Source organism: Allorhizobium sonneratiae (assembly GCF_023700755.1).
GTDB lineage: Bacteria > Pseudomonadota > Alphaproteobacteria > Rhizobiales > Rhizobiaceae > Allorhizobium > Allorhizobium sonneratiae.
On record NZ_JAMKOJ010000001.1, the window covers coordinates 457,853 to 515,097 of the forward strand.

The 57,245-nt window shown below is 57.7% G+C and carries 53 protein-coding genes, 1 tRNA gene and 2 pseudogenes (1 of these 56 cut by a window edge); 37 read left to right on the plus strand and 19 right to left on the minus strand.

What is annotated here, in order from left to right; genetic code table 11:
- On the minus strand, positions 1–578 hold the 5' portion of the coding sequence (locus NAC44_RS02000; protein ID WP_250937273.1) for a hypothetical protein. It extends 379 nt beyond the left edge of the window; only the first 578 of its 957 coding nucleotides appear in the window; its start codon is at positions 576–578; the stop codon falls past the left edge of the window.
- A gap of 114 nt (positions 579–692) precedes the next feature.
- Here NAC44_RS02000 and NAC44_RS02005 point away from each other — a divergent pair.
- The 11 genes and pseudogenes from NAC44_RS02005 to NAC44_RS02055 form a co-directional block, all read left to right on the plus strand.
- A pseudogene (locus tag NAC44_RS02005) lies at positions 693–962 on the plus strand (transposase); the annotation flags it as partial.
- Positions 963–1,592: 630 nt separating this feature from the next.
- Positions 1,593–1,997: a GPW/gp25 family protein gene (locus NAC44_RS02010; protein WP_250937274.1), complete on the plus strand. Its 405-nt coding sequence runs from the start codon at positions 1,593–1,595 to the stop codon at positions 1,995–1,997.
- A complete protein-coding gene (locus NAC44_RS02015; protein WP_250937276.1) occupies positions 1,990–3,123 on the plus strand; it encodes a baseplate J/gp47 family protein in 1,134 nt (377 codons plus the stop codon). Before NAC44_RS02010 ends, NAC44_RS02015 begins: the two co-directional genes overlap by 8 nt.
- Entirely contained in the window at positions 3,116–3,859 is a 744-nt protein-coding gene (locus NAC44_RS02020) for a phage tail protein I (RefSeq protein WP_250937278.1), read from the plus strand. Before NAC44_RS02015 ends, NAC44_RS02020 begins: the two co-directional genes overlap by 8 nt.
- Positions 3,856–4,404, plus strand: a complete 549-nt coding sequence (locus NAC44_RS02025) for a phage tail-collar fiber domain-containing protein (protein WP_250937280.1) — start codon at positions 3,856–3,858, stop codon at positions 4,402–4,404. The genes NAC44_RS02020 and NAC44_RS02025 overlap by 4 nt, the downstream gene beginning before the upstream one ends.
- Before the next feature lie 12 nt (positions 4,405–4,416).
- Complete coding sequence (locus NAC44_RS02030) at positions 4,417–5,160, plus strand: hypothetical protein (protein ID WP_250937281.1); 744 nt, start codon at positions 4,417–4,419, stop codon at positions 5,158–5,160.
- Positions 5,161–5,170: 10 nt separating this feature from the next.
- A complete protein-coding gene (locus tag NAC44_RS02035) occupies positions 5,171–5,611 on the plus strand; it encodes a hypothetical protein (RefSeq protein WP_250937283.1) in 441 nt (146 codons plus the stop codon).
- Between the two features lie 170 nt (positions 5,612–5,781).
- The gene (locus NAC44_RS21405; RefSeq protein WP_420839836.1) at positions 5,782–5,979 is read left to right on the plus strand and encodes a Com family DNA-binding transcriptional regulator; all 198 of its coding nucleotides are present in this window, start codon (positions 5,782–5,784) and stop codon (positions 5,977–5,979) included.
- The gene (locus NAC44_RS02045) at positions 5,957–6,154 is read left to right on the plus strand and encodes a hypothetical protein (protein ID WP_250937287.1); all 198 of its coding nucleotides are present in this window, start codon (positions 5,957–5,959) and stop codon (positions 6,152–6,154) included. Before NAC44_RS21405 ends, NAC44_RS02045 begins: the two co-directional genes overlap by 23 nt.
- The gene (locus NAC44_RS21310) at positions 6,151–7,632 is read left to right on the plus strand and encodes a methyltransferase domain-containing protein (protein ID WP_250937288.1); all 1,482 of its coding nucleotides are present in this window, start codon (positions 6,151–6,153) and stop codon (positions 7,630–7,632) included. The genes NAC44_RS02045 and NAC44_RS21310 overlap by 4 nt, the downstream gene beginning before the upstream one ends.
- Positions 7,629–8,261 carry a class I SAM-dependent methyltransferase gene (locus NAC44_RS02055; RefSeq protein ID WP_250937290.1) on the plus strand — a complete coding sequence of 211 codons (633 nt, stop codon included), beginning with the start codon at positions 7,629–7,631 and terminating at the stop codon, positions 8,259–8,261. Before NAC44_RS21310 ends, NAC44_RS02055 begins: the two co-directional genes overlap by 4 nt.
- 191 nt (positions 8,262–8,452) lie before the next feature.
- On the opposite strand, the gene NAC44_RS02060 is transcribed toward NAC44_RS02055, so the two are convergent.
- Positions 8,453–8,529, minus strand: a tRNA-Arg gene (locus tag NAC44_RS02060).
- 115 nt (positions 8,530–8,644) lie between these two features.
- On the opposite strand from NAC44_RS02060, the gene NAC44_RS02065 reads away from it, so the two are divergent.
- Complete coding sequence (locus tag NAC44_RS02065) at positions 8,645–8,833, plus strand: hypothetical protein (protein WP_250937292.1); 189 nt, start codon at positions 8,645–8,647, stop codon at positions 8,831–8,833.
- A gap of 131 nt (positions 8,834–8,964) precedes the next feature.
- Positions 8,965–9,438, plus strand: a complete 474-nt coding sequence (locus tag NAC44_RS02070; protein ID WP_250937293.1) for a MarR family winged helix-turn-helix transcriptional regulator — start codon at positions 8,965–8,967, stop codon at positions 9,436–9,438.
- A 74-nt stretch (positions 9,439–9,512) separates the two neighbouring features.
- On the opposite strand, the gene NAC44_RS02075 is transcribed toward NAC44_RS02070, so the two are convergent.
- Positions 9,513–9,731: a hypothetical protein gene (locus NAC44_RS02075; RefSeq protein ID WP_250937295.1), complete on the minus strand. Its 219-nt coding sequence runs from the start codon at positions 9,729–9,731 to the stop codon at positions 9,513–9,515.
- A gap of 1,193 nt (positions 9,732–10,924) precedes the next feature.
- Between NAC44_RS02075 and NAC44_RS02080 the strand changes: the two genes are divergently transcribed.
- Positions 10,925–14,152 carry a PAS-domain containing protein gene (locus NAC44_RS02080; RefSeq protein ID WP_250937297.1) on the plus strand — a complete coding sequence of 1,076 codons (3,228 nt, stop codon included), beginning with the start codon at positions 10,925–10,927 and terminating at the stop codon, positions 14,150–14,152.
- A 138-nt stretch (positions 14,153–14,290) separates the two neighbouring features.
- On the opposite strand, the gene mnmC2 is transcribed toward NAC44_RS02080, so the two are convergent.
- Positions 14,291–15,055 (minus strand): tRNA (5-methylaminomethyl-2-thiouridine)(34)-methyltransferase MnmC2, encoded by a 765-nt coding sequence (gene mnmC2, locus NAC44_RS02085; protein ID WP_250937299.1) that lies wholly within the window; start codon positions 15,053–15,055, stop codon positions 14,291–14,293.
- On the opposite strand from mnmC2, the gene NAC44_RS02090 reads away from it, so the two are divergent.
- From NAC44_RS02090 to NAC44_RS02105, 4 genes are all read left to right on the plus strand, one after another.
- Positions 15,054–16,301 carry an NAD(P)/FAD-dependent oxidoreductase gene (locus NAC44_RS02090; RefSeq protein WP_420839837.1) on the plus strand — a complete coding sequence of 416 codons (1,248 nt, stop codon included), beginning with the start codon at positions 15,054–15,056 and terminating at the stop codon, positions 16,299–16,301. The genes mnmC2 and NAC44_RS02090 overlap by 2 nt on opposite strands.
- A gap of 105 nt (positions 16,302–16,406) precedes the next feature.
- A complete protein-coding gene (locus NAC44_RS02095; protein WP_250937300.1) occupies positions 16,407–17,114 on the plus strand; it encodes a DUF1045 domain-containing protein in 708 nt (235 codons plus the stop codon).
- 62 nt (positions 17,115–17,176) lie between these two features.
- Complete coding sequence (gene puuE / locus NAC44_RS02100; protein WP_250937302.1) at positions 17,177–18,094, plus strand: allantoinase PuuE; 918 nt, start codon at positions 17,177–17,179, stop codon at positions 18,092–18,094.
- Positions 18,095–18,276: 182 nt separating this feature from the next.
- Entirely contained in the window at positions 18,277–20,067 is a 1,791-nt protein-coding gene (locus NAC44_RS02105) for a tetratricopeptide repeat protein (RefSeq protein WP_250937303.1), read from the plus strand.
- Positions 20,068–20,110: 43 nt separating this feature from the next.
- Here NAC44_RS02105 and NAC44_RS02110 read toward each other — a convergent pair whose 3' ends face one another.
- Entirely contained in the window at positions 20,111–21,817 is a 1,707-nt protein-coding gene (locus NAC44_RS02110; RefSeq protein ID WP_250937304.1) for a methyl-accepting chemotaxis protein, read from the minus strand.
- A 520-nt stretch (positions 21,818–22,337) separates the two neighbouring features.
- On the opposite strand from NAC44_RS02110, the gene NAC44_RS02115 reads away from it, so the two are divergent.
- From NAC44_RS02115 to NAC44_RS02125, 3 genes are read left to right on the plus strand one after another with little or no spacing between them, the layout of a single operon-like run.
- Positions 22,338–23,747, plus strand: coding sequence for a circularly permuted type 2 ATP-grasp protein (locus tag NAC44_RS02115; protein ID WP_250937306.1), 1,410 nt, complete (start codon positions 22,338–22,340; stop codon positions 23,745–23,747).
- A 4-nt stretch (positions 23,748–23,751) separates the two neighbouring features.
- Positions 23,752–24,693 (plus strand): alpha-E domain-containing protein, encoded by a 942-nt coding sequence (locus tag NAC44_RS02120; protein WP_250937308.1) that lies wholly within the window; start codon positions 23,752–23,754, stop codon positions 24,691–24,693.
- Between the two features lie 9 nt (positions 24,694–24,702).
- On the plus strand, positions 24,703–25,506 hold the full coding sequence (locus NAC44_RS02125) for a transglutaminase family protein (protein ID WP_250937309.1): 804 nt from the start codon (positions 24,703–24,705) through the stop codon (positions 25,504–25,506).
- An 87-nt stretch (positions 25,507–25,593) separates the two neighbouring features.
- Here NAC44_RS02125 and NAC44_RS02130 read toward each other — a convergent pair whose 3' ends face one another.
- A complete protein-coding gene (locus tag NAC44_RS02130; protein ID WP_250937311.1) occupies positions 25,594–26,634 on the minus strand; it encodes an NAD(P)-dependent alcohol dehydrogenase in 1,041 nt (346 codons plus the stop codon).
- 663 nt (positions 26,635–27,297) lie between these two features.
- On the opposite strand from NAC44_RS02130, the gene uraD reads away from it, so the two are divergent.
- Positions 27,298–27,789, plus strand: coding sequence for a 2-oxo-4-hydroxy-4-carboxy-5-ureidoimidazoline decarboxylase (gene uraD / locus NAC44_RS02135; RefSeq protein ID WP_250937313.1), 492 nt, complete (start codon positions 27,298–27,300; stop codon positions 27,787–27,789).
- On the opposite strand, the gene NAC44_RS02140 is transcribed toward uraD, so the two are convergent.
- A complete protein-coding gene (locus NAC44_RS02140) occupies positions 27,790–27,996 on the minus strand; it encodes a DUF2735 domain-containing protein (RefSeq protein WP_250937320.1) in 207 nt (68 codons plus the stop codon).
- Between the two features lie 384 nt (positions 27,997–28,380).
- Between NAC44_RS02140 and NAC44_RS02145 the strand changes: the two genes are divergently transcribed.
- The 8 genes and pseudogenes from NAC44_RS02145 to NAC44_RS02180 all read left to right on the plus strand — a co-directional run bounded on the left by NAC44_RS02145 (position 28,381) and on the right by NAC44_RS02180 (position 34,904).
- A complete protein-coding gene (locus NAC44_RS02145) occupies positions 28,381–29,415 on the plus strand; it encodes a glutamine synthetase beta-grasp domain-containing protein (protein ID WP_250937322.1) in 1,035 nt (344 codons plus the stop codon).
- A 374-nt stretch (positions 29,416–29,789) separates the two neighbouring features.
- Positions 29,790–30,290, plus strand: a complete 501-nt coding sequence (locus tag NAC44_RS02150; protein ID WP_250937613.1) for an ureidoglycolate lyase — start codon at positions 29,790–29,792, stop codon at positions 30,288–30,290.
- Entirely contained in the window at positions 30,287–30,643 is a 357-nt protein-coding gene (gene uraH, locus NAC44_RS02155) for a hydroxyisourate hydrolase (RefSeq protein WP_250937328.1), read from the plus strand. Before NAC44_RS02150 ends, uraH begins: the two co-directional genes overlap by 4 nt.
- Positions 30,644–30,645: 2 nt before the next feature.
- The gene (locus tag NAC44_RS02160; protein ID WP_250937329.1) at positions 30,646–31,392 is read left to right on the plus strand and encodes a metallophosphoesterase family protein; all 747 of its coding nucleotides are present in this window, start codon (positions 30,646–30,648) and stop codon (positions 31,390–31,392) included.
- Between the two features lie 100 nt (positions 31,393–31,492).
- Positions 31,493–32,158, plus strand: a complete 666-nt coding sequence (locus tag NAC44_RS02165) for a response regulator (protein ID WP_250937330.1) — start codon at positions 31,493–31,495, stop codon at positions 32,156–32,158.
- Between the two features lie 5 nt (positions 32,159–32,163).
- Entirely contained in the window at positions 32,164–33,564 is a 1,401-nt protein-coding gene (locus tag NAC44_RS02170; RefSeq protein WP_250937333.1) for a sensor histidine kinase, read from the plus strand.
- 215 nt (positions 33,565–33,779) lie between these two features.
- Positions 33,780–34,007 (plus strand): annotated as a pseudogene (locus tag NAC44_RS02175) (HIT family protein); the annotation flags it as partial.
- 333 nt (positions 34,008–34,340) lie between these two features.
- A complete protein-coding gene (locus NAC44_RS02180; protein ID WP_250937343.1) occupies positions 34,341–34,904 on the plus strand; it encodes a YdbT family protein in 564 nt (187 codons plus the stop codon).
- 74 nt (positions 34,905–34,978) lie between these two features.
- Here NAC44_RS02180 and NAC44_RS02185 read toward each other — a convergent pair whose 3' ends face one another.
- The 10 genes from NAC44_RS02185 to xdhA form a co-directional block, all read right to left on the minus strand.
- The gene (locus NAC44_RS02185) at positions 34,979–35,860 is read right to left on the minus strand and encodes an ABC transporter permease (RefSeq protein WP_250937345.1); all 882 of its coding nucleotides are present in this window, start codon (positions 35,858–35,860) and stop codon (positions 34,979–34,981) included.
- A gap of 11 nt (positions 35,861–35,871) precedes the next feature.
- Complete coding sequence (locus NAC44_RS02190) at positions 35,872–36,690, minus strand: ABC transporter ATP-binding protein (RefSeq protein WP_250937347.1); 819 nt, start codon at positions 36,688–36,690, stop codon at positions 35,872–35,874.
- Positions 36,691–36,781: 91 nt separating this feature from the next.
- Positions 36,782–37,798: an ABC transporter substrate-binding protein gene (locus NAC44_RS02195; protein WP_250937349.1), complete on the minus strand. Its 1,017-nt coding sequence runs from the start codon at positions 37,796–37,798 to the stop codon at positions 36,782–36,784.
- Positions 37,799–37,994: 196 nt separating this feature from the next.
- Positions 37,995–39,296: a guanine deaminase gene (guaD, locus tag NAC44_RS02200; RefSeq protein ID WP_250937351.1), complete on the minus strand. Its 1,302-nt coding sequence runs from the start codon at positions 39,294–39,296 to the stop codon at positions 37,995–37,997.
- Position 39,297: 1 nt separating this feature from the next.
- The gene (locus NAC44_RS02205) at positions 39,298–40,524 is read right to left on the minus strand and encodes a urate hydroxylase PuuD (RefSeq protein ID WP_250937352.1); all 1,227 of its coding nucleotides are present in this window, start codon (positions 40,522–40,524) and stop codon (positions 39,298–39,300) included.
- Positions 40,525–40,645: 121 nt separating this feature from the next.
- On the minus strand, positions 40,646–42,361 hold the full coding sequence (locus NAC44_RS02210) for a tetratricopeptide repeat-containing sulfotransferase family protein (protein ID WP_250937354.1): 1,716 nt from the start codon (positions 42,359–42,361) through the stop codon (positions 40,646–40,648).
- A gap of 190 nt (positions 42,362–42,551) precedes the next feature.
- Positions 42,552–43,352 (minus strand): xanthine dehydrogenase accessory protein XdhC, encoded by an 801-nt coding sequence (gene xdhC, locus NAC44_RS02215; protein ID WP_250937356.1) that lies wholly within the window; start codon positions 43,350–43,352, stop codon positions 42,552–42,554.
- Positions 43,353–43,658: 306 nt separating this feature from the next.
- Positions 43,659–44,030 (minus strand): endonuclease domain-containing protein, encoded by a 372-nt coding sequence (locus tag NAC44_RS02220; protein WP_250937359.1) that lies wholly within the window; start codon positions 44,028–44,030, stop codon positions 43,659–43,661.
- The gene (gene xdhB, locus NAC44_RS02225) at positions 44,030–46,369 is read right to left on the minus strand and encodes a xanthine dehydrogenase molybdopterin binding subunit (protein WP_250937361.1); all 2,340 of its coding nucleotides are present in this window, start codon (positions 46,367–46,369) and stop codon (positions 44,030–44,032) included. The genes NAC44_RS02220 and xdhB overlap by 1 nt, the downstream gene beginning before the upstream one ends.
- A 2-nt stretch (positions 46,370–46,371) precedes the next feature.
- On the minus strand, positions 46,372–47,841 hold the full coding sequence (gene xdhA, locus NAC44_RS02230; RefSeq protein ID WP_250937363.1) for a xanthine dehydrogenase small subunit: 1,470 nt from the start codon (positions 47,839–47,841) through the stop codon (positions 46,372–46,374).
- A 178-nt stretch (positions 47,842–48,019) separates the two neighbouring features.
- Between xdhA and NAC44_RS02235 the strand changes: the two genes are divergently transcribed.
- Together NAC44_RS02235 and map are read left to right on the plus strand one after the other, a co-directional pair.
- Positions 48,020–49,066, plus strand: a complete 1,047-nt coding sequence (locus NAC44_RS02235) for an LLM class flavin-dependent oxidoreductase (RefSeq protein WP_250937365.1) — start codon at positions 48,020–48,022, stop codon at positions 49,064–49,066.
- A gap of 30 nt (positions 49,067–49,096) precedes the next feature.
- The gene (gene map, locus NAC44_RS02240; RefSeq protein WP_250937367.1) at positions 49,097–49,846 is read left to right on the plus strand and encodes a type I methionyl aminopeptidase; all 750 of its coding nucleotides are present in this window, start codon (positions 49,097–49,099) and stop codon (positions 49,844–49,846) included.
- Positions 49,847–49,896: 50 nt separating this feature from the next.
- Here map and NAC44_RS02245 read toward each other — a convergent pair whose 3' ends face one another.
- Positions 49,897–50,127: a hypothetical protein gene (locus NAC44_RS02245; RefSeq protein ID WP_250937369.1), complete on the minus strand. Its 231-nt coding sequence runs from the start codon at positions 50,125–50,127 to the stop codon at positions 49,897–49,899.
- Positions 50,128–50,332: 205 nt separating this feature from the next.
- On the opposite strand from NAC44_RS02245, the gene NAC44_RS02250 reads away from it, so the two are divergent.
- The 5 genes from NAC44_RS02250 (at position 50,333) to der (ending at position 55,952) form a co-directional block, all read left to right on the plus strand.
- The gene (locus tag NAC44_RS02250; RefSeq protein ID WP_250937371.1) at positions 50,333–51,523 is read left to right on the plus strand and encodes a YbfB/YjiJ family MFS transporter; all 1,191 of its coding nucleotides are present in this window, start codon (positions 50,333–50,335) and stop codon (positions 51,521–51,523) included.
- 112 nt (positions 51,524–51,635) lie between these two features.
- The gene (sbmA, locus tag NAC44_RS02255; RefSeq protein WP_250937373.1) at positions 51,636–52,889 is read left to right on the plus strand and encodes a peptide antibiotic transporter SbmA; all 1,254 of its coding nucleotides are present in this window, start codon (positions 51,636–51,638) and stop codon (positions 52,887–52,889) included.
- Positions 52,890–53,145: 256 nt separating this feature from the next.
- Positions 53,146–53,724: an NnrU family protein gene (locus tag NAC44_RS02260; RefSeq protein ID WP_250937375.1), complete on the plus strand. Its 579-nt coding sequence runs from the start codon at positions 53,146–53,148 to the stop codon at positions 53,722–53,724.
- A 120-nt stretch (positions 53,725–53,844) separates the two neighbouring features.
- A complete protein-coding gene (locus tag NAC44_RS02265; protein WP_250937377.1) occupies positions 53,845–54,519 on the plus strand; it encodes a tetratricopeptide repeat protein in 675 nt (224 codons plus the stop codon).
- An 11-nt stretch (positions 54,520–54,530) separates the two neighbouring features.
- Positions 54,531–55,952, plus strand: a complete 1,422-nt coding sequence (der, locus tag NAC44_RS02270; RefSeq protein WP_250937379.1) for a ribosome biogenesis GTPase Der — start codon at positions 54,531–54,533, stop codon at positions 55,950–55,952.
- Between the two features lie 4 nt (positions 55,953–55,956).
- On the opposite strand, the gene NAC44_RS02275 is transcribed toward der, so the two are convergent.
- The gene (locus NAC44_RS02275) at positions 55,957–57,024 is read right to left on the minus strand and encodes a glycosyltransferase family 4 protein (RefSeq protein WP_250937380.1); all 1,068 of its coding nucleotides are present in this window, start codon (positions 57,022–57,024) and stop codon (positions 55,957–55,959) included.
- Between the last annotated feature and the right edge of the window lie 221 nt (positions 57,025–57,245).

The following is a 57,245-nucleotide window of genomic DNA, read 5'->3' on the forward strand; positions in this document are numbered from 1 at the left end:
GATGGAGAGGTCCACTCACCCAACCATGCCGGTCCGTTCATGTTCACCGTGTCGCAGATGGCGGCGTATAGATTGTCTTCGCCGTCGAGCAGGCAGGAAAAATCCCAGCCGATAATTGGCCCGTAATTTGATGAGCCGAGGGGCATCGTCATTATTTCTTCCCAGGATTGCGTTCCGACCGGACTTCCACTGAATTTATAAACCGTGAGATTGCTGTCATATACCTGGACATAAGGAGCGCCGTCCGAACCGATGAACAAGCCTGTGCAAGTCACGTTGCTCCAGCTTCCTATCTTAATCCACGACGTATAATAATAAATATAGACAGTATTATCGACACAAAGATACAGCTGCCTCCCGGCCGTGGCAATAAAAACAAAAACAGCGGACGAAGGCACTCCAATGCCTTGGCCGATGTCGCTCCAACTCCCATTCATATACATCTGAACGCTCACTTGAGATGTATTTTTGCTTGTGTCTTGAGAGAAACAAGCGGAGAACAGAATGCCATCTTCGTTGGCGGTGATCGCCATCATCATCCCTGCGGGAACCGGAATGGAAGTCCACTTGGAAGTCATCGTCGAATGATCCTTAATTTAAGAGCCGGTTTGAAAAGTAATTCAACGATATTAATCAGTTGTTATTCTCCTTTGTTGTTTAGGCAAATGGAGAGGCACATGACTTAGACTGATATCGCCCGGCGGGATCATAGCCAGATTGGCTTGATATATCCAAGCGACTTGACGGATGGGGAATAGGCTTTAATTGGGCCGATTCTTCCTGCGTCGAAATCGGGCGGCAGGCCCCGTACGACGGATTTGCGCGCGGCGATGAATGCAATCCTCTATCTGGCGAAAGGTGGTTGCCAGTGGCGGATGTTTCCGAAAGACTTTCCGCCGCTATTGACGGTGCAGGGCTATTTCTATGACTGGCGCAACAGGGGCTTGTTTCAGGTGATCCATCTCGACATCAAGCTACCGGGCCGTTTCGATCGCGTTGGTCATCACATTACCGCCGAGCGCAAAGGGCAGAGCAATTCACGCGGTATCGGCTTGTAGTATGCGCACGTCTCAGTCGACGATGCCTCGGGTATCTGGGGAATCCGGGTTTACATATACGGGAGTACGGGGTGGGACATTCCCATTTTTCAGAAATCGTTTAAATTTTTCGCCGTCACTTGCTTGTATTAAAAAACCATATGCGTTGATGCAAAAATGGCCATCGAAAAATTCCTCCATGGGTGTTTGTGGCTCAGTATGCTCAAACTGCATTAGGCACTCCTAGGAGAAATTTGGCTTCTGTTATTTGGAAGGACGCATAACGGAGTCAAATCGAAACTACATACGGTATGAAGATACGTTGAGGATGAAGGCTGTTGTCACAAGCTTGATATCACCGGAATCATAAATTGATATTTCCATCAAGTGTATTTGCAATAACAAAAGATTCACAATAAGCTGATTTTCATATATCTTATTGCCTATTTTTCACTTTTTGATTGCAGAGAAAAAAGAAGTATCTAGGTTGTTCTGGTCCTAGACCGGACCTAACGTCCGGTCATCTCCACCTCTGCCGGTAGTTATCCTACCGGCATGATCGACAAAGACACCATCACCCACCGCCATTGGTCCTTGAAAGTGGGCCGCTTGAACCCGGAAACGGGCGTGAGCGCTGACGTGTTTGGCGCGGTGGTGCTGGCGGTGGATGATCTGCACCAGTCGATTGCCAATATTATTCTAACGCCCAAAGGTTCGGTTACGACCGAGCCGGAGAAGGGTTGCGATGTGCTGGCCGCCATCGACAAGCACCCGGATGTGGGCATTCCGATCCTGACCCGCGAGATCACCGATGCGCTGACCATCTGGGAGCCGCGCATTGTGGTGCAGCAGGTCACCGTGGTGATGACGGCGTTTTCCCGGTTCAAGACGCAAGTGTTCTGGCGTCCGATTGAAAGCGTGATGGATGACCTGTTGATGACGGAGGTCACCTATGGCTGATCCCGTCAAGCGCACAATTGAAGAATTGCGGGCCAATGGTGCGCCGGAATTTTTTGAGCGTGATACCTCGGTGCTGAAGGGGCTGTATAAAGCCAAGTTCGAGGCGGTCAGTGGCCGCACGCTGTATCCTGCGCAAACAGAGATGTTTCTAATTGAGCTGATGGCCTATGCCCATGCGCTGCTGGCCGAAGCCGCCCAAACCGCTACCCTGCAAAACACCGCTGTGTTTGCCGAAGGGGTGCATCTGGAAAACTGTGGCGCGTCGGTTTCCACCTTCCGGCTTTTGGCGCAAGCAGCCAGCACCACGCTGCGGTTTACGCTATCAGCGGTGCGGGATGTAGACACCCCCATTGCGGCGGGAACCCGCGTGGGCGCTGGCAATGCGGTGATCTTTGCCACCGATACCGATCTGATCATTCCAGCCGGAGCGTTGAACGGCGATGTTACGGCCACGGCGCAAACCACGGGCGCAAGCTGGAACGGCCTTGGCACTGGCACGGTGAGCGATGTTCTCGACCCCATCGCCTATGTTGCCAGTGCATCCAATATCACCGAGGTTTCGGGCGGGTCTGACATTGAAGACCCGGAACGCTTCCGGCTTCGCGTGGTCAATGCGCTCTTCACCATTGCCAAGACCGGGCCGAAGAATGGCTACCGCGAACATGTGTTGGCCGTCGATCCGCAGATTGTCGATGTGGCGGTGATCCGGCCAGAGCCGGGTTCTATTCATATCTATCCGCTGATGCAGATCGGCCTGCCATCTGCTGAACTGAAGGCAGCAATCCTTGCCTATCTCGACCCGGAAACATTGCGCCCCATGGGTGACGATGTGGCGGTTTTATCGCCAGAGCCGGTCGCGATCGATATGGCGCTGACCATCCGCTGCCTTTCCGCCGTGCCGGGGCTGGAGGCTGCCTGCCGGGCGGCGGCGGTCGATGCCTTTGACCGTTACACGAAAGCGCTGGGCGCGCAGCTTGCGCCTTCCGTCATCATCTCTGCCGTCAAGGCGGTTGCGGGGGTGAGCGATGTGGCCGTGCAGGGCTTTGGCTTTACCGATCTTGCCGCCCATCAGTTTGCGGTTCTGGCGTCGCTGACCGTCACAATCGAGGTGCGCGCCGATGGCTGATCTGATCCCTGCCGCACTGGTCACACCCGGCATCAATGACGAACGCGCCCGCGCTTTCGCCGCCACGCTCTCCGATATTCTTGGCACTTTCCAGACCTCGGCGCTGCTCATTCAGGACCCGCTGGCGGTGGATGCGAAACTGCTGCCGATCATGACCATCGAGCTTGGCATGAGCGCTTTCATGACACCCGGCCTTCTGGAAACCCATGTACGGCGTTTGCTTGCCCGCGCCCCGGATATTCACGCCATGACCGGAACGGTGGCCGGTGTGCGCCGGGCTCTTGGAGCCTTGGGCGTGACTGTCGACTGGCTGCAATGGTGGCAGAAACAGCCGCCCGGTCCGCACGACACCCATGAGGTGACCGCCTATATCAACGAGCATCTTTTGGACGGGCAGGAGGCGCTTTTGACCGCCGAGACCCAATATGCGGTCTTGCGGGTGATCCGCGCCGTGCAGCGCTGGTCGCAGGAGATCAGCTTTACCCTCGGCGTCGGCTTTTCCTCTTCGGCAAGCCTTGCCGCCGATGGTCAGGCCGCAACCCTGATCAAGCCATCGGCCCGCACGGTCACCGCCATGCCGCAGGCGCGGACCGGCGCGGCCACCGCCGCCGCTGCACTCTCTGTCGTGCGGCCTTCGGCCATGACCGTCTCACAGCACCCGCTCACCGCTCTGGCCGCGTCCATCGGCCTAGCCAGCGTTCAACTCATCACAGCCAGCATGGAAGTGCGCCCATGAAAGCTCTCGTTCCCGTTCTCACCCGCGCCGGAATGCGCGCCGTCTTTAACGCCAGCCGCGACGGGCTTTCCGCCAGGGTGTCGCATCTTGCCTTCGGTGACAGCGCCTATACGCCAAGCGGCGAGGAAACGGCGCTGAAATCGGAAAAGCTGCGCATTCCGATTGCGGGTGGCAGCTGGGTCGGTGATTTCACCATCCACATGACCGGCTTGCTCGACGCCGGGCCGAGCTTCTGGATCCGCGAATGCGGCATGATCCTGTCCGATGGCACATTGCTGGCCGTCTGGTCCGATCCGGCGACGCCGCTTGCCTATAAGACGGACGGCGTTCCCATCGTCACCGCCTTCGATCTGACCCTTGAAGCCCTGCCGCAAGGGGCCGTCACGGTTCAGGCCGGAAACGTCGATCTGTCGCTGTTCTTCGGCGTGGAGTTTTCCCGGCTGGCAACGGCCATCACCGACAATTTCAACCGGCATATGGCGCAGGCGGCAGAGCTTGCCGAGCTGAAGCGGCAGGTTGCTTCTCTCAATTATCGCCTTTCCTGATGGAGACAAATCATGAGCTTGACTGAAGATATTGCCGGGCTGGTCAGCCGGGTCAACACGCTTCTCAACACCTTCGAGACCAAGGAGGCGGCCATCAATGCGGCGGTTGCCGCCGCTGTTGCCGCCGCCCCCGGCGCATCGCGCACCGTCTGGGTGGACCCGGTCAATGGCAATGACAGCAATAGCGGCCTGAGCGTGGCTGCGGCCTTCATGACGTTTGAACGGGCGATAGAAGCGACAGCGCATGTCTCCGTGGTCAACATCAATCTCCTGGGAGATGTGACCATTCGAAAACGGGTCGGGAGCAATGCCGGGACGATCTCGATCAATGGCAGGAGCAGTAACGGTGACCGGACCGTGCCGAAACGCAAGCTCGGTTTTACCGCCATGGCCAGCAATGCGCCGAACATTTATGGAGAGACGTTCCCGGGTGGGCTTGAGCTTCTTTCCCGCGCTGCCCTGCGGTTCGACAATATCGAGATTGTCATGCCCGATATTCCGTCCACAACCACGGCATTCAATCTTTTTGCCGTTTATGGCGGTCTGGCGGTCACCATGTGGGCCGGAGGCATTTACGCCGAAAATGCCAGCACGAAAGCCGTTCTCTATGGGCTGTGGCACACCAACCCGGTTGATCTGTGGTTCGATGGAACCGTGATCGATTCAACGGCGCGCGGCCATATTCTGCCCGGCGTTGCCGCAAGCGCTGATCCGAATGCCATCAAGAATTTCCGCTCCAACGTGACAGCGCTTTGAGGAGAGACCGATGACCGATATGCTTTTGCCCACATCCCCATCATCTTCGCCGCGCTACACCTTGACGCATGAGGGACGTCTTTATGCCGCCTTCACCGCCGAGGCGCTGGCGACTGCCGGTGTGCCTGCGGACGCAATCGAAACGGCGCAGGCCATCGCGCACCGCGAAGCCGTCAAGGCCGAATGCCGCCGCCGCATTTATGCGGTCGGTTCGGCGGAAGCGCAGATGAATGTCACCTCCATCACCGCCACGATCAGCGCCAAAACGGCCTCCAGCCGCAGCGATGCGGAAAAGGCAATTCTCGATGCGGCCAGCCAGTCCATCGAATGGGTGACGGCGATGCGGCAACGGTTCACCGAACTGGCCGATGACATGAGCGCCGATTATCTCGGCGACGCAAGCTGGCCGGAATGCCCTGAAGCCGTGATCGATCTCTATGCGCAGTTCTAACGCCGGTCGCGGAACCAACCACGCATAGCTACCGGGTGCCGGGGCAACGCCCCGGAAGACGGGTGTAAGTTTGGCGACCAACCCCGTCCGACATCAAGAAACGCTCAACTGTCCACCCGTTCTGCCCGAAGGCAGAGCGCGGTCATAATCGGAATCATGAGCGTTAGAAAATGAAAAATATCCGTTGCGGCACATGCACCGCCCTTTTGTTCAAGGCGGGGCGGGCATTTGCCGGTGACCTCGAAATCAAATGCCGCCGTTGCGGCACCATCAATCACATGAGGCCAGCCGAGCCCGAACATGACCGCCTAAAACAACAAGAGCGGCAGAGAAAAACGGCATCCCATGACGAAGCACAAGGCCGGTGATCCGGCCGATTTTCCCGAAAAGACCAGAGAGCCCGACGCCACCTTGCGCGTGGGGCCGCATGGTCTCCTGATCCCGCGCCAGACCTTTGAGGCTTGGGAAGCACGGCTCACTGCAGAGGTCGGCTTTTCCAAAGCGGCCATCGCCGCCGAACTTTGCCGGAGGTTGGGACTGTGAGCGATCTCTATCCTCCCTGCGCGTTTCATCACGATCCGATCAATCCGCGCCAGCGTGACGAGGCGCGTTTTGCCCTCGTGCTGCGTTCCTTGCGCAAATTCGGTTTTCTCCTGCCGCTTTATGCCCGCCAGGACGGTCTCTTGCTGTCCGGTCATCAGCGTTCAGACGCGGCGGCGCGTCTGGGCTGGTCCATTCCTGTTCATGTGGTGGCAAAACATATCCGCGACACGGCAGGGCTTAACCTGACCTTTAACCGCGCCACCAACGATTTTACCCTGATGGATGTTCATCATGACCGGATGGATGCAGAGGCACTGCGCCATCTGCTGGAAAGCCTGCCTGATGCGGATGATCCCTATCCCTGTCGCAATCCGGTTGATGTCGCGATTGCTCCACTGCTTGCGGCAAACCTTCATGGCTTCAACCGCTATGCCTGTAACGCCGCCCGCCAGCTGGGGGAATATGGCATTCGAATGCCGATCGTCATGGATGAAGACGGGACTGTTCTGAACGGGATCGGACGCCTGCAATATGCGTCCGAACGGGGTGAGGCCACTCTTCCCGCAGTGGTCGTCTCACGCGAAAAGGGCGAGGCGATCCGACGTGTCATGAACGGGCTGAGTATGGATTTCCGTCTGAATGACGGCTTCAGGGATGTGCTGCGGACCAATGCCTTTCGCCGCGCCCGACAGCGGCGAAAGGCGCTTGGCAGCGGTTATCTGTTTCCTTTGCGCGAAAGCGGCAAGGAGCGTTGCAGAGATTTCTCGATCAGCGCCAATGCCGGGCGTCTGAAGGCGACCTTTGGTCCGCGCATCCTCGACTTCGGTTGCGGCCATGGCGATGAGGCGCGGATGCTGCGCAAGATCGGCATTGGTGTGACCACATTCGAGCCTTTCCGTTCAACAGGCGGTGTGCCGTCGCGAAAGCGAGGGCGGTATTCCGCTTCTGCTTTTCTGCGCGCTGTCAAGGACGGGCAGCGCTTCACATCCATTCTGCTGTCGAGCGTGCTCAACAGCGTGCCTTTTGACGCTGACCGGCGTCACATTCTGACGATCTGCGCGGCATTGTGCGACCCGGAAACCACGCTGTTTGCTGCGGCCCGCTCGCGGCATGATCCGAACTGGGTGGAAACCTCGCAGGGTATCGGCCTTGGGAAAACGGCGGCCCGTTCAGCCCGCTTCATCCTGCTCGATGAGCCGGGCATGTCGGTGTCGGAGCTGAACGCAAATCCCAAGGTGCAACGATATTTCCAGCCCTCCGAATTCCGCAGTCTCTTCGAAGATTTGTTCGAAGATGTGTCTATCGGCCTGCACATTAATAACGTCACGGCCACTTGCCGCAGGCCGAAGCCTATCGATCTTGACCGGTTGCGCCAGGCGCTTCGGTTCGAGTTTGATTTGCCCTATCCCGAAGGCCGCATGGGCTTTGCCGACAAGGCGCTCTCGGCCTTCTCGCAGCGTCTGGGGGTGTCGCTGTGAAAGACTGGACCTTTAACGGATTGGAGCGCGAATTCGACAGCCATGTGCGCCAGCATCTGCCCTGGTATGATGTGGCTGCCGACGCTGTGGCCCTGATTGCCAGACACTATATCCCCCAGCGCGGCCTCATCTACGATATCGGCTGTTCGACGGGCAATGTGGGCCGCTCCCTCGGCGACATCATCGAAGCCCGTGAAGCGCGCCTGATCGGCATCGACAATTGCGCGGATATGGCAAAGGCCTATCAGGCTCCCGGAGAGCTGGTCATTGCTGACGCTGGCAGTTTCGAGTTTGAGCGGTTCGATGTGGCAGTGATGTTTCTGACGCTGATGTTCATGCCGGTGGCTGAGCGGTCAGACTTCATGCGCCGCCTGCGGTCACGTCTCAAACCGGGCGGGGCTATCGTCATCTTCGACAGATGCGTGGCGGCAACCGGCTATGAGGCAACGGTGATGATGCGCATGATCTGGAACGGCAAGTTACAGGCTGGTGTGTCATTCGCTGAGGTGGCGGAAAAGGAAATGCGCCTTGCCGGTATTCAACGGCCCATCGAACCGCACGAACTTGGAGGGGAAGCGCTCGAAATATTCCGCTTCGCCGATTTCGCCGGATGGATCATTCGCGGGTGAGAGAGACGCTTGACACAGATGGGCGGCGACTTGGCCGCCCTTCGCACTTCATATTCTGGTGTCCAGAAGCTAACGCCAATTTGTCCAGAAGCTTCCGCCGCGCCACAAAAACTGTTGATCATCTTTGACAAAGGGACAATCTCGCTACAGTAAGCGCAAGGCTAAAAATCGAAAAAATCTAATGATTTTAATGGCGCACCCGACAGGATTCGAACCTGTGACCTTTGGAATCGGAATCCAACACTCTATCCAGCTGAGCTACGGGTGCAGTCATAGGCATCAGATTCTATCAGTCGTCCGCCTGCAACGCTATGAGCCGTACATAGCCTAGTCTTCGATCTGCATCAATGGTCAAAATGGCAATCGTACACAGGAAGTTGTTTATGCTTGAACCGGGAAACAAACGTCCGGCTCAGCCTGTGAGGCTTTGTGCAGAATATGCGGCTCTTCCGTCTAATGGCATGTTTTATATAATTTTTTTATTTTCTTTTGCAGGTGACGCCTTTTTGGAAGCTTTAGGTTTTCAGAATGATCTCATTCAGGGGTTGCTAAATCGTTTTGTTCTAGAATAATTTCCTGAGAGACGGATCTTGTGCAGTTTTGTAAAGAAGGGTAAAGTTTTCTGGAAGGATCAGGGGGTGTATCGCGTGCAATGATTCGATCCTGTGTGGGGCAGGGAATCAATGGAATTGGAAAAGGGGCAATGACAGATCATTTTCATATGGAAGACGGAGCCGGGCTCAGAGGCGGCCTCCCGGAATATTCGGCTCTTTCGCAGTCTCTGGGTTTCAGGGTTCGGCGGGCGCAGTTGGCGATCATGCAGGATTTCAATGATGTCCTGGGAGGCATGAGGATAAAGCCTGCCGATTTTTCGGTTTTGTCGTTGATTGCGGAGAATTCCGGGCTCAAGCAAAGTGATGTGGCTGCGGCCCTTTCCATCCAGCGGGCAAATTTCGTGGCGATTGTCGATGGCCTTGAAAATCGTGGGCTGATCGAACGCCGTCGCTCCGAGGTCGATCGTCGTGTCTATTATCTGCACCTGACAGATGCAGGGCATGAATTTCTCGAATCGCTTCTGCCGAAATGGCGTGAGCATGAGGACAAGTTCATCGGTCGCCTGGGTGGTGAAGGCAAGCGGGATGAACTGATCGCCCTGTTGAAGTCTATTGCCGATTGAGGAAGGTTGCCCCTCGGTTTTGCCATTCATCTGGAGGTTCGTCCTGTGCCGCTATAATGCCGGCTTGGTTGACCTCAGCGTGACAGGCGTTTGAGAGCCCTGTCTATCATCTGGTTGGCAAGGGTCATTCGATGATGGGCTGCGGCGTGAAAGGCGGGATGTACTCTGTCTGGATGGTTGTGCAAGGCATAGGCGCGGCGTTTGGCGTGAAGGTTTTCACTGGTGTCGTTGTCGCTCAGGCCAAGGTCCTCAGCAATCTCGGCTGCTGAGAGTCGCTTGAGATGTGCAGGCATGTCGGGGATGGCGTCCTGTTGCCGGTTCTGCGTGGCAGGGTGGGGGAGGTCCGCTCGATCCGGCATGAAATCCAGATAATGGTCCTCAGCCCAGCGGCCGCCAGGTGCTGCAGAATTTTCCGTTGGTTTAACGAAGCTGGAATTGAGGCCGCGGATACGAAAGCCAGTTTCCGCTGTGCTCGGCTCTGGTGTTTCGGTGTTTTCCCGAGTGAGCCGATCCACGACGGACTGAAAAAGCGATTGACCTAGCAACATCAAGATGTCCGTTTTGCTTTGCGGCAGCCTGTTAGAGCATCATATTGATCGCATGATGCTCTAAATCTGCTGCATCACTTTGTCATTGAATCGATATTGATTTAAGCATTTGTGCAGTAAATTTGCCACGCAACCTTACCCTTAATCCGGTTTCGGCTTAAGGCGTTTGTCCTGACGCTCATGGAGGTTATCTCGCCTTGTCATGGCAAGAATGCCGCGCTGACCAAATTTATGGTCCATGCGATTCGGTCCTTAGCCCTGAAAGCATACTGTATAAGTGTTGAAACAGGAATCGCTTACTGTACAATTTTGTAGGATGAGAGCATCGGCCGAAAAGTGGGCGCCGGTTTTCGGAAAACCCGATGCGGAAACAAAATCTGAGAGCATCGTGCCGAAAATCAGAATCGGCACGATGCTCTAAATCGGTTCGATGAGGAAAGGCTGCAGCGTTACTGCGAACATTGGTCAGCGATATATGGCGCGCGCCGCTGGTAAGCGATTCCGGTTTGAGCACGCCTGCTGTAAAGATTGTGTTAAGAAATGCTTTTGCGGTTGATCTCGAACTTGGTTTTGTCGGACTGGCAATGGTAACCTTTCAGGAAGACGTGGTGAACGTAAGAGGGGTTGCCTGTCACCAGAAGAAGCTGTCGCAGTAAAGCATGTCGCGTTTTATTTTTCTCAAGGAAATTCTAATGGACATGCGAAAAAACAAACACTTAAAGCACGTTGACTGAGGCTGATAAGCCGCAATGTGCTTTAAGTTGCCAGGGTGGGGATTTAGATGCGCCCTGCCAGCAAGGTTATGGTCGGTTCACCGGATCGCCCGACTGGAATGAGAAACGAGTGATGTATGCCGGGCAATGATTCCGGTTGAAAGGGGTCTGTGTTTGCAAGCTGAGGCGGGGCTTCTTGCAATTGCCTGTCGCAAAATCGAAGACTTGACCATTCCAGCCTTCGTCAAGGACGATCAATTGCGCTTTATGGCCGTGAATGCGGCCTTTGAACAGTTTTTTGGTCAGCCCGCGGAATGTCTGCGCGGGCGGCGGATCAGCGATGTGACGAGACGACCGGAGGATCAGGCCTGGGAGGAGGTCGAGCGGCGCTGCCTGACCTCTGGTGAAGAGCAGCTTGCTTTATGCTTCGGACAGCAGTCCTGGTCGATTGAGCGGTTGCAGATCGAGCGTTTTCTTGACGAAGAGGGCAGCGCCTATATTTTCGGCCTTTCTCGTAAAGCCGATGGCAGTGTGCAACGGTCGGGGCGGACCATGCGCGATGGTGGTTACCAGCCTGGACGGATTCTTTCCCGGACCCTTGCGACAGAAGAGGCGGCACTGAAACCCTCCTGGAGAATGATGGTCGATCATCTGCCGATGGCGGGCCTGCATATTGGGGCCGATGGACGGATCATGCATGCCAATCCGGAGGCGCAAAGTCTTCTGGCCGGTTGGCAGATCGACCTGACTGTGTCGACGCATATTCAGACCTTTCTAACGCGTTTGCAGCCTCTGGATGAAACGGGTGTCGCCCTTGAAGGCAAGCATGTTGGTCTGGACGATCTCTGCCGGGATCAGGGCAGGATGTTTTCCGATCGGCTTCGGCAGGCGCCGTGTCTTTGCCTTTGGGCGCGTCGTTTGCCGCAGGCCGATTATCTGATCTTTGCAACGGCTGCACCCCGGCGCGCTCACGCCGATGACAGCCGAGAGGACGATCTTTACCGGATTGCTCTCGAACATGTGCCAGAGCCTGTTTTTCTGCGTGACAGCCAGCGCCGTCTGATCTTTGCCAACGCGGCCTACGAAACCTATCTCGGCAAGGAACGCAGCCTGTTTTACGGAATGCGCGAAGACGAGATGTTTCCCGAGACGGGCGAGATCATGCGCGAGGAAAATATCGGCGTGCTCAAAACCGGCAACAGCCTGGAAATCGAGCAGGTCGTCAGCTTGCCAAACGGAGAGGTTCTGCCGGTTCTGACCAGTCTCAAGCGGATCCAAACTGCTGCAGGCGAGCCCTTCATCGTTGGCACTTTTGCCGATCTGAGCCTCGTCAAGGTGCGTGAACGCGAGATGGAGCAGGCAAGGCAGGAAGCAGAGCATCTCTGCCAGGACATGGACACCATTTTGCGGGACATGCCGACAGGCGTGATGATCCTGAATGAAGATCTGATCGTCAGTTTTTCCAACGATCGCGCCAGAAACATGTTGAAATGGCCGGAAGGCCTTGACTTGAACGGCGTCGGCCTACGCGATTTTCTCGACATCGCCTATACCAATGGCTGGCCACTGATCGATGGGCTGGATCAGGCGGGCAGTGTCGCGCGTCGGTCTGAGGATTATGAAAAACTTCAGGGGGCCGATTTCCGCACGGTCGAATTTGTCGATGGCCGTCAATATGTGCTCAATCTCAGCCGTTTGAGTGATCGCAAGATCGTCGTCGTCATGACCGATTTCAGCGAAAGTCGCCAGTATCGTCGGGAAATAGATGATGCAAAAGCGCAGTTGAGCGCACTTGGTGCTCTGCTGCAGGACGCGACCGCAGGCATGGCGCAGGGCCTGTGTGTTCTGGAAAAGGCAAGGGTGGTGTTCACCAACGGCAAATATGCCGACTTGATGGATATTCCTCCCGAACTGTTGATGAAGGGTGTTCCTCTCCAGGATATCTACGATTACTGTGGGCGCAGAGGCGATTTCGGCAGCGATCCGGAGACATTGCGGCTGTCTCTCCTCAGGCAGCTTGACGTGGATGGGCATGTGTCTTTCGAGTTTCAGTGTGGAGAGGCGCAATGGCTGCGACTGGACATTACGGGCAATTATCGGGAGCGTCTTCTCATTCTGGCAACCGATATTTCCTCTGACAAGCGCCGTGAGACGGAACTGACCGAACTTGCCCACCAGGCAAAGGCTGCAGACCGGACGAAAAGCCGCTTTCTGGCCAATATGGGCCATGAGTTCCGCACCCCGATGAATGGGGTTCTCGGCATGGCGGAATTGCTGGCTGCTTCGAATCTCGATGCGCGGCAGAAGACATTCGTCGATGTGATCCTGAAATCGGGCCGGTCGATCCTGACCATGATCAATGACATTATCGAATTTTCCCGCATCGATGGCGGACAGATCACCCTGTCTGCCACCCCTTTCGATCCCGTGGAGGCGGTGGAGGAGGTGGTGAGTTTCATGGCGGGGGAAGCCCGACAGTCCGGTTCGCAGATCATAGCGCGGGGCTCCACACGGCTCAGGCATATGCTTAAGGGCGATGTTGGCCGCTTTCGTCAGATTCTGACCGTGCTTCTCGGCGCTTCGCTTCAGGCAACCCAGGAAGGGCATGTGCTGATCGATCTCAATGAGGATGTCCAGGCTGAAGAGAGCATGGTTAATCTTCGCATCGAGATTGTCGATAACGGCCATGGCCTGACACGCGAGCAGATCGGTCAGGCCTTTAGCCGTTTTGCGCCGATGGAGGAGGAGGGAAGCCACTGGCGAGGCGGTGCGGGATTGTCGTTCAACATCGCCACGGGTCTGGTCAAGGCATTTGGCGGCGAGATCGCCTTGAACAGCGAGGTGGACAGGGGCGTGACTGTCCGTGTGACGCTGCCCTTTGCCATGTCAGGCGAGCGACAGGATAGGATTGCGTCCGCTGCCTTGCAGGGGGCGAGGGTTCTGGCCTTCGATAGTCACCCGCTGGCATGCGATAGTCTTCTCGAACATCTTCTGCAATGGCAGTTCGATGCAGCTGCGGTGAATGACTGGCACATGGCCTGCTCCATTCTGGAAGCGGCGGCTGATGCTGGCGATCCTATCGAGGTGTTGATTGTCGATCTTTTCGCGCCGCATAAGGGCGGTGCAGCACTTCTGGCCTGGCTTCGCGGTGATCCGCGGTTTGCCGATCTTGCCGTTCTTCTGATCACGGCGGATGGCGTCGGTCATGGCCGGATGACGGATCTGGGCGGGGGCCTGCGTGCAGAACTCATCAAACCGGTGTTGGCAAGACCGATGCTGTCTGCCGTTAGCGATCTTCTGCGACAGCGCCGGCGTATCGTGCGGATGAATGCGAAAGACCAGATCGGCACGGGCGGCGCGGACAACGAGGTGACACCACTGTCGGAAGACACCAATCAAGGCTGCGATGAAGAGGATATGGAACTCGGTTCACGGCGACAGCGGATGAGTTGATGGTTTCAACCTTGCATCGGCTGCGTGCGTCTGCCCGTTATGGTTTCATTGAAGACAATGAAACGCAATATGCAGCATATTGAAAGCGTTACAGCGTCCTTTTTGCCATATTGGGTGCACAAAGGACGCTCTCAAGGATCAGGCGATCGGTTTTTCGCCGCAAAGCATTTCCCGTTTCCCGGCAAAGCCCGGTTTTCTTTCCACCTTGAAACCTGCCTCTGCCAGATTACGGCGGACGAAACCGGCTGCGGCATAGGTGGCAAAACGACCGCTGGGCCGGGTGAGGTCAAAAAGGCGGCGCATCAGATCGAGTGACCACATGGCCGGGTTGCGGGACGGAGCAAAGCCGTCGAGATACCAGGCATCGAAGGGCGTGTTCATCTGCGACAGTGTGGTCAGCGCATCGCCGCAGATCACGACGAGCCGGGTGGCCTCGTCGAGTTCGCATTCGATCCGGCCTTGCGGATCGGCGGGCCAGAGCCTGAGCAGCGCCTGCCGCTCCGCCTCGATCTCCGGCCAGCGCGACAGCGCCCGTCCGATGGCCTCTGCCTGCATCGGGTAAAGCTCGAAAGAGGTAAAGGTCAGCCGGTCGCCGGGCCTGCGGGTCGCCTTGAACTGCCGCCAGCTCTCCATGGCATTGAGGCCGGTGCCGAAGCCAAGCTCGCCGATACGGAAGTCGCTTCTTCCGATCCAGCGCTCCGGAAGGCCGTTGCCGGTGAGGAACACATGGCCGCATTCAGCCCGACCGTCGCTGCGACAGTAAAAATGGTCGCCAAAAGCGGTCGAATAGGGCATATCGCCCTCATGCCAGACAAGAGGTGGCAAGACAGGGGACGGTTCCACCGAGGATGCCTGTGCCGTGTCAAGGTCCGTATGGTGCGGATCAAACGTGGAATGGGTCATGACAACAGCCGATAATGCGATGCGTAAGCCGGGTCAATTGCCTGATGCGGCCAAAGGGGTGGGGGGCGGTACTGATCTTCTGATTGTCGGTGGCGGTATCATGGGCCTGTGGGCGGCCTGGTTTGCCGCGCGCGCCGGACTGAGAACCGTGCTGGTCGAGAAAGAGCGCCTTGGGGCGGGTGCAAGCGGCGGGTTACTCGGCGCGCTGATGCCGCATATGCCGGACAAATGGTCGGAGAAAAAACAGTTCCAGTTCGATGCGCTGGTGTCTCTGGAGGAGGAGATTGCCGCGCTGGAGGCGCAGACCGGCCTTTCCACCGGGTATCGCCGCAGCGGGCGGCTGATTGCCCTGCCGAAAGACCATTTACGCGCCATTGCCGAACGGCACAGCCGCGATGCCGAAACGGTGTGGCAGAGTGAGAGCCGGTCGTTTCACTGGCAGGTCATGGACCATTCGCCCTATGGTTCAGACTGGCCCGATCCCTCCTTTACCGCGGGCGGGCTGGTTCACGATACGCTGGCTGCAAGGCTGTTTCCACGCCATCTTCTGACGGCTCTCAGAAGGGCGCTGGAGGATCACCCGGCTGTGACGCTTCTGGAGGGGGTGTTTTTGACGCGGCTTGACCCACATACCGGATCGGCACAGCTGTCGGATGGACGTGAGCTTGCTTTCGCGCATGTCGTGCTGGCTGCCGGGGTGGAGAGTTTTGCCCTTTTGTCGCAGTGGGCCGCGCCGGGATCGGACAGCCCGCGCCTTGGAACGGGCGTGAAGGGGCAGGCGGCCTTGCTGAAGGCGGATATCGATCCGTCCTGGCCGCTTTTATATCTCGACGGGCTTTATGTCGTGCCGCAGGAGGGTGGGGTTGTCGCCATCGGCAGCACCAGCGAAAACCGCTATGACGATCCTGTCTCGACCGATGCGCAACTGGATGATCTTCTGCAGCGGGCAGTAGCGCTTGTCCCGTCTTTCCGGAATGCCCCCGTGCTGGAGCGTTGGGCCGGGGTCAGGCCGAAAGCCGTCGAGCGTGATCCGATGGTCGGCCCGCATCCCGATCTGCCGCGGCTGATTGCGCTGACCGGTGGTTTCAAGGTCAGTTTCGGTCTTGCGCACCGGCTGGCACAGGCAGCACTTTTGCCTCTCCTCGGATCGGGGCCGGTTCTACCGGCCTCGTTTACGCTGGCGCATCATCTGCAATGTGCCGGGCATCGGCACACATCTGACAAAAAAAATTCACGAAATAGTTGAAGACAGCATTTGCCACTTCGTCATAGTGTCATGCAAATCGCCTATTTCCCATCGCCAACAAGCGGCAGAAGGACCTGATTCTGTCGCTTTCCGGGAGATGGCGGCATGAGATACTCGATTTGCTATACACCTTCAGCGCGAGAGCCGCTGGCTCAGGCCGCGGCAAGCTGGCTGGGTCGTAGCGTCTATTCCGGCGAGGCGGTCGAGCATCCGCAGGTGAAGGGGCTCGGTCTGCAGGAGATTGCCTTTCACACCGCGCTGCCGCGCCGCAACGGGTTTCACGGCTGTCTGAAGGCGCCTTTCCATCTGCATCCGGAAGTGAGCGAGGCGATGCTTTTGCGCGAGCTGATGCAGTTTGCCGGCATGATCGAGCCGTTTTCCCTGCCGCCCCTGGAGATTGGCCGTCTCGGCGATCATTGCGGGTTGATGCTGGCCGAACCCTCTCCGGCGCTCGACCGGCTGGCGGGGCTGGTGGTGCAGGCCTTCGACCGTTTTCGCGCGCCGCTGACGGAAGACGAAATCGACCGCATGGTGCCCGAGCGGCTGAGCGCGCCGCAATTTGCCAATCTCTACCGCTGGGGCGATCCGCATGTTCTCGATGAATTCCGCTTCTCCATGCCGCTGACCGGGCCTTTGCCGTTGCATGAGCGGGAGCGGTTCCTGTCGGTTTTGCGCGGTTATTTTGCCTCCTGCCTTGAGATGTCGCCGGTATTTTCCAGTCTTGCCCTGTTTGTCGAGCGGGAGGCGGGTGCGCCGCTGGTCGTGCATTCCCTGCATCCGATGGGCCGGGTGTCGGCGCGGCGCATCGCCTGAATTGCCCCCTCGACAAGTGGCTTGCGGCTTTATACCGTCAGCGGCAAAACGAGGGTGTAACGATGCAAAACAACCACTATCCCCGCAATCTCGTCGGTTATGGCCGCAATGCGCCCGATCCACGCTGGCCAGGTGACGCACGTATCGCCGTGCAATTCGTCATCAATTACGAGGAAGGCGGCGAAAGCTGCATTCTCGATGGCGATCCGGCTTCCGAATGCCTGCTGTCGGAGATTGTCGGGGCGCAGCCCTGGCCGGGCCAGCGCAATCTCAATATGGAATCGCTCTATGAATACGGCTCACGGGCTGGCTTCTGGCGGCTTCACCGGCTGTTCACCGGGCTTGATGTGCCGGTCACGGTCTATGGCGTCACGCTGGCCATGGCGAGGAACCCGGAAGCTGTCGCGGCAATGAACGAGGCAGGCTGGGAGATTGCCAGCCATGGCTATCGCTGGCTGGAATACAAGGATGTTCCCGAAGAGACAGAGCGCCAGCACATTCTGGACGCCGTGCGGCTGCACACGGAAGTGGCCGGTGAACGGCCTTACGGCATGTATCAGGGCAAGCCGTCTGACAATACGCTGCGGCTGGTGATGGAGGAGGGCGGTTTTCTCTATTCCTCCGACAATTATTCCGACGATCTGCCCTTCTGGGTGCCGGATCTTCAGGGCAGGCCTTTCCTGATCATTCCCTATACGCTCGATACCAATGACATGCGGTTTGCCACGGCGCAGGGTTTTAACAGCGGCGATCAGTTTTTCACCTACCTTAAGGATGCCTTCGACACGCTCTATGCCGAAGGGGCGGATGGTCAGGCAAAGATGATGTCCATCGGGCTGCATTGCCGTCTGGTCGGGCGTCCGGGCCGTATTGCCGGTCTCAAGCGCTTTATCGAGTATGTTCTCTCCCATGATAGGGTGTGGATCCCGAAGCGCATCGATATTGCCCACCATTGGCACGCGCATCACAAACCTGTGTAGTGAGGGCGAGCGCAGCAGCGGGCGGCAGACAGCCTCGCATCAGTTTCGCGGCTTACGCTTGTTCGGGATAAGAAGGGCGACCTGTGCCTTCAGTGTGAAGGGTGCAGGTTTTTGTCCTCAGCCATCCGTCCCGTTTCCTCGATAAGCGATATGTCATGACCGCCTTAGCATCATCCTTGCCCATGATTTCCACTCTTGATGAGCTTTTGGGGGCGGTTTCCACCCTTCTCGATCGGGATCGGCGGGATGTCGCCATGGGCCTCCTCATCGATAACGAGCGCCTGACGGCCTCGCATCCGGTCATGGCCAAGACGTTGGCCTTTCTTCTGCTCGACTGTGAGCGCTGGCAGGAGGCGGTCGGCTGGTTCGACAGAGTGCTGGCCGTTCTGCCGGACGATCCGTCTGCGCTGGATGGGCTCGGCATGGCGCTGATCAAGTCAGGCGGCGCTGGCGAGCGGGCGCTTGCCTGTTTTGAAAAAGTGGTGGTGCTGAAGCCCGCCGATGCCAGCGCCTGGTATCATCGCGGCGTGCTCCTGGCCGATCAGGGCCAGACCGGGCTGGCGCTGATCAGCCTGGAACGGGCAATCCAGCTTGACCCCGATTATGCGCTGGCGATCATCAAGAAGGGCAATCTGCTCGATGCAACGGGCGATCTGCAAGGCGCGCTGCACGCTGCCGCACGTGCGCTGGAGCTTGCGCCCGAAGAAGCCTCTGCCTGGTGTCTGTTTGCCGATGTGATGCAGAAGCGCGGCCAGTTCGACAAGGCGATCGAGGGCTATGATCAGGGCCTGTCTCTCTCGCCGGACGATTTCTACTGCCTGTGCAACAAGGCGCAGGCGCTGGAAAAGACCGAGCGTCTCGACGAGGCCCTGCAGCTTGCCCGCCGCGCACTTGCGCAAAAACCGGACAATGTCGATGCGCTGCTTTTATGCGGCCATTTGGAAAAGGCGACGGGCAATGAAGAGGCGGCCTATCGCCATTTCCTTGCCGCCAGCAGGCAGGGCGTGGTGCGCCGTTACCGGGCAGCCGGGCCGGGTGAGAAACTGAAGGCGCTGATGCTGTTTGCCCCCTTTGCCGGCAATACGCCCTACGAGGATATGGTCGAAGGCGCCAGTTTCGATGCTGACCTCATTCTGGTGTTGCCGGGGGCGGAGTATGATGTGGAGAGCCTGCGTGCGAGCGCCGATGTCGTGGTCAATCTCGTGTCCGATGTCGATCTGTCTGCCGCTATTCTTGAGCCTGTCAGGGCACTGGTCGATGCGCTCGCGCTGCCAGTGGTCAATCCGCCCCTGAAGATTGCCGGAACCGACCGCGAAGCGATTGCCGCCCGCCTTAAGGATATTCCCGCCACCGTGCTGCCTGAGACCCGCCGCGTCACGGCAGACGAACTGGAAAAGGCCGTTGAACAGAAGAGCGGCTTGCATTTCCCGCTGATCCTGCGTCATGCCGGCACCCATGGCGGCGATCTGATGGAGAAGATCGACGATGAAAACGCCATGCTCGCCTTTTCGCGCGAGGCTGGCGGTCAGGATCTCTATCTGACGGATTATGTCGATTACGCCTCAGCCGACGGCCTTTATCGCAAATATCGCTGGGTTTTCGTCGGGGAGGAAATTCTGCCCTATCATCTGGCGATCGGTTATGGCTGGAAGGTGCATCACGCCTCGACCCGCATGGCCGAGGTGGAGTGGATGCGTGACGAGGAAAAGGATTTTCTCGACGATCCGCGTGCCTTTTTCGAGCCCGATGTGATGGCGGCGCTGGAAACCATTCGAAACCGCATCGGGCTTGATTATTTCGGCATCGATTGCGGTCTCGATCGTCAGGGTCGATTGGTGGTTTTCGAGGTTAATGCCTCCATGCTGGTGCATCTGAGAAATTACGGCTTTGAATATAAGAATCCCTATGTTTTGCGGATAAAGCAAGCCTTTGCCCGGATGCTGGCCGAGGTGGCGAAGACCTCGGCCCGTTGAAAAGGTGCAGCGATTGACGCTGATCCGGCTATAATCTTCGGTTTCAGGCCGCCTGTCCCATCATGCTGCGGGCGGGTCTGCCGGCCAGACGCCCATGCGTGACCTCGCCAAGATTGAACTGGCCGATCATGCTCTTCAGCTTGTCGCTTTCTCTGGCAAGAGTTGCGGCTGCGGCACTGCTTTCCTCGACCATGGCGGCATTCTGCTGGGTGGCCTGATCCATGCTGTTGACGGCGGCATTGACCTCCGACAGGCCGGTGGACTGCTCGCGCGCGGCGGTGGAAATGGCCACGACATGATCATTGATCTCGACGATCAGCGTGCTGATCGATTTCAGCGCCTCACCGGTGTCACTGACCAGCTTGACGCCGCCGGCCACTTCCTGGGTGGAATTGTGGATCAGATCCTTGATTTCCTTGGCGGCTTTGGCCGAGCGCTGGGCAAGCTCTCGCACTTCCTGCGCAACGACGGCAAAGCCGCGTCCCGCTTCACCGGCTCGGGCTGCCTCAACGCCGGCATTGAGCGCCAGAAGATTGGTCTGGAAGGCAATTTCATCGATCACGCCGATGATGTTGGAAATCTTGCCGGAAGATTCCTCGATGCGGCTCATGGCATTGACGGCCTGCGCCACCACGTGACCGGAGGTTTCGGCGCTGTCCTTGGCGCGGCCGGCGACTTCTCTCGCATCCTGGGCGCGTTGTGATGAGGCCGTCACATTGGCGGTGATTTCTTCCAGGGCTGCGGCGGTTTCCTCAAGGCTCGATGCCTGAGTTTCGGTACGGCGGGAGAGATCATTGACCCCCTGGCTGATTTCCTGTGTGCCGTCGCCCATGACGCGCACGCTGTCGGTAATCAACTGGAATGTATCGCGCAACTGGCTGACCGAGCGGTTGAGATCGTGACGCAGAAACTCGAATTCCGGCGAGAAGGGTTCGTTCAGCTGAAAACCGAAATCGCCCGAACATAGCCGTTTCAGGCTTTCGCCCAGGGATGACACCGTTTGGACGCGTTGGGTGACATCGGTGGCAAATTTCACCACCTTGACCACCTTGCCGTTCTGATCGAGGATCGGATTGTAGGAGGCCGAAATGATAATCTGACGGCCATCCTTGGTCACCCGTTTGAATTCTGCCGCCTGATATTTGCCGTCATTGAGCAGTCTCCAGAATTCGCGATATTCGGGAGAACTGGCATAGTCCTTTTCCACGAACATGCTGTGATGCTTGCCTTTTATCTCGTCCAGACCATATCCCATGGTTTTGAGAAAATTGGCATTGGCCGTCAGGATCGTGCCATCGATATTGAATTCGATAATAGCCTGTGAGCGGCTGATGGCGGCAATTTGCGCGGCATAATCCAGATTGAGCAGCCGCGCCTTGGCATCGGCCCATTCGACGACGAAACCGTGAAGCTTGCCTTTCTGTTTGAGCGGCGTCACCACCAGATCGAAGAGACGGTTGCCGACCTTGATCGTGGCGCTGTGCTGGCTGGTGAGTGCCGCCAGCATCCCGCGCTGATGGGCCGGGTTCTTGTGGAAGACATCGATATTGCTGCCAATCAAAGTGTCGACGCTGAAGCGTGGCAGTTCCTTTTTCAGATCAGCTTCCGCTTCCCGCAGCAGGTGGATGACGGCTGGATTCATATAGGTGATGTTCAGTTTGGCGTCCGCCACCATTACATTTGCCTGCAAGGCTTCCAGAGCCAGGATCTTGTCCGTTATCTTTTTGCCAACCAATGCCCCAAGCGCCATCTGTCCTCTCCCATGAGTTTCTGGATGGGAAGATATATATGGGTATTTAAAAAATGCCTAATTAAGTTTATAATTGTATACTTTTCCTGTAAATATATGCTGTTTTTGGAAGTGTTACGGTTGGTTTTGCATTTTCTGTCGATATTTTCAGAACGATGACCACAGATCGCTTCTGTCGTGTCCCGTTCGTTTGAACGAGATATGAAAACCGGCTTTCATTTTTCCTCGGACCCAAACTCTATCATGTGCCTGTCCGGCCTTGTGAGAGCATGAAATGCGCGCGGATTGTTATCTTTGTTGCCTAAATTTTAGGCATTAATCCCTGGTCATTCGGTTCATCTCTTCGTTTTGCGGGGAGAGATGGCTAAACAGAGCGATGCTCTCGTCCTTTCTACAAGCGCAGCCCGGGTAGAACCGGCTGCGGCAGGTACCGCTATGATGGCTGCGGACAATTGTGCACGCTTCTTGCATTGGACCCTGTGTTGTATTCTTATGCTGTAAAACAACGGGGATGGCGCACTTGGCATTTGATGAAATGATGACGGCGGACGGCAGTCCGCGTGAGCCCTATGAAAAATACTGGGAGTGGTATTCCAGCCAGGATCCGAAGCACCTGATTGCCAAATCGCGGGATGCCGAAACCATCTTCCGCAAGACTGGCATTACCTTCGCCGTTTACGGTCATGCCGATTCCTCCGAAAAGCTCATTCCTTTCGATCTCATTCCGCGAATCATCTCCGGTCAGGAATGGCGCAAGCTGGCGCAGGGAATCGAGCAACGGGTGCTGGCGCTCAACGCCTTTCTCGACGACATCTATCACAAGCAGGAAATCATCAAGGCCGGGCGCATTCCCCGCGAACTGATCGAGAAAAACGAGGCATTTCTGCCGGAAATGATCGGTTTCAGGCCGCCGGGCGGCGTCTACACCCATATTGTCGGCACCGATATCGTGCGCACTGGCGAAGGCCAGTTCTATGTGCTGGAGGACAATGCCCGCACCCCGTCGGGTGTCTCCTACATGCTGGAAAACCGGGAAACCATGATGCAGATGTTCCCGGAGCTGTTTCAGCTCAACAAGGTACAACGGGTGGAGGATTATCCTCATCTGCTGCGCCAATCGCTGGCGTCGCTGGCGCCGAAGGGCTGCAAGGGCAAGCCACGCGTGGCGGTACTGACCCCCGGCATATACAATTCCGCTTATTACGAACATTCCTTCCTTGCCGACATGATGGGCGTGGAACTGGTGGAAGGCTCGGATCTGCGTGTCATCGATGGCAAGGTGAAGATGCGCACCACCCGCGGCTATGAAGCGATTGATGTGCTTTATCGCCGTGTCGACGATGATTTTCTCGATCCTTTGACCTTCCGGCCTGACAGCTATCTTGGCGTGCCCGGCATCATGGATGTCTACCGCGCTGGCAATATCACCATCGCCAATGCGCCGGGCACGGGCATTTCCGACGACAAGGCGATCTATTCCTATATGCCCGAGATCGTGGAATTCTATACCGGGCGTAAGGCGATCCTCGAAAACGTGCCGACCTGGCGCTGTTCGGAAGCGGGCAGCCTGGCCTATGTTCTGGCCCATCTGGAGGAACTGGTGGTCAAGGAGGTGCATGGCTCTGGCGGCTATGGGATGCTGGTCGGTCCGACGGCGACGAAGCGCGAGCGTGCCGCCTTTGCCGAGAAGCTGAAGGCCAAGCCGAACAATTACATCGCCCAGCCGACGCTGTCGCTGTCCACCGTGCCGATCCTGGTCAACAAGGGGGTGGCACCCCGCCATGTCGATCTTCGGCCTTATGTGCTCGTCTCCGACAAAGTGCAGATCATTCCCGGCGGTCTGACCCGCGTGGCTCTGAAACAGGGCTCGCTGGTGGTCAATTCCAGCCAGGGCGGCGGCACCAAGGACACATGGGTACTGGAGGACTGAGATCATGCTGGGAAGAACCGCAAACGGTCTCTTTTGGATGTTTCGTTACATTGAGCGCGCCGAAAACATCGCTCGTCTGGTCGATGCGGGCCTGCGCGTGTCGTTGACGCGCACCGGCGCCACCGATGACGACTGGACCGGCGTTTTGCAAAGCGCCGATGTGCTGGACATCTATCAACAGAGCAATGACAAGGTAACGGCGGCTGACGCCGTGAATTTTCTGTTGCGTGACAAGGCCAATGCCTCAAGCGTCATGTCCTGCATCGAGGCGGCGCGCAACAATGCCCGCATGGTGCGCACGGCGCTGACGCGGGAGACCTGGGAAGCGACCAATGAATGCTGGATCGAACTGACGCAGATATTGGCGCGTCGGCTGAAATCCGCCGACCTGCCGGAGGTGATTGATACGATCAAACGCCGCGCTGGCCTCATTCGCGGCGCGTTTCATGGCTCGATGCTGCGCAACGAGATCTATAACTTCGCCCGCATCGGAACCTTTATCGAACGGGCGGACAATACCAGCCGCATTCTCGATGTGAAATATTATGTGCTGCTGCCCTCGGTGACGCAGGTCGGCTCCTCGCTCGACAATATCCAGTGGGAATCGATACTGCGATCGGTTTCGGCGCACCGCTCCTATCGCTGGATTTATGACGGGGATTATGTGGCAAGCAATATTGCCGAATTCCTGATCCTCAAGGGGGAAATGCCGCGCTCGCTCGCCTATTGCTACGAAAAGATTGTCAGCAATCTCGGCTATATCGGCAAGGACTATGGCGAACGCCTTGCCGCCCATGAGACGGCAGACAGCATTCGCTCAACCCTGCTTTCCACCAGCATCGCCCGCATCATGGATCAGGGACTGCATGAATTCCTCGACAATTTCATTCACCGCAACAATCAACTCGGCAATGAAATTTCCGAGGGCTACCGGTTTTACAGGTGAGGGGCTCGCATGCGTCTGAATATCCAGCATGTTACCGAATATCGTTACGATGAACCGGTGCCGTTTTTTCTGCAACGTCTGCGGCTGACCCCGCTTGAGGGGCCGGGCCTGCATGTGCTGTCGTGGAATATTTCCGTGACCGGCGCCAGCGTCGAGGCCGGTTTCAACGACCAGTATGGCAATCATACCCATCTCGTCTCGGTGAATGGTGAAAGCCAAAGCATTCGCGTTGTTGCCGGTGGCAAGGTTGATACCCATGACCGGGCCGGCGTCTATGGCCCGCATCTGAGCTTTGCCCCGCTCTGGCTCTATCTGCGTGAGACGCCGCGGACCAAACCGGGCAAGACAATCCGGGAGCTAGGCAAAAGCCTGGAAGGGGAAAACGAACTGGCGAAAATGCATGACCTGATGGGCAAGCTCCACGCTCTGATGCAGTTCCAGCCGGATGCGACTTCGACCGCGACCACGGCGGAGGAGGCGTTGGAGGCCAGAGCCGGGGTCTGTCAGGATTACGCCCATATCTTCATCGCCGCCGCCCGCGTGATGGGCATTCCGGCCCGCTATGTCTCTGGCTATCTGATGATGGAAGGGCGAACAGAGCAGACGGCAACGCATGCCTGGGCCGAGGTGTTTCTGCAGGGGCTGGGCTGGGTCGGCTTTGACGCCGCCAACAATATCTGCCCCAACGAACACTATGTCCGCCTGGCCTCCGGCCTCTGCTATAGCGATGCCGCGCCGATCTCCGGCATGCGCATCGGCGACGCCGGTGAAAGCATGAGCGTCAGCGTGCATGTGTCCGCTGAGGAGCTGTGAGGCTGAAGCTGCGTCTTGCGCCGTAGCAGAATGATCGCTGAACGATAAAAACACCGTGCGGGCTGCCCGCACGGTGTTTTCTTGCGATCAGAGCGTGGCCATGTCGATGACGAAGCGGTAGCGGACGTCGCTCTTCATCACGCGCTCATAGGCCTTGTTGATGTCCTTGATGTCGATGGTCTCGATATCGGCGGTGATGTTGTGTTTGCCGCAGAAATCCAGCATCTCCTGGGTTTCCTTGATCGAGCCGATCATCGAGCCGGCAAGGTTGCGGCGGGCAGGGATCAGGGAAAAGGCATGAACCGGAACCGGATGTTCCGGTGCGCCGACCAGAACCATGGTGCCGTCCACCTTCAGCAGGCTCAGATAGGCATTCCAGTCGATGCCAGTGCTGACCGTGCAGACGATCAGATCGAAGGTATTCGCCAGTGTCTTGAAGGTTTCTACGTCGGAGGTGGCGTAATAGTCCTTTGCGCCAAATTTCAGCCCGTCTTCCTTCTTTGAGAGCGACTGGCTGAGCACGGTGACGTCCGCGCCCATGGCTGCGGCAATCTTCACGCCCATATGGCCGAGGCCGCCCATGCCGAGAATGGCGACCTTCTTGCCAGGACCCGCTTTCCAGTGCGACAGGGGCGAATAGAGTGTGATGCCGGCGCACAGCAGCGGCGCTGCCTTGTCGAGCGGCAGATTGTCCGGGATGGACAGAACATAGCCTTCCTTGACAACGATGCTGTCGGAATAGCCGCCTTGAGTTGGCGTTTTGCCATCGGCCTCAACGGAATTATAGGTCTGCACCAGACCTGGCAGATATTGCTCGATATCGACATCCCGGCTTTGGCAATGCACGCAGGAATCGACAAAACAGCCGACGCCGACATGGTCGCCGACCTTGTATTTCGTCACTTTGGAGCCGACGGCGGTGACGATCCCGGCAATCTCATGGCCAGGCACCATGGGATAGGTGGAAAAGCCCCATTCATTGCGGGCCTGATGGATGTCCGAATGACAGACACCGCAATATTTGATCGAGATGACGACATCGTCTTCATTCGGCTCACGACGCTCGAATGTAAAAGGCTCCAGCGGCTTGCTGGCGTCGGTTGCGGCATAACCCTTGGCGATCGGCATGGGAAATCCTTTCGGAATAAGAGGGGCGACGTTTATGGCAACGGATAGGCAAAACGCCGCCGGGAGGATGGCGTTCACCTGCATCATCAAGCAATGCAGAAAACGCCGGAACATGATGGTGTGAGGTTCCGCAAACCTTTCAGGTCACGGAACCGGATGATAGTGACGTGAGCCTGACAGCCGCAGATCTGCGGAGAGGCCGGTTCACCTTAAAGCACATTGCGGCTCATCAGCCTCATGCAACGTGCTTTAAGTCTTTGATTTATCGCATGTACGTTATCACTTCATTGAGGACAATGAAACGCGACATGCTTTAGGATGGGTGCAATGTCAAAGAGACCAGGGCCTTGTCTTCCACCTCTCTTTGCTTATGCGAAACGTTATGTAGGGTATTCTTGCTCAATCTCAAGATGCTTCTTGATCTTGTCGAAGCGGCATGAACCGGTCTCATTGCTTTTCGGCAATCATTCACGGCACGATATGGCTTGAAAAAAAAGCGCGGAGCTATAACGCGCTCAATCCTATGCATAATTTTCTTCTCACAGTCTGCCCGGCTGCGCGAATTATGAGAGGAGCAGGCTTTGACAAATCGATGATTTCATGGTCGATGATGGGCAGCTTCTGCGGTTTCGGCGTGGGGCTGGATTGTGAAAGGGCGTTCGGGTGGAACAGGATGTGTTTGTGGAGCGGTTCGGCGGCGTATTCGAACATTCGCCGTTTATTGCCGCGCGGGCATATGAAGCCGGTCTGATTGATGAGCCTTTGACGGTCGAAAGTGTTCACGACGCTTTATCTGCCATTTTCCGAACCGCCAGCCCTGATGAAAAACTTGGGGTGCTGCGCGCCCATCCGGATCTTGCTGGCAAGCTTGCCATCGCTGGCGAACTGACCGAAGACAGCCGCAATGAACAGGCCGGTGCCGGCCTTGATCGGTTGAGTGCGGATGAGCATGGCAGGTTCACCGCATTGAACAGTGCCTATACCGAAAAATTCGGCTTTCCGTTCATTATCGCCGTCAGGGGGCTGACCAAGGACGATATTTTGTCGGCTTTTGAAAGCCGCATTGGCAATGCGGCCGAAACTGAGTTTGCCACAGCTTGCCGTGAGGTCGAAAAGATCGCTCGTCTCCGATTGACGAGCCTTCTTCCCGGCTGATCACTGTTTGGGCTCGTTTTCCGCCTCGCGGATTGCGTCTTCATGATACCAGCTAGCCGAGCCGCTTTCATAAATGACGGGCGTGACCTTATTCATGCGCTCGCGCATCTGGCGCAGCTTTTCCGGATTCTGAATAGGGAACTGGTATATTTTTGCCTCGACCCGACCAAGGCTTGTCGTCGTTGCCATCGCCTCTGCCTTCCTCATGTTGCCGAGCTCCTCCGCCCGGATCATCACTCTGCCATGAAATGCCGATGTTTGCACATCAAAAGTGCAGCTTGCTTAAAAAAAGAACATTTCCTGCGGTTCAATTTGCTGTGCAAACGGGCAGTCATGACTTTGTCGCCCACATTTCTGTCGATTGCCTCCAACGGGCGCCGATAGAATTCGTTCCTTTAGCATGTTATAAAAGCGTTAAAAAGCTGTCCTTTTCAGGCGCTAGAGGCGGAATGACTGCCGTTGTCTGTTAAAAAAACCGAGTTGGATGCGGGTTTGGCACGCTTCCTGCTTTTCATATATCGATCGCCGGGCTGCCGGAGAATCACCATCAGGTTGCCTCCCTTTGGGGGCTGGACTTATGAGAGATCGACAATGACGAAGTACAAGCTCGAGTATATCTGGTTGGACGGTTACAAGCCGGTTCCCAACCTGCGCGGCAAGACCCAGGTCAAGGAATTTGCAGAATTCCCGACGCTGGAACAGCTCCCTCTCTGGGGCTTTGACGGCAGCTCCACCATGCAGGCCGAAGGCCACAGCTCCGATTGCGTGCTGAAGCCGGTTGCCTGCTATCCTGATCCGGCCCGCACCAATGGCGTTCTCGTCATGTGCGAAGTCATGATGCCCGATGGCGTTACCCCGCACTCCTCCAACAGCCGTGCAACCATCCTCGACGACGAAGATGCATGGTTCGGCTTCGAGCAGGAATATTTCTTCTACGAAAACGGCCGCCCGCTCGGTTTCCCGGAACAGGGTTATCCGGCGCCTCAGGGTCCGTATTACACCGGCGTCGGCTTCAAGAATGTCGGCTCGATCGCTCGCGAAATCGTTGAAGAGCATCTCGACCTCTGCCTCGCTGCCGGTATCAACCACGAAGGCATCAATGCCGAAGTGGCCAAGGGTCAGTGGGAATTCCAGGTGTTCGGCAAGGGTTCCAAGAAGGCTGCCGACCAGATCTGGATGGCACGCTATCTGCTGCTGCGTCTTTGCGAAAAATACGGCATCGATGTTGAGTTCCACTGCAAGCCGCTCGGCGACACCGACTGGAACGGCTCGGGCATGCACTGCAACTTCTCGACGAAATATATGCGTGAAGTTGGCGGCAAGGAATATTTCGAAGCCCTCATGGCTGCTTTCGCCAAGAACTGGAAAGAGCATATCGACGTTTACGGCCCGGACAACCACCTGCGCCTGACCGGCAAACACGAAACCGCTCCGTGGAACAAGTTCTCCTATGGCGTGGCCGACCGTGGCGCTTCGATCCGCGTTCCGCATTCCTTCGTCAATAACGGTTATCGCGGTTACCTCGAAGACCGTCGTCCGAACTCCCAGGGCGACCCCTACGCCATCGCTTCGCGCGTTCTGGCAACGATTGCCGAAGTGCCTGCAGCCGCTTCTGCTGCCGCTTGAGGCATCGATATCTTGTGAATCTCAACGCCAGCGTTTGACGCTGGCGTTTTTGCGTCTTGAAAATGGCGCTTGATGCTTTTGATGCATCTGTATGAAGTGATGTTTCAGTGCATTATCCCGAGAAAAGGGTGGAGCAATTTTCCGTCCGCAAATACGTAAAAACAAACAGTTAGAATGTTTCAGCGTTTCCGTGACGTGCTGAGGCAGTCTAAATCTTTATTTTTACATAATAATTTTATCGTCCCGTTTCATTCCTGTCGAATTATGCTCTATGATCGCGATTTTGGACGTGTCTGCAAAAGCCTGCTTCCTGATCTTCCGTTTTGCTTATGAAGATTGAAGCAAACCTCTCTGATTTGAAGATGTCACTCATCATGATTGAAACCCTGCCCATCCGCCCCCTGACAGCAGAAGCCTTTGCGCCATTTGGCGAGGTCATCGAAGCCGATCCTTCGCGGATGCGGTTGATCAATGGTGGCACAACCGAACGGTTTCATGCACTGGCAAGCCCTGATATCGTGGGCGAGGGCGCCCGGATCATTCTCAATATCTTTCGCGGCCAGCCGCGCCGGTTTCCCTATCAGATCACCATGATGGAACGGCACCCGTTGGGCAGCCAGAGTTTTTCGCCGCTGTCTGGCCGTCCCTTTCTGGTGGCAGTGTCGCCGGATGAGGAGGGCCGTCCCGGTCGGCCGCTTGTCTTTCTGGCCGGGCCGCATCAGGGGGTGAATTACGGTCGCAATGTCTGGCATCATCCGCTGATGGCCCTTTGTGAAACCAGCGATTTTCTGGTTGCCGACCGGGATGGACCGGGTAACAATCTGGAAGAGTTTTTCTTCGATCAGCCCTTTATTGTTCAGGAGCCGTCCATATGACCGGTCTGACGACACATGTTCTCGATACAGCCCTCGGCAAGCCCGCTGAAGGCTTACGCATCCAGTTGATGCGGATGACCGGCGAGGCGGCGCAACTGATCAGCACCGTTTTCACCAATGAAGATGGCCGCATTGATGGTGGCCCGCTTTTGTCCGGCGACAGTTTTCGCGCCGGGGAATATCAGCTGCTGTTTTATGCGGGGGATTATCTGAAAGCCAAGGGGTTTCCGCTGCCGGACCCGGCCTTTCTCGATATCATTCCCATCCGTTTCGGTATTGCCGATGAAAGCGCGCATTATCATGTGCCTCTGCTTCTGTCGCCTTATGGCTATTCGACCTATCGGGGCAGTTGATCATGCGATTTGCTGCGATTGCCGATATTCATGGAAATTGCCTCGCTCTTGAAGCGGTGCTGGCCGATATTCTGGCTGCGGGTATAGCTTATGATCATATCGTCAATCTCGGAGACTGTTTTTCCGGGCCGTTGGAGGCGGGGCGCTGTGGCGATCTCCTGCTATCGCTTGAACTTGTCACCGTGCGTGGCAACCATGATCGTTATCTGATCGAGCAGAACCGGAGCGCCATGCATGAGTCCGATGCCGAGGCTTACGATCAGTTGTCGCCTCGGCATCTGACATGGCTGAAAACTCTGCCAATAACGGCAGTCTGGCGCGATACGGCGTTTCTCTGCCATGCAACACCGGGAAAAGATGATCTCTATTGGCTGGAGAGCGTCAGCCAAGAGGGGTTGGTGCATCTTAAACCGCAGGCCGAGATTGAGGCTTTGGCGAAAGGTGTTGAGCAGGAGCTGATCCTCTGTGCCCATTCCCATCTGCCACGTGCAGTCCGCTTGGCCGATGGGCGGCTGATCGTCAATCCCGGCAGCGTCGGTTGTCCGGCCTATGATGATGACGTTCCCCTTTATCATAAGGTGGAGACGGGAACGCCGATGGCTTCTTACGCGCTTGTGGAAAAGCAAGAGGATCAATGGACAGTGACTTTCCGCCTCGTGCCTTACCATCATCTCGACATGGCAAGGCTTGCCGCCGGGCGTGGCCGCAAGGATTGGGCCAGCGGCCTCGCAACGGGTTGGCTTTCCTGATCGTCTCGTTTCAAAGCTTTGCAATGACGCAGGCGCGCTTTGCACATTGCCCACAGGATGCTGTAAAACCCATGGGGCAAAAGGGGACGACTGAGGCATCATGCGACTGCTGATCGTGGAAGACAATCATGAACTGGCCGACTGGCTGGCCAAGGCGTTGACGCAGGCGCATTATCAGGTTGACCTTGCCCATGATGGCGAAGAGGCCGATCATCTTCTGGCGGTGGCCGATTATGCCGCTGTGGTGCTTGATCTGTCCTTGCCGAAAATCGATGGGATGACGCTTTTGAAACGCATCCGGCGGGCCGGGCGCAAGGTGCCGGTGATCATCCTGACCGCCAACGCCTCGCTCGACGGGCGGGTGGCGGGGCTTGATTCCGGGGCAGACGATTATCTCGCCAAGCCCTTCGAGCTGGCTGAGCTTGAGGCGCGTCTCAGGGCTGTGATCCGCCGCGGTCACGATCTCGCCAGCCCCGAAATCGCTGTCGGCGATCTGACGCTGGACAGCGCCACGCGGCAGTTTTCCCTGAAAAACGAGGTCTTGTCTCTCACCCCGCGTGAACAATCTGTGCTGGAACATCTGATGCTGAAGGCGGGCAGCACCGTCACCAAGGCCAGTCTGATGGATAGTGTCTTCGGCTTCGATGCCGAGACCGATCCGGGCGCCATCGAGATCTATGTGCACCGGCTGCGCAAGAAGCTGGAAGGTGGCAATGTCGAGATCGCTACCCTGCGCGGGCTCGGTTACCTGCTCAGGGCGGTTTAAGGCGGATGACGGCGCTGATGCTTGCTCTGCGGCAAACGCTTTACCGGCTGCGCCACAGTCTCAGAGTGCAATTGCTGGCGATGATCATGGTGACGCTGCTCGGCGTCGTTGCCTTCAATCTGTACAGTGCGCTCATCCAGGCGCGGGCAACGGCCAGTCTGGTCAGCGACAACATGCTGCTGAGCTCTGCCCGGATGATTGCCGAGGCGGTGCGCACCGATGCCGATGGTCATGTTGCGGTGGATATTCCGCCTGCTGCGCTGGAAATCTTCGATACCGGCTATGGCGACCGGGTCTATTATCGGGTCACCACTGTCTGGGGTACGCTGGTTGCAGGCTATGCCGAGCTGAAAGAGCCGCAAAAGCCGGGGCATGGCGAGACCATGTTGTTTCGCAACGTCAATGTGCGCGCCTTGAGCCTTGAACATCCGCTGGCGGGGCTGGGGGCATCGGCCTCCGTCACCGTGACAGTGGCGGTGACGCGGCTCGGTGAAGAGGCGATGCGCAACCGGCTCTGGCTGGCAGACCTCAAGGGACAGATCCTGCTGGTCATCGTTGCCGGCATCGTCACGGTCTTCGGGCTGCAATTCGGTCTCTCCCCGGTTTTCAGACTGCGCGATGCCGTGCGCGCCCGCCGCCGCGATCAGCTTGAACCTTTCGATGACCATCTCGTTCAAGGTGAATTGCGCCCACTGGTTCAGGCGTTGAACGATTATATGACGCGGGTGCAGCGGCAGATGGCGGCACAGCGCCGTTTCGTCGCCAATGCAGCGCATCAGCTGCGCACGCCGTTGACGCTTTTATCCACCCAGGCCAGCTATGCCGCGCGCGAAACCGATGCGGATCGGCGAGACGAGGCGTTGCAGGCGCTGATCCGTTCCACACGACAGGTGACGCGGCTGGCCGAACAGCTTCTGACCCTGACGCGCGCCGAACCCGGCAGCCGCGCGCCTCGCGCCGAACGGGTTGATATGGCCGATGTGGCGCGTCAGGTGCTCGAAGCCCGCGCCGAAGAGGCGCTGAGGGCCGGCATCGATATCGGCCTTGATGCCGATGAGGCCGCGTTCGTCACGGGTGACGGCACCATGCTGAAGGAAATGCTGGTCAATCTGGTCGATAATGCGCTGCGCTACACGCCTGCGCCCGGTACGGTAACGGTGGTGGTGGCTCCGCTTGGATCGGAGGTGGTGCTCAAGGTGGAAGACAGCGGCCCCGGTATTGCCGAGGCAGAACGCGAACAGGTGTTCGAGCGCTTTTACCGCATCATCGGCACCAAAGCCGAAGGCAGCGGCCTTGGCCTTGCCATCGTCAAGGAAGTGGTGGATGGCGCAGGCGGCACGGTATCGCTCGGCACGTCGGGCGAGGGCGGGCTGAAGGTGGAGGTGAGGTTGCCGAAAGCGGTGTGAGTTAACAACAGTCATTCAAACGCCATCATTTTATCTATCGGCAAAGGATCTGGGTGTGAAAATGAAAGGCGATGATATTTTTTGCCGTATTGCCAAAAGGCAGTCTTCAGCCTCGATCGTGCTGGAGACCGAGCACTTCATCTGCATTTTCCACTCAAGCCTGATGTTTACGGCCATAGCCTGATCGTCAGTAAGGAACATTACAGGGATATTCGAGATTGCCCGCGGAACTGGATTTTGATCTGCTGGCGACCATCCAGACGCTTTTCGAGCATTATACTGCGCGGCTTGAAGCAAGAGGGTTCAACCTTCTTAATGCAAATGGTCAATCGGCTGAGCAATCCGTTGATCATCTGCATTTTCATTTTCTGCCACGCTTTCCAGAGGATGGGATCAAGGCATGGCCAATTCTATCGAGCGTGGATTTTGATTCTGTCGCATAGTTTAAACGACTGGTTGGTACACAGGAGTGAAGCGTGATGTCGATTGTTCGTTCAATCGATAACATATGCGGCTTGGCAAAAGTCAAAAGCAATATCGATAACTGTATCGCAGAGTGTCGATCCTAAACGCGGTTAAGTTTTTGTAGAATTGCGTCCGTAAGCGTTTAGCTTTGGCTTACGATGAAGATTCATGCTCATTTGTATCTTTTATGTTTTTACGCATTTCCGGACGGAAAACCGCTATGCATTTTTCCTGGAAATGCTCTAACTGGCATTACCAAATACTGAACGCTGTCGGTGATTATGACGATGCAAGCTTTGAACATAATTGACATGATCAAGCTGGAACTTCAGCCTGGTGAAACCATAAGATGGGCTGGGAAGCCAAAATTCGGACCGGTCTTGAGGTGGGGCTTGGGGCCAATCATGATAAGTTTTATTCCAATTGGAATCACGTCTCGGGAAGTTTTTCAGCTTTTAGAGCGTATAAGCATCGGCAAAGGTCCACGCGTTGGAGAGTCTTACAACGAAATTGTAACTCATGTGGTTGCTTGTTTTTTCTTCTTTTTCGGCTGCTACTCTATTGCAACGGCCATATTAAAAATCATAGAAATGTCGCAGGCTGCTTACGCTGTTACGGACCGACGGGTTCTTATTGTTTCTCATCTGTTTCATAAACGGGTGCGGGCCTTTGCTCCCACAAGCATCAACACTGTTGAAATTTTACAGAAATCCGATGGTTCCGGGACAGTTACTTTTCGTCGGGATGTCGTAAGTGGCGACGATGGGCATGTTGTCGTCAAGTTGGATTTAGTCGGTGTCGATGATGTTGCAAACGTAGCGCGAGAGATTGAAAGACTGAGGTTATCAGTGCAGCAAAGCTCGTCCCTTCGTTGATAAAAACCGCCCGCAACATCTGTTGCGAACGGTTTTCTTATTGCCGACCAGAAGCAAGTTGCGGACAACTTACCTCAATGCGTATCGAGGCTCTGCTGCGGGCGCCATTTGGCCAGACGATTTTCGACGATCGTCATCACATATTCGGCGGCGAGCGTGACCACCATGACCAGCACGATGGCGGCGAACATGCCGGCGGCGTCGAAGGTGCCCTTGGCAATCGAGATCAACTGGCCGATGCCGAAGCGGGCGCCGACGAATTCACCGACGATGGCGCCGATGATGGCGAAGCCGAAGGAGACGTGCAGACTGGCGAAAATCCAGCTCATGGCCGAGGGAATGACCACGGTGCGCGTCACCTGCCAGTCGGAGGCGCCGAGAATACGGGCGTTGGCAATCATGTCGCGGTCGGCTTCACGCACGCCCTGAAAGGCATTGGCGAAAACGACGAAGAAAACCATGATGAAGGCGAGCGCCACTTTCGAGGCAAGGCCAAGGCCCATAATCATGATGAAGATCGGCGCCAGAACCACGCGCGGGATCGAGTTGATCGCCTTGATATAGACGGAGAAAACATCCGACAGCATCTGGTTGCGGCCAAGGCCGATGCCGATGACCACACCGGCGATCGAACCGGTAAAGAAGCCGATCAGCGCCTCTTCCAGCGTGATGCCGAGATTATACCAGAGCGAGCCTTCCGTGGTGCCATTGAGCGCCCAGTCATAGAGGCGCTCGGCCACCGCTGTGGGGCTGGCATAGAAGAAGGGATCGATCCACTGCTGGTCTGAGGCGATCTGCCAGAGTCCGAGGGTGAGGACCAGAATGGCGATCTGCCAGAACAGCACCATCTGTTTGCGCCGCTTGATCGCTTTCAGTGCTGCAGCCTCGATTTCCTTGTCGGATGTGCCGGCGCGGAAGGTGGTGGCGGTGGGGTTTTGCAAGGTAACGTCTGCCATGTTCTCCTCCCTCAGGCCGCTTCGCTGGCGCGGCGATAGCTGGTTTCAACCTCCTGACGGAGATCCTCCCAGATGGTCTTGCAATGCTCGATAAAGGCCTGTTCGTAACGGATTTCCGAGACGACGCGCGGACGCGGCAGGTCGATCTTGTAGACCGATTTTACCGTTGCCGGACCGGCTGTCAGCACATAGATCTTGTCGGCCAGCGCCACGGCTTCCTCAAGGTCATGGGTGACGAAGACGACCGAGGCCTGACGCTCTGCCCAGAGCTTCAGAAGCTCCTCATGCATCACCGTGCGGGTCTGCACGTCGAGCGCCGAGAAAGGCTCGTCCATCAACAGGATTTCCGGCTCGTTGATGAAGGTCTGGGCCAGCGCCACGCGCTTTCTCATGCCGCCGGAAAGCTGGTGTGGATAGTGATGCAGGAACTTGCTCAAGCCGACGCGGGCGAGCCAGTCCTTGGCGGATTTTTCCGCCTCAGCCTTCGACTTGCCGCGAAACAGCGGGCCGGCCATGACATTGTCGATGACATTCTTCCACGGAAACAGCGCATCCTTCTGGAAGGCGAAGCCGACGCGGCGGTCGATGCCGTTGACCGGGCCGCCCATCAGCCGCACTTCGCCGGCGCTGGGCTTGGCAAGGCCGGTGACGAGGTTGAGCGTGGTGGACTTGCCACAGCCGGTCGGGCCGACGACAGCGACGAATTCGCCGCGCTCCACCGTCATGTTGAAATCTTTCAGCGCCGTCAGCGTCTTGCCGGTCGGAGAGACGAAGCGGCGGGTCACATTGATGAGTTCGATAGCCGGGCTACGGCTCTGTTCCATGGCCATAGGTCATCCTTTCGGCGGGAACGCCCGCAGAGGAAAAATAAGGATCGAAATGAAGGATGGGCCACCGCTTGTTCTGCGGCGGCCCTGTGTCTTACTTGGCGTTCTTGACGAATGCGGTCGTATAGGTCTTGGCAAGGTCGATCTGCTTGCCCTTGACGTTTTTCGAGAATTCGGAAAGCACGGCAAGAACCGTCTTCGGGCCATCTTCCGGCATCACGCCGTCGGGCGTGAACATGCCTTTGCCCGCGTCAAGCGCCTTGATATAACCTTCCTTGTCGCCGACATAGAAATCCTTGGGCATCTTGTCGGCGATTTCGGCAGCCGAATGCGTGTGGATATAGTGCAGCGTCTTGACGAAGGCGTTGGCGAGCTTCTGGACCTCGTCCTTATGGGCGTTGACCCATGAGGTTTCCATATAAAGCGAAGCGGCCGGATAGGTGCCGCCCAGAGCTTCGCGGGTCTTGTCCACGGTGCGCAGATCGACCAGAACCTTGGCTTCGCCGGTTTTCACCATGCGCGAAATCGTCGGTTCCGTGGTCATGCCGCCCTGAATCTGGCCCTGCTGCATGGCAGCGATGAAGGTGCCGCCCGCGCCAACCGGAAGGGTGACGATGTCGCCGGGCTTCAGGCCCGCCTTGGCGGCCATGTAAAGCGTCAGAAAATTGGTCGAAGAGCCGAGGCCGGTGACGCCGAGCGTCTTGCCCTTGAAATCGGCAAAGGTCTTGATGTCCGGGTTTTTCGCCGAGACCAGCTCAACCTCGCCCGGGGCCTGGCTGAATTGCACGACGGATTCGACATATTTACCCTTGGCCTGCAGATCGACGCAGTGATCGTAAAAACCGACAACGCCCTGAACCGCGCCGGCCAGCAGCTGGTTTTCCGCATCAACACCGGCCGCTTCGTTCAGAAGCTCGACATCAAGGCCTTCTTCCTTGAAATAGCCGAGGCTTTCGGCAAGCTTTGCCGGCAGATAGATCTGCTTCTCATAACCGCCGACCATGATTGTGATCTTGTCGGCAGCGTGCGACAGGGTGGTCGTCGCCATCAGGCTTGCGGCTGCGGCAAGGGTCAGGGACATCGAACGCAGGATTGCGCGTCTGGAACGCATGAAGAGCCTCCTCTTGTTGTCTTGCAGTGTCTTGCCATCATCTCTGCCAGAATTGGCAGCACAGGCTCGACATGCCTCTCTCTCAAACAGTATGCATGGCGCCAGCCTCTGCTGGCGTCTCCTCCACGATACGTGAATGCAAGATTAACAAGGCAAGCTTTCAGTCAGCTTTCAGTCAGCCGTCTTCCCTCAATTTTTAAGGCTTGCTGGCCACACCCGCCACATAGGTTTCCACCACTGAGCGGTCGTCGCCCAATGTTTGCATCAGAAACAGCTCTTCCGTCAGGCTGTTCACGGCCTCCATTTTCAAGGCCATGGCAGGCGTTGCCGCAGCGTTAAGCACCACGAGATCGGCCTCGGTTCCAGCCTCCAGCGTGCCGATACGGTCAGAGAGCGAAAGTGCTTCGGCATTACCGAGGGTCATATGATAGAAGCTTTCCAGCGGGTTCAGCCGTTCTCCCAGCAATTGCTGGATCTTGTAGGCTTCATCCAGCGTTTTCAGCATGGAATAGCTGGTGCCGCCGCCGATATCGGTGGCAAGTGCCACGCGCACCGGCTTTTCGCGTCTCTGGATCGCTTTCAGCGGAAACAGGCCGGAGCCGAGGAAAAGGTTTGATGTCGGGCAATGCACCGCGACCGAACCCGTCTCCGACAATGCATCCGCCTCCCGCGCCGAAAGATGGATGGCGTGCCCGAAGAGGGTTTTCGCCCCCAGGAGGCCGTAACGGGCATAAACATCCGTATAGTCGATTGACTCCGGGTAAAGGCTGGCGGTGAAGTCGATTTCCTCACGGTTTTCGGAAAGATGCGTCTGGATGTGCAAGTCCGGGTATTCGTAAGCCAGTGCCTGCGCACGCTCCATCTGTTCCGGCGTCGAGGTGATGGCGAAACGTGGCGTGATCGCCACCATGTTGCGCCCGCGCCCATGCCAGCTTTCGATCAGTTCCTTCGTCTCGTCATAGCCGGATTGCGGCGTATCGAGCAGGCCTTGCGGCGCGTTGCGGTCCATCATCACCTTGCCGGCGATCATGCGGGTGCCGCGTCTGGCGCTTTCGGCAAAGAAGGCATCGGCAGAGGTCTTGTGCACCGAGCAATAGGCCACCGCCGTCGTCGTGCCCTGTCGCAGGAACTCGTCGAAGAAATGGCGGGCAATACGCTCGGCATGGGCGGTTTCGACGAACCGGCATTCCTCGGGAAAGGTGTAGGTGTTCAGCCATTCCAGCAGATTGGCGGCATAGGAGCCGATCACCTGCATCTGCGGAAAATGCACATGGCAGTCGATGAAGCCGGGCAGGATCAGATGCGGGCGATGATCGATCTCGTTGACGGCCTCTCCGGCCTCGGCTTTCACCGCGTCATAGGCGCCGGATGCGAGGATCAACCCGTTTTCCATCAGCACCGCACCGTCGCTTTCATAAAGATAGCTGTCGCAGTCATCGAGGCCAAGCGGGGCGCGGCGGAAGGAGAGGAGGCGGCCGCGAACAAGGGTTTTGGTCATTCTATCTTGCCTTTATGGCGCTCTCATACCAAGCGGTGAGAAGGGCGCGGTCTTTCGGGGTGACATCGGTGACATTGCCGGGCGGCATGGCGTGGCTCAATCCTGCTTCCAGATAGATCTCGCGGGCATGGGCGGCAATCTCTTTATCGGTGTCGAATTTGACGTTTTTCGGCGGGAAGGTCAGCCCCTCCCAGACAGGATCTGCCGCATGGCACATGGAGCAGCGCGCCTGAACCACGCTTTTGGCCGCAGCAAAATGCGGATCGGCGAGGAATTTCTCCTGCATTGGCGAAAGCGAAGAGAACGTGCCTTCATCCGGGCGTTTTGCCGTCGACAGCCACATGATGGCGATGAAGATGACCACCGTCACCATCCAGGTCCACAGCGGACGGCCCTTGCGGGCATGCACGGTGTTGAACCAGTGGCGGATGGTGACGCCCATCAGGAAGACCAGCGCGGCGATGATCCAGTTGTACATCGTGGCAAAAGCCAGCGGATAGTGGTTCGACAACATGAAGAACACCACCGGCAGCGTCAGGTAATTGTTGTGCAGCGAGCGCTGCTTGGCGATGCGGCCATATTTCGGGTCGGGCGTGCGGCCCGCGATCAGATCGGCCACCACTACGCGCTGGTTCGGCATGATGATGAAGAAGACGTTGCCCGTCATGATCGTCGCGGTAAAGGCGCCGAGATGGAGAAAGGCGGCGCGACCGGTAAACACATGGGTATAGCCCCAGGCCATGGCGACCAGCAGGATATACAGCAGGATCATCAGCCCCCAGGTGTTGCGGCCAAGCGGGGATTTGCACAAAAGATCATAAATGATCCAGCCGATGGCAAGCGAGGCCAGCGACAGGCCGATCGCTTCGGGCTGGGAAAGCGGCAGCACATGGCGATTGATCAGAAAAAGATCGGCTCCGCCATAATAGACAAGGCAGAGCATGGCAAAACCGGAGAGCCAGGTGAAATAGCTTTCCCATTTGAACCAGGTCAGATGCTCCGGCATGGAGGCGGGCGCGACCAGATATTTCTGGATATGGTAAAAGCCGCCGCCATGCACCTGCCATTCTTCGCCATAGGCTCCTTCCGGCAGTCCCGGACGCTTCACCAGACCGAGATCGAGCGCGATGAAATAAAAGGACGAGCCGATCCAGGCAATGGCGGTCACCACATGCAGCCAGCGCACGGCAAAGGTCAGCCATTCCCAGGCCACGGCATAATCATACATTGCGAACCCCTGTTGTTTTTATAGGATCAACCCAACGGATGACATTGCAAAATCCGAAAGCCGAAGGAAAGGGTGGATTGCTGTTGCGATGCAAAAATTTACTGTTTCTCAAGGCTACGGTTCAAAAGACAATGTTTTCCGCCTCCAGCCCCTCTATCAGGGGTGTCAGGTGGGGTCGGTAATGTTCCGTCTTCCTGTCGACGCCGCTATAAAGGCCCTTGCGGACCTGAGCGGAGCTCAGGGTGAGAATAGGCCGTTCCGTCTGGTGAAAGTCGAGGCAGCGCTGATCCCAGTCGAGGCCGCAAAAGGCCAGCAGGCGGCGGGTTTCGCCGTGCTGATCCTGTGTCAGCCCTTCATAGGACAATTCCATCACATCGTCGGGGAAAAGACGTTGCCAATGGGCCGTCAGCCGGCGTTCACCGGCCATATAGCGGGCGGTCTCGGCGAGATCGTAGGAATATTGCATGCCCTGGCTGGAAAAATAGGTGGAGTAGAGCGCAAAGCCGTTGGCGAGCGCATTGCGGCGGGTGACGATGATTTTCGCCCGCGGAAACATCAGTTTTATAAAACCGACCCAGAGGAAATTGACCGGCATCTTGTCGGTCATGCGCGGTGTTTGCCCGGCCTTTCGCCGCACCGGGGTGATATAGGCGGTGGCGGCGGCGGCAAGATCGGCGGGGGTGATGGCCGCGCGCGGCTTGAGCCGTTTCCTGTCCGGCGCGAAGACGTGATCGAGCATCCGGTAGCTCAGGCTTTCCAGCTCGCCCGCGCCGAAAACATCCGGATGGCTGGCAAGGATCTGCTCGGTCAGGCTGGTGCCGGAGCGTGGCAGGCCGACGATGAAGATCGGCGCTTCGTCGCCTGACTGCATTTTTGCCTGCATCTCGGCCAGCCAGTCGGGGGTGAACAGCGCCTCCAGTTCCAGCATCAAAACGAGATCGTCCTCAACGCGATAATCGGCAAATTGCGCCCGGCGCAGGCGGTTGGCCTCTTGCAGATAGCGGAAGCCGTCGTCGTAACGCTTGGTGTCATGGCAGGCCTTGGCCAGCGCGAAGCCGAGCTTGACCCGCTGGTCGGAGCCTTGCGGCAGGCGGGCAAACAGGGCTTCCATGCCGGAAAGCACCGGGTCTCCTGCCTGCCAGGTCAGCAACATGCCGTAGAGCAGACAGGTTTCGACATGGGCGGGGTTGAGGGTCAGCGCGCGTCGATAGGCGGCTTTCGCCTCTTCCAGCCGGCCAAGACCCTGAAGCGCCTGGCCGGTGTAAAACTGCGCATTGAGATTGTCGGGATGGGCTTCTGCTGCCTTTTGCGCCAGCGTCAGGCCCTCGGCAAAGGCTCCAGCCATCAGATAGCCGAAGGCCTGTTCGCAAAGCGCCTCCGGCTGGGTCGGATCGAGCGCAAGCGCCGCCTGATAGGCCTCGACCATGGCGGCATGATTGCCGAGCCGTTTGTAACAACCGGCAAGGGCGGCAAGCTGACCGGCATCGGCAAGACCTGCCTTTTTCAGTGGCTCAAGGGCCGTACAGACGCTTTGCCAGTCGCCAGCGGCAAGTGCCATCTCGGCCAGACGGCGGCTGAGGTCTGCATCGGGGCGGATCGACAACGCCTGCGCCAGAAGGCTGCGTGCGCCTGCGCCATCGCCGCAGGTCAGGCAAAGTTCGGCCAGGTCCTGAGCGCCTTTTGCCGCCATCTCGGTCAGGGCCTTGACCTTCTCACGGTCTTCGTCTGTGCGGGCCTCGTCCTTGTCTCCAGCCAGTTGCTGCGCAAGCGCGATGAGCGGCGCGATCTTCTGTTTCTGTTCGTTGATTTTTTCGGCAAGACGCATGGGCACAGACATGAACTGAGAAAGATAGCAAAACTCTAAAGCGTTTGCCCTGTGTGAGCCTGTTCGTCCGCTAGATTTCTTGTTTGTCGTTTGTCTTATCGGAAAAACCGGGTTCCACTTTTTCCTGACAAACTCTGCTGCATAATTTTCACCTTAAATCGGGATCGATTTAAGGTGAAAATTATGCAGCAGATTAAAAGTGTTACAGCGACCTTTGTGCGCCATATTTGGCGCACGGCGCTGTAGGGTCGCGCAAGAGCCTCACCGCAAGCTCGGCTGCGACAAGGGCGGCAATCACCGCCGGGCGTTTATCCGTCAGCGGGCTTTGGCCGATGGGCATGGTCAGCCGTTGCAGGGCTTTGGCATCGCCGCCTTCGCGGGTGAACCAATGGGCAAAGGTCTGGCGTTTGCTCATCGAGCCGATCATGCCGACATAGGCAAGATCGTTTCGGGCAAGCGCTTCACGGGCAATCAGAAAATCCAGCGCATGGTCATGGGTGAGGATCACCGCCGCGCCGCCTTGGGGCAGGCGGGCAATCTCGGCTTCCGGCATGGCCGATAGATGGATGGAGAGACCCGCCGGTGCGGGAATGTCGGAAGGGGGGCGGCTGTCGATCAGCGTGGCGCGCAGGGGAAGTGGTTGCAAGGCGTGCGCCAGCGCCAGCCCGACATGGCCCGCACCGAAGATGAAGACCGCAGGTTTTGCCGCATCCTCTGCCGCAAGCTGCACCTCCAGTTGCCGCTGACGTTCAGGTGTCAACCGGACAAGCGAAAGCGAAACCCGCCCGCCACAACATTGACCGATCTCCGGCCCCAGCGGCACGGTCATGACGGTGCTGTCCAAACCCTCTTGCAGCATGGCGCGGGCCTGATCAATCGCCATGAATTCCAGCTGGCCACCGCCGATCGTGCCGTCCGTGCCTGTTTCGCTGACCAGCATGAAGGCGCCTTCTTCGCGCGGGGTGGAGCCTTTGGCCTTGGTTATGCGGATGAGGATTATCATTTGGCCACTCAGCAAGCAGCACCCCCCTCTGTCCTGCCGGACATCTCCCCCTCAGGGGGGGAGATCGGCAACACGCTCATGCCGTTTGTTCTTTTTGCCGTTTCACTTTTGTAAATGGCTCTTGGCATTCCTTTTTCGAGTGCCTCAACCCATTGATGTGTTTGAGATATTTGAAGCATCGTCAAAGAGCGAAGGCTGACGCATCTTCGAGCCTTGGTATCAAAGGGGGCTTGGCGATAAAGCCACTTCAATCTCCCCCCTTGAGGGGGAGATGTCCGGCAGGACAGAGGGGGGTATGCCAACCGACTACTCAAAATGGTCCATTCCAATCATGCGCAAAACATGCAAGCAAACATCATCAATCTTGTGCAAGACATCGTCATTGCCAAGCCGCAGAACTTTCCAGCCTAAAGTTTCAAGCTTTTGATTCCGAAGTGTATCCTTGGCAATGTGCCGGTCTAAACTGTGCGATGGTCCGTCAATTTCAACGATCAATTTATGATCGGGAAAGGCGAAATCTGCAATGAAGCCTGCAATCGGCATTTGTCGTCGAAAGCCTAACCCCATGAGCCTGTGCGCTCTCACGGCATTCCAGAATGTCAGCTCCGCTGCCGTCAAGTTTTTCCTCATCCGTTGAGCCTGACGGCGATGCCGGGTTGGAACCGAAAAATGCGGCATCAACGCATCTCTTTCAGCCGCTCCACCGCCATCAGCACCCGTTCCGGCGTGGCGGGCGCGTCGAGCCTTGGGCAATGACGATAATCGGCGACGCTTGCCACCGCCATGGACAGCGCTTCCAGCACCGAGATCGCCAGCATGAAGGGCGGTTCGCCCACGGCTTTGGAGCGGCCAATGGTCGGTTCGGCATTTTCCGACCAGTCTGCCAGTGTCACGTTGAAGATTTTCGGCCGGTCCGAGGCCAGCGGAATTTTATAGGTGGAGGGGGCATGGGTGCGCAAACGCCCCTTGTCGTCCCACCACAGCTCTTCCGTGGTCAGCCAGCCCATGCCCTGCACGAAGCCGCCCTCGATCTGTCCAATGTCTATGGCCGGGTTCAAGGATTTGCCGACATCGTGGAGAATGTCGGTGCGCTCGATCAGATATTCACCGGTCAGCGTATCGATGGTCACGTCCGAGCAGGAGGCGCCATAGGCGAAATAGTAAAAGGGCGTGCCGCGCCCTGCCGCCCGGTCCCAATGGATTTTCGGGGTCTTGTAAAAGCCGGCGGCAGAAAGCTGGACCCGGGCGAGATAGGCCTGCCGGATGAAATCGGCAAAGGCAATTTCGTCCCCGCCCACCGCGACGCGCCCCGGCAGAAAGCGTACGGCCTCCGGCGCGACGGCCCATTTTTCCGCGGCAAAGGCGATCAGCCGCTCCTTGATCTGGCGGGCGGCATCATAAGCCGCCATGCCGTTCAGATCCGAGCCGGAAGAGGCGGCCGTCGCCGAGGTGTTCGGCACCTTGCCCGTGGTGGTGGCGGTGATCTTTACCCGGTCGATATCCACCTGAAAGGCATCGGCCAGCACCTGCGCCACCTTGGTATAGAGGCCCTGGCCCATTTCCGTGCCGCCATGGTTGAGATGGATCGAGCCGTCCTGATAGACATGCACCAGGGCACCCGCCTGATTATAGGCGGTCATGGTGAAGGAAATGCCGAATTTCACCGGGGTGAGCGCAATGCCCTTTTTCAACACCGGGCTTTGTCGGTTGAACTCGATGATTGCCTGCCGCCGCGCCCGGTAATCGCTTGTCGCTTCCAGCTCATCGACGATGCGGGCGATGATATTGTCCTCAAGCGTCTGGTGGTAGGGTGTGACGTCGCGGCCCGAGCCGGGTGGGCCATAGAAATTCGCCTTGCGGATATCGAGCGGGTCCTTGCCGAGATGATAGGCGATTTCCTCGATCACCCTTTCGGCGCCCAGCATCCCCTGCGGCCCGCCGAAACCGCGAAAGGCGGTGTTGGATACGGTATGGGTTTTCAGCGGTTGCGAGGTCAGCTTCACATGCGGGTAGAAATAGCTCGAATCGCCGTGAAACAGCGCCCGGTCGGTGACGGGGCCGGAAAGATCGGAGGAATAGCCGCAGCGGGCGGCAAAATTGGCGTCGATGGCGTGGATTTTGCCGTCATCATCGAAGGCAACGTCGAAATCCATTTTAAAGTCATGCCGCTTGCCGGTGACGCTCATATCTTCGTCGCGGTCGGGCCGGAATTTCACCGCCCGGTTCAGCTTTTTCGCCGCCAGCGCCGCCAATGCGGCAAAGTGGTTGCCCTGGGTTTCCTTGCCACCAAAGCCGCCGCCCATGCGCCGCACATTCACGGTGATGGCATGGGAAGAAATATTGAGAACATGGCCGACGATATGCTGGATTTCCGACGGATGCTGGGTGGAGGACCATAAGGTGACATCATCATCCTCACCGGGAATGGCCAGCGCAATGTGGCTTTCCAGATAGAAATGCTCCTGTCCGCCAATGCGCATCGTGCTTTTCAACCGGTGCGGGGCGTTCGCCAGCTCTTCGTCCGGCGCACCGCGCTTCAGCACCATGCCGGGGGTCACGAGCGGCGCGCCGTTTTCCAGCGCACCGTCGATATCGCTCCAGAAGGGCAGGTCGCGATAAGTGACCTTTGCCAGCCGCGCCGCCGTGCGGGCGATTGCGCGGGTCTCGGCAATCACGGCAAAGATTGTCTGGCCGTGAAACTCAACCTTATTCTTGGCAATCAGCGGCTCGTCATGGCGACCGCCGGAGGAAATGTCGTTGACGCCGGGAATATCCTCTGCCGTCAGAACTGCGACGACGCCGGGGTAAGCGTGCACGGCGGCAAGATCGAGCGAGACGATCTCGGCATGAGGCCGATCGGCAAGGCCGAGCGCGCCATGCAGAAGGCCTGCGGGCTCTGGAATATCGTCGATATATTCGGCGCTTCCGGCCACATGCTTATGGGCGGAATCATGACGCAGCGACCCATGCATCGGTCCGGTTATGGTTGCCTTGTGGGTGGAAACGGCTTTATCCATTCTCATGCCTCCTCAGGCGTGAAACGCTGCAAGGTCTGCGGCTTGCCCGTGGTTTCCAGATAAAAGCGGGTCAGCAGGTTTTTCGCCGCCAGAAGCCGGTATCCGGCGCTGGCGCGCCAGTCGCTCAGCGGCTGGAAATCCTCCTCGAATGCGGTGCGGGCGGCCTCGATTGTCTCTTCCGTCCACATCTGTCCGAGAAGGGCGGCTTCGACCGCTTTTGCCCGTTTCGGCGTGCCCGCCATGCCGCCAAAGGCGATGCGGATGGTCTTGACACGGCCATCTTCGGCGCGCTCCAGATAAAAGGCGCCGCACAGTGCCGAAATATCCTCGTCCCGACGCTTGGAGATTTTATGGACGGCGAAATCGCTGTTTGCCAGCGGCCGGGGAATGGTGATTGTCTCGACAAATTCATCGCTCTGCCGGTCCTGTTTGCCATAGGCGATGAAAAAATCCTCAACCGGCAAAACCCGTTTGCCGCGCAGTGAGGTGAGCGTCATCCTCGCGCCCAGCGCAATCAGCGCCGGGGGCGTGTCGCCGATCGGGGAGCCATTGGCGACATTGCCGCCGAGTGTGCCCATATTGCGCACCTGTTCGCCGCCGATCCGCTCGATCAGTTGCCCAAAAGCGGGGATTTCGTCCTTCAGCACAGCCATAGCCTCGCTATAGCTGACGCCCGCGCCAAAGGAGATATGATCAGGCCTCACCTCGATCTTCTGCAATTCGGCAAGATGGTTTATGAAGATGACGGGTGAAAGCGCGCGCATCTGCTTGGTGACCCAAAGCCCGACATCGGTTGACCCGGCCACAAGGGTTGCGCCGGGATGGGCAGACAGCGCTTCGCTCAGCGCCGCAACATTGCCCGGCACGATCAGGCGGCGTTCGCCATCGCCAAGCGCAAGGGTTTCTCCGGTGGTCATGGCGGTGAGTTTTTCGATGATGGCGGCTTTTTCTTGTGTCAGCGGATCGAAGAGGGCGGAGGGCCGGGTCCGGCTCATCATCTCCGCTGCCTTGACGATGGGCTCATAGCCGGTGCAGCGACAGAGATTGCCTTGCAGCGCCCGCTCGATTGTCGCCCGGCTCGGGTTTTCATCGGTGAGCCACAGCCCGTAAAGCGACATGACGAAGCCCGGTGTGCAGAAGCCGCATTGTGAGCCGTGACAATCGACCATGGCCTGCTGCACCGGATGAAGCCGCCCGTCTTTTGCCGCCAGATGCTCCACCGTCACGACATGGGTGGCGTTGAGTGAGCCCAAAAAACGGATGCAGCTGTTGACCGCCTCATAGATGAGGCCGTCACCCTTCAGCCGTCCGACCAGCACGGTGCAGGCACCGCAGTCGCCCTCGGCGCAGCCTTCCTTGGAGCCGGTGAGGCGGCGCTTCAGCCGCAGATAATCCAGGAGGGTGGCGGTCGGGTCGGCGCTCGCCAGCGCCACTTCCTCATCATTCAGCAAAAAACGCAGGCTTTGGCTCATGCGGATCGTTCCATTCTGTCGTCAACACGTCAGCGTATCTGCGTCTTGAGGTCGCTTCAATCCGGTTGTCCGTGAAATTTTATCCTGCATGCTATTGAACACTGCGTTTTCGACCGCAGGTTTGCTTTCCCCAGCAAGGGCGCTTATGTCGGAACGCAGCAACCAAGGGACGAAAATCATGGAACTCGGACTTTACACTTTCGCCGATGTTGATCCCAATGCCGCCAACAAGGGGTCAGAGGCCAAGCGCCGGGTGGATGAACTTTTGGCTGAAATTCGTCTGGCCGATGAGGTCGGGCTCGATGTTTTCGGGCTGGGCGAACATCATCGGCCCGATTACATGGCCTCGTCTCCGGCCACACTTCTGGCGGCGGCAGCCGTGCAGACGAAAAATATTCGTCTGACAAGCGCCGTCACCGTGCTCAGTTCCGACGATCCGGTGCGGGTGTTCCAGCAATATGCCACGGTCGATCTCCTCTCCGGTGGACGGGTGGAGATCATGGCCGGTCGCGGCTCCTTCATCGAGAGTTTTCCGCTCTTTGGCTATGATCTCGACGATTACGATCTGCTTTTTGCCGAAAAGCTGCAATTGCTCATGGAGCTGATCGAAAACGAGACCGTGACCTGGGAGGGCGAGACGCGCAAGCCCATTCATGGCCGCAGCGTCTATCCGCGACCCTTGCAGGACCCGCTGCCGCTTTGGATTGCCGTTGGCGGCACGCCGCAATCGGTGGCGCGGGCCGGTTATCTCGGCCTGCCGATGGCCGTGGCGATCATTGGCGGCGAGCCGCGCCGCTTTGCCCCCTTTTTCGATCTTTACCGCCAGAGTGCGGTCAAGGCGGGCAATGACCCGGCGAGCTTGAAAACCTCGATCAATGTCCATGGCTTCATCCATGACACGACAGAAAGTGCTGCCGACATTTTTTACGCACCGCAGGCGGCGGTGATGAACCGCATTGGCCGCGAGCGTGGCTGGCCGGCGAGCGGGCGCGAGCATTACGACGCCATGCGCGGGCCGCATGGGGCGCTTTTTGTCGGCGATCCGGAAGCCGTGGCGGAAAAGATCGTCGCGCATCACCGGATTTTCAACAACGACCGTTTCCTGTTGCAGATGGCCATCGGCCTTGTGCCGCACAAGGAACTGATGCGCGCCATCGAACTTTACGGCACGAAAGTCGCGCCGCTGGTGCGTCAGGCGTTGACCGCAGAGGGGGCTCGGGCGTAGACGCCTCTTCAAAACGATAAGAGGCGAGTGATGATCATTTCCAGCGACGATGAATTGCAGGCCCTGAAAGAGATCGGCCAGATCTGTGCGCAGGCCATCAAGACCATGGCGGCGGCGCTGGAGCCGGGCATCACCACGCTGGAGCTGGACGCTATCGGGCGGCGTGTGCTGGAAGAGCATGACGCACAATCGGCGCCGGAATTTTGCTATCAGTTTCCCGGCGCTACCTGCATCAGCGTCAATGAGGAAGTGGCCCATGGCATTCCCGGTTCGCGGGTGATTGGCAAGGGCGATCTGGTCAATATCGATGTCTCTGCCGTCAAGAACGGGTTTTTCGGCGATACCGGCGCGTCCTTTCTGGTGCCGCCGGGCAAGGCGAAGCAGGAAAAGCTGCTGCGTGATGGCAAAAGGGCGCTGTTCATCGGCCTCAATCAGGTGAAAACCGGTCTGCCCTTTGCCGGGATCGGCAATGCCATCGGGGCCTTTGCCGCCAAGAACCGCTATACGCTGATCGCTAATCTGGCGAGTCACGGCATTGGCCGCACCCTGCATGAGGAGCCGCGCGAGCTTGCCACCTGGCCGGACCCGGACGAGACGCGGATCATCGAGGAGGGGCAGGTCTTCACCATCGAGCCCTTCCTGTCGCTGGGCGGCGAATGGGCCGAAGACGGCAAGGATCCGTGGACGCTCTATAGCGATCCACGCGCGCCGACCGTGCAGTTCGAGCATACGGTGGTGGCGACGAAAAACGGCCCGATCATTCTGACAATGGTGGAATGACCGGGGCGGAATGACCGTGGCGGAATGACCGGGTTTCCCGTTTTAAGGAATTATGCAGTAAAGGCGACGGCAACGCCTTTCTTTTTGAAATAGGCCTGCATCATCTTGCGGCCCTGGCGGTTCGGCTGGGCCAGCTTTGCGGTTTCGAACATGGCTTCTTTCACGCCGTCACGGGCCATGGCCGCCTTCAGCGCTGCGATATGCAGGTCGATCTCTTCATTGTCATTGTTGATCGAGGCATAGATATTGTCGATGGCCTGCTGCAGGCTGAGATCGCTCATGCTGTAACCTTTAAGTTTGTCGTGCTCCGTTTTGCCTCCCCTACAGCATCGGATGGAAAATGGGAATCGCCTTGATCCGTTTCGGAAGCATGAGACGTGTGAAAATCGCCAAAGGCGCTTTCCGGATCGCTGTCATGTCTTTCATTGAAGCTGTGATCAGTATTTTTCATTTGTTGAGGTGATGGGCCGGTGCCATAAACCGCACATGAGCTTCAACCCTTCCCGCCCTGTCAATCTGTCTCATATCGCGCTTGGCGGCGCGGTGGCCATGGCCGCAGCCATGGGCTTTGGCCGCTTCTCCTTTACGCCGATCCTGCCGGGGATGATGGCGGGGGAGCATCTCGATGCGTCTCAGGCCGGGCTGATCGCGGGCGGCAATTTTTTAGGCTATCTCGTCGGCGCGGTCCTGGCAGGCCAACGTTCGGCCCATGGTGGTGAGCGTCGTCTGGCCGTTTTTGCCCTGATCGCCAATGCCGTGCTGCTTTCGGCCATGGCGCTTCCCTCAGGCGTGGTGTTTTTCACCGTCATCCGCTTTCTGGCCGGGCTTGCCAGCGCCTATGCGATGATTTTCACCAGTTCCATCGTGCTCAGCCATGCGGCGGCCCATGGTGGTGAGCGGGCGCAATCGGTGCATTTCGGTGGCGTCGGTTTTGGCATTGCACTCTCGTCCCTGATGGTCTTTGCGTTTTCGGCACTGCCCGAGGGAGCCGTATTCGGGCTTGCAGGCTGGCAGGTCGACTGGCTTTCGGGCGCGGCCGTCTCGCTTCTGGCCGCGGCTGCGGTCATGCTGGTGCTGCCGGAGGCGCATTTTGTCGGTGCGGCCAAGGGTGAAGCGCCGCTCACCTGGTCTCCCGGCTTTATTCGGCTGTTTCTCTCTTATGGCCTGTTCGGCTTCGGCTATGTCATCACCGCCACCTTCATCGTCGCCATGGCAAAACAGGCCCATGCCGGGCCGGTGGTCGCGTTCCTCGCCTGGTTTCTGGCGGGGCTTGCCGCCTCCGTGTCGCTGTTTGTCTGGCGGCCGGTGATGGGACGCCTCGGACTTTCCGGCGCGTTTGCCCTCGGGCTGGGTCTGGAGGCGGTCGGGGTCTTCGCCTCGGCCATGCTGCCGGGGGAGGCCGCCCCCGTCATCGGCGGTCTGCTGCTCGGCGCGACCTTCATGATCATCACCGCCTATGGCCTGCGACTTGGCCGGCTGCTTTGTCCTCAAAGCCCGCGCAAGGCGCTGGCGGTGCTGACGGCGGCCTTCGGCACAGGCCAGATCATTGGCCCCATCGTTGCCGGTGCCGTGGCGCAGAGAAGCGGCAGCTTCGTCTTGCCAAGCATCATGGCCGGTTTCGTTCTGCTCGTCAGCCTTGCTTTGGCCATCTCCTTGTGGAGAAACACGAAAGTGTGAGCGCATTACAATTGCGTCATGCTAAGCCAGAGCCATTGCCGCGCTGCGGCAAGTGCCATAATTTGCCGAAACAATATCGACGGTCAAAACCAGTCAGGAAAGTCGGACTCCAGTGTTTCATTCATTTTTCCCTCAGCCGAAACCGTTTTTCATTTCAGCGGTTGTATGGACGCTTATCTGTATTTTCGGATGGTATCTTTATGTGGAAGGTCTGGGAGACAGTCTTGGCTATGTGGCTTTGCCAGAAGGTAAGCAGCCCTTCGATCTGAGTTATTTCCTTTTGGCAAATAATCTTTGGTTCTACTGTTATTTTGCCCTCTGCCTTCTACTCTTCGGAGGTGTCTGGCATGTGATTGCGCGAGATCATCCGTGGAAACTCTGGTCTATCTGGGGTTCGATGCTGATAATCTGTGTTACTTATTTTGGTGTGCAGGTTACTGTTGTTGTCAATAATTTCCGTCGTCCCTTCGGCGATCTCTTGCAAAATGCTTTGTCAAAAAAGCCAGGAATTACTGTCTGGGATTTTTATGATCTTCAGATAATTTTTGTAAAAATTGCTTTTCTCAGTATGGCAGTTTCTATCCTGACTGACTTTTTCACTAGTCATTATATATTTCGCTGGCGCAATGCGATGAACGATTTCTACATGTCGAAATGGGAAAAGCTTCGCCATATTGAGGGCGCGTCACAACGTGTGCAGGAAGATACGATGCGCTTCTCAAGTACACTTGAAGGCTTGGGCATCAATCTGATTAATTCAGTTATGACGCTTATTGTTTTCTTGCCGATCCTGTTTGCCCTTTCAGACTACGTGACTCATTTGCCCGTGATAGGGCACCTTTCGCATTCACTTTTCTGGCTGGCGATTTTCTGGTCAGCTTTTGGTACATTCCTGCTGGCTTTTGCCGGGATCAAGCTTCCGGGATTGAGTTTTCGGAACCAGCGTGTTGAAGCGTCCTACAGAAAAGAGCTGGTATACGGTGAAGATCATGCGGATCGCGCTCAGCCGGCAACAGTAAAAGAGCTTTTTACGAATGTGCGTAAAAACTATTTTACGTTGTACTACCATTATATGTATTTTAATATTGCGAGGTATTTTTATATACAGGCGGATGCTGTGTTTCTGTTGACGATGTTGGTGCCAACTATCGTGGCGGGCAAAATTACGTATGGTATTTATCAGCAAATTGCGACGGCCTTCGGTCAAGTCAGCAACTCCTTCCAATATCTGGTTAATTCGTGGACAACGATCATTGAGCTCCTTTCGATCCATAAGCGCCTTAAGGCCTTCGAGGCGGCGATTTATGACGAGCCGCTGCCGGAGATCGACCAGCGTTATCTCGCTGGTGAAAATGGCGATGCGTGACATAAAGGGCCGGAGATGATCCGGCCCTCGGCGTGTTGACAAACCTCTCGCTCGACGTTTCGTCATCCTCGGGCCTGTCCCGAGGATCTGCTGCCCTTGATGCAGAAATTGTTTGTGTTGACTGGAATTTTACCTGGTAGATGCTCGGCTGAGGAGTGAACATGATACGGCCTTTAGTTTGGTCTTCAGACAAGAAATCCATGGTCATCGTCCGGCAAAGCGATTAGCGTGGCCTCCTGAAAACGGGGAGATTTTCATGACACTTCTGATTGTCGGGCTGGTTCTGTTTCTCGGGCTGCATCTGGTGCGCGTGGTGGCGCCGGGCTTTCGTTCCGCCATGGTCGGGATGATCGGGCTGAATGGCTGGAAAGGGCTTTATTCCCTTGTCGCGCTCGTTGCGCTGGCCTTGATCGCCTATGGCTATTCGCTGGCGCCTGTCGTCAATGTCTGGTTTCCGCCGCCGGGCATGAACCATCTGACGGTGACACTGATGCTGATCGCCACGATCTGTCTTGTCGCCAGCCTGCTGCCGGCAGGCCAGATTGCTGCCAAAACCAAACATCCCATGGTGCTGGCGATCAAAATCTGGGCCTTTGCCCATCTTCTGTCGAATGGCGATCTGCGCTCGATCCTGTTGTTTGCAAGCTTTCTTGCCTGGGGTGTCATTTTACGCATCGCGTTGAAGCGGCGGGAGCGGGCGGGAGAACTGGTGCGGCCGCCTTTCGTCTCTGCCCGTTATGATGCCTATGCGGTGATCATCGGTCTTGTCGTCTGGGCGGCCATCACCTTCAAGCTGCATGAGCTGATTATCGGCGTTTCGCCGCTTGCGATGTAGGCCCGTACGGGCGATGTGCCTTGGCATCTGCAAGGAATTGATGCCTGCCCCCTTACAATGGAGCAAAAATGGGGTAGAAGGCCGCTACACAGATGAAATGACCGGTGGCCGGAAAGACAGATGGCAGAAGATCACGAAAGCTTTATCCGCGAAGTCAATGATGAATTGCGCAGCGAGCAGGTGCAGCGCGCCTGGCGAAAGCTCGGGCCGATCCTGATCGGGGTCGCGGTGCTGATCGTCGCGGCAACGGCGGGCTACCGGCTTTATGAATACTGGGGAAGCGGTCAGTCCTCGAAAACCGGCGACCAGTTCATGGCAGCGTTGAAGCTGGCCAGCGACGGCAAGTCGGATGAGGCGATGAAGTCGCTCGAGACCATCGAAAAATCCGGCTATGGCGATTACCCGGTTCTCGCCCGCTTCCGTGCCGCAAGCATCATGGCGGAAAAGGGCGATGCCAAGGGCGCGATTGCCGCTTTTGACGCGATTGCCGCTGACAGCGCCGCGCCGCAGGTGATCCGCGATACGGCAAAGGTCCGGGCGGCTTTCCTTCTGGTCGATAACGGTTCTTACGATCAGGTCGCGGCAGAGGTCGAGACGCTGGCGAAATCCACCACCGACATGCTGCGGTCTTCGGCGCGCGAGGCGCTTGGCCTTGCTGCTTACAAGGCCGGCAAGATGGATCAGGCCCGGCAGTGGTTCCAGCAGATTGCCGATGACGGTCAGGCTCCGCGCAATGTCGCAAGCCGCGCCCAGATCATGCTCGACAACATAGCCGCTGCCGGCAAAACCTCCTGAACGGACCCCTTATGAGCTTTACCGTTGCCATCGTCGGACGGCCGAATGTCGGCAAATCCACGCTTTTCAACCGTCTGGTCGGGAAAAAGCTGGCGCTTGTCGATGACACGCCGGGCGTGACCCGCGACCGGCGTCCGGGTGAGGCAAAGCTTGTCGATCTGCGGTTTCGCATCATCGATACCGCCGGTCTCGAAGTTGCGGCCCCCGATACGCTGGAAGGCCGGATGCGGGCGCAGACGGAAGCGGCCATCGACGAGGCCGATCTGTCGCTTTTCATCGTCGATGCCAAGATGGGCCTGACGCCGATCGATGCCATGCTGGCGGAAATGCTGCGCAAGAAGGGCAAGCCGGTGGTGCTGGTTGCCAATAAATCCGAGGCGCGCGGTTCCGATGCCGGATTTTACGACGCCTTCACCCTTGGCCTCGGTGAGCCTTGCCCGATTTCCGCCGAACATGGCGAGGGCATGCTCGACCTGCGCGATGCCATTGTGGCTGCGATTGGCGAGGAGCGCGCCTTTCCCGAGCCCGAGGATGTCGCCGAAACCGATATCGTGCTGCAGCCTGCGCCAGAGGGCGAGGAAGAGGACGAAGAGCCGGTCTATGACGAGACAAAGCCGCTCCGGGTGGCAATCGTCGGGCGACCGAATGCCGGTAAATCGACGCTGATCAACCGCTTTCTCGGCGAGGACCGGCTGTTGACCGGGCCGGAAGCGGGCATTACCCGCGATTCGATCTCGGTTGAATGGGACTGGCGCGGTCGCACCATCAAGATGTTCGATACGGCGGGCATGCGGCGCAAGGCCAAGGTGATCGAGAAGCTGGAAAAGCTGTCCGTTGCCGATACGCTGCGCGCCATTCGCTTCGCCGAAACCGTGGTCATCGTCTTCGACGCCACCATTCCTTTCGAGAAGCAGGATCTGCAGATTGCCGATCTGGTGCTGCGCGAGGGCCGTGCCGCCGTGCTCGCCTTCAACAAATGGGATCTGGTGGACGAACCGCAGGCGGTGCTGGCCGATCTTCGCGAAAAGACCGAGCGGCTTCTGCCGCAGGCGCGCGGCATTCGCGCCGTGCCGATCTCCGGCCAGACCGGCTATGGCCTGGAAAAGCTGATGCAGAACATCATCGACACCGACCGGGTGTGGAACAAGCGCGTCTCGACGGCCAAGCTCAACCGCTGGCTGGACGGCGTGCAGATCCAGCATCCGCCACCGGCGGTGTCGGGACGGCGGCTGAAGCTGAAATATATGACGCAAGTCAAGGCCCGTCCGCCCGCCTTCATGATTTCCTGCACCCGGCCGGACGCTCTGCCGGAAAGCTATATCCGCTATCTGACCAATGGTTTGCGCACCGATTTCGACATGCCGGGCGTGCCGATCCGCATTCATCTGAGGGCGTCTGAAAACCCGTTCGAGGGCAAGCGCAAGAAACGCTGATTGCTCAGTTCTGTTGTGCCGGACGCACCGCTTTGCGTCTACGCATCAGCAGGCGGCGTTTGCCCTGTGCCTTGGCTTCGATGACATTGTCGAGAAACTGCCTTGTCGCTGCGGCCCAGGAATAGTGTTCTGCCAGCGCCCGCGCTTCTGTCCGCGAGGCCGTGAGGGCCTTGAGGCAGGCGTCGCGCAGATCCTCATCGAGGGCGCCTGCCTGCGGATTAGTCAGAATGTCGATCGGCCCGGTCACGGGAAAGGCGGCAACCGGCACGCCGGAGGCCAGCGCTTCGAGTATCGTGTTGCCGAATGTGTCGGTTTTCGAGGGAAAAACGAAGACATCGGCCTGGGCATAGGCTTCTGCCAGGGCTTGCCCGAATTTCACGCCGGTAAAGGTGACATCGGGATAGCGGGCGGCAAGTTCGGCCCGTGCCGGACCATCGCCGACCACGACTTTCGAGCCCGGCAGGTCGAGATCGAGAAAGGCGGGCAGGTTTTTTTCCACCGCCACGCGCCCGACCGTCATGAAGATGGGGCGCGGCAGGTCGAAGGGCCTGTCTTCCAGCGGCTGTGGGTGAAACAGGCTGGTATCGATGCCGCGGCTCCACAGGCGCAGGTTTTTCAGGCCCTTGGCTTCCAGCTCGCGTTTCAGGCTGTCAGTTGCCACCATGCAGGCCCCGCCGGCATGGTGAAACCAGCGCACATAGGCATAAAGCCAGGAAAGCGGCACCGGCATGCGGGCTGCGACATATTCGGGAAAGCGTGTGTGATAGCTGGTGGAAAAGGCCACGTCATGAGCCACGCACCAGCGCCGGGCCAGAAGGCCGAGGGGGCCTTCAGTGGCGATATGCATCAGGTCCGGCCGGCTGTCGGCAATCGCTTTGGCCACCTGACGCGGTGTGGTCAGCGACAGGCGGATTTCCGGATAGGTGGGCATGGGCACGCTGCGAAAAGGCTGCGGGGTGATCATTGTGACGGAAACCCCCATGCGCGCCAGCTCGGCATTGGTGTTCTCGATCGAGCGCACCACGCCGTTGACCTGCGGATGCCAGGCATCGGTGACAATGGTCAGTCTCATGACGTCTCTCCATCGAAAACGAGATCCGGGGATGCGTCTATCACCGTTTCTCCCCGGGCAGATGCATGAAAGGGCGTCAAAAGCGTCTGTCGCTGATGCGGCGCCCTGCCTCGCCGACACCGAATGGCGCCCTTTGCCAGTCTGGCGCTTATGCGCCCGCAACATAACAACTGCATGAAGACCTCTGGCAATCGCGGCAAAGGCCCCTATTGTTCACAGAA

Coding starts and splice junctions, on each gene's coding strand:
- NAC44_RS02010 (WP_250937274.1), top strand. CDS start 1,593: ATGATCGACAAAGACACCATCACCCACCGCCATTGGTCCTTGAAAGTG.
- NAC44_RS02015 (WP_250937276.1), top strand. CDS start 1,990: ATGGCTGATCCCGTCAAGCGCACAATTGAAGAATTGCGGGCCAATGGT.
- NAC44_RS02020 (WP_250937278.1), top strand. CDS start 3,116: ATGGCTGATCTGATCCCTGCCGCACTGGTCACACCCGGCATCAATGAC.
- NAC44_RS02025 (WP_250937280.1), top strand. CDS start 3,856: ATGAAAGCTCTCGTTCCCGTTCTCACCCGCGCCGGAATGCGCGCCGTC.
- NAC44_RS02030 (WP_250937281.1), top strand. CDS start 4,417: ATGAGCTTGACTGAAGATATTGCCGGGCTGGTCAGCCGGGTCAACACG.
- NAC44_RS02035 (WP_250937283.1), top strand. CDS start 5,171: ATGACCGATATGCTTTTGCCCACATCCCCATCATCTTCGCCGCGCTAC.
- NAC44_RS21405 (WP_420839836.1), top strand. CDS start 5,782: ATGAAAAATATCCGTTGCGGCACATGCACCGCCCTTTTGTTCAAGGCG.
- NAC44_RS02045 (WP_250937287.1), top strand. CDS start 5,957: ATGACGAAGCACAAGGCCGGTGATCCGGCCGATTTTCCCGAAAAGACC.
- NAC44_RS02065 (WP_250937292.1), top strand. CDS start 8,645: ATGCTTGAACCGGGAAACAAACGTCCGGCTCAGCCTGTGAGGCTTTGT.
- NAC44_RS02070 (WP_250937293.1), top strand. CDS start 8,965: ATGACAGATCATTTTCATATGGAAGACGGAGCCGGGCTCAGAGGCGGC.
- NAC44_RS02075 (WP_250937295.1), bottom strand. CDS start 9,731: ATGCCTGCACATCTCAAGCGACTCTCAGCAGCCGAGATTGCTGAGGAC.
- NAC44_RS02090 (WP_420839837.1), top strand. CDS start 15,054: ATGACAACAGCCGATAATGCGATGCGTAAGCCGGGTCAATTGCCTGAT.
- mnmC2 (WP_250937299.1), bottom strand. CDS start 15,055: ATGACCCATTCCACGTTTGATCCGCACCATACGGACCTTGACACGGCA.
- NAC44_RS02095 (WP_250937300.1), top strand. CDS start 16,407: ATGAGATACTCGATTTGCTATACACCTTCAGCGCGAGAGCCGCTGGCT.
- puuE (WP_250937302.1), top strand. CDS start 17,177: ATGCAAAACAACCACTATCCCCGCAATCTCGTCGGTTATGGCCGCAAT.
- NAC44_RS02105 (WP_250937303.1), top strand. CDS start 18,277: ATGATTTCCACTCTTGATGAGCTTTTGGGGGCGGTTTCCACCCTTCTC.
- NAC44_RS02110 (WP_250937304.1), bottom strand. CDS start 21,817: ATGGCGCTTGGGGCATTGGTTGGCAAAAAGATAACGGACAAGATCCTG.
- NAC44_RS02120 (WP_250937308.1), top strand. CDS start 23,752: ATGCTGGGAAGAACCGCAAACGGTCTCTTTTGGATGTTTCGTTACATT.
- NAC44_RS02125 (WP_250937309.1), top strand. CDS start 24,703: ATGCGTCTGAATATCCAGCATGTTACCGAATATCGTTACGATGAACCG.
- NAC44_RS02130 (WP_250937311.1), bottom strand. CDS start 26,634: ATGCCGATCGCCAAGGGTTATGCCGCAACCGACGCCAGCAAGCCGCTG.
- NAC44_RS02140 (WP_250937320.1), bottom strand. CDS start 27,996: ATGAGGAAGGCAGAGGCGATGGCAACGACGACAAGCCTTGGTCGGGTC.
- NAC44_RS02145 (WP_250937322.1), top strand. CDS start 28,381: ATGACGAAGTACAAGCTCGAGTATATCTGGTTGGACGGTTACAAGCCG.
- NAC44_RS02150 (WP_250937613.1), top strand. CDS start 29,790: ATGATTGAAACCCTGCCCATCCGCCCCCTGACAGCAGAAGCCTTTGCG.
- uraH (WP_250937328.1), top strand. CDS start 30,287: ATGACCGGTCTGACGACACATGTTCTCGATACAGCCCTCGGCAAGCCC.
- NAC44_RS02160 (WP_250937329.1), top strand. CDS start 30,646: ATGCGATTTGCTGCGATTGCCGATATTCATGGAAATTGCCTCGCTCTT.
- NAC44_RS02165 (WP_250937330.1), top strand. CDS start 31,493: ATGCGACTGCTGATCGTGGAAGACAATCATGAACTGGCCGACTGGCTG.
- NAC44_RS02170 (WP_250937333.1), top strand. CDS start 32,164: ATGACGGCGCTGATGCTTGCTCTGCGGCAAACGCTTTACCGGCTGCGC.
- NAC44_RS02180 (WP_250937343.1), top strand. CDS start 34,341: ATGATCAAGCTGGAACTTCAGCCTGGTGAAACCATAAGATGGGCTGGG.
- NAC44_RS02185 (WP_250937345.1), bottom strand. CDS start 35,860: ATGGCAGACGTTACCTTGCAAAACCCCACCGCCACCACCTTCCGCGCC.
- NAC44_RS02190 (WP_250937347.1), bottom strand. CDS start 36,690: ATGGCCATGGAACAGAGCCGTAGCCCGGCTATCGAACTCATCAATGTG.
- NAC44_RS02195 (WP_250937349.1), bottom strand. CDS start 37,798: ATGCGTTCCAGACGCGCAATCCTGCGTTCGATGTCCCTGACCCTTGCC.
- guaD (WP_250937351.1), bottom strand. CDS start 39,296: ATGACCAAAACCCTTGTTCGCGGCCGCCTCCTCTCCTTCCGCCGCGCC.
- NAC44_RS02205 (WP_250937352.1), bottom strand. CDS start 40,524: ATGTATGATTATGCCGTGGCCTGGGAATGGCTGACCTTTGCCGTGCGC.
- NAC44_RS02210 (WP_250937354.1), bottom strand. CDS start 42,361: ATGTCTGTGCCCATGCGTCTTGCCGAAAAAATCAACGAACAGAAACAG.
- xdhC (WP_250937356.1), bottom strand. CDS start 43,352: ATGATAATCCTCATCCGCATAACCAAGGCCAAAGGCTCCACCCCGCGC.
- NAC44_RS02220 (WP_250937359.1), bottom strand. CDS start 44,030: ATGCCGCATTTTTCGGTTCCAACCCGGCATCGCCGTCAGGCTCAACGG.
- xdhB (WP_250937361.1), bottom strand. CDS start 46,369: ATGGATAAAGCCGTTTCCACCCACAAGGCAACCATAACCGGACCGATG.
- xdhA (WP_250937363.1), bottom strand. CDS start 47,841: ATGAGCCAAAGCCTGCGTTTTTTGCTGAATGATGAGGAAGTGGCGCTG.
- NAC44_RS02235 (WP_250937365.1), top strand. CDS start 48,020: ATGGAACTCGGACTTTACACTTTCGCCGATGTTGATCCCAATGCCGCC.
- map (WP_250937367.1), top strand. CDS start 49,097: ATGATCATTTCCAGCGACGATGAATTGCAGGCCCTGAAAGAGATCGGC.
- NAC44_RS02245 (WP_250937369.1), bottom strand. CDS start 50,127: ATGAGCGATCTCAGCCTGCAGCAGGCCATCGACAATATCTATGCCTCG.
- NAC44_RS02250 (WP_250937371.1), top strand. CDS start 50,333: ATGAGCTTCAACCCTTCCCGCCCTGTCAATCTGTCTCATATCGCGCTT.
- NAC44_RS02260 (WP_250937375.1), top strand. CDS start 53,146: ATGACACTTCTGATTGTCGGGCTGGTTCTGTTTCTCGGGCTGCATCTG.
- NAC44_RS02265 (WP_250937377.1), top strand. CDS start 53,845: ATGGCAGAAGATCACGAAAGCTTTATCCGCGAAGTCAATGATGAATTG.
- der (WP_250937379.1), top strand. CDS start 54,531: ATGAGCTTTACCGTTGCCATCGTCGGACGGCCGAATGTCGGCAAATCC.
- NAC44_RS02275 (WP_250937380.1), bottom strand. CDS start 57,024: ATGAGACTGACCATTGTCACCGATGCCTGGCATCCGCAGGTCAACGGC.